This is a genomic window from Bacillus sp. PK3_68 (genome assembly GCF_003600835.1).
Lineage (GTDB): Bacteria > Bacillota > Bacilli > Bacillales > Domibacillaceae > Pseudobacillus.
In genome coordinates this window covers 2,030,514-2,087,771 of sequence record NZ_NQYC01000001.1, presented here as the reverse complement: position 1 = coordinate 2,087,771, position 57,258 = coordinate 2,030,514, and the positions used below count along the sequence as shown (strand labels likewise).

At 42.0% G+C, this 57,258-nt stretch carries 57 protein-coding genes and 2 pseudogenes (2 of these 59 running past the window's edge); 38 read left to right on the top strand and 21 right to left on the bottom strand.

Annotated elements, in window-relative coordinates; translation table 11 throughout:
- Positions 1-1,335, top strand: partial view of an amino acid permease gene (locus CJ483_RS10860; protein WP_120034826.1) — the 3' portion only. The gene continues 159 nt to the left of window position 1, outside the view; only the last 1,335 of its 1,494 coding nucleotides appear in the window; its start codon lies off the left edge, out of view; it ends in the stop codon at positions 1,333-1,335.
- 110 nt (positions 1,336-1,445) lie between these two features.
- Here CJ483_RS10860 and chrA read toward each other — a convergent pair whose 3' ends face one another.
- Positions 1,446-1,991 carry a chromate efflux transporter ChrA gene (gene chrA, locus CJ483_RS10855; protein ID WP_120034824.1) on the bottom strand — a complete coding sequence of 182 codons (546 nt, stop codon included), beginning with the start codon at positions 1,989-1,991 and terminating at the stop codon, positions 1,446-1,448.
- On the bottom strand, positions 1,988-2,593 hold the full coding sequence (gene chrB, locus CJ483_RS10850; protein ID WP_120034822.1) for a chromate efflux transporter ChrB: 606 nt from the start codon (positions 2,591-2,593) through the stop codon (positions 1,988-1,990). The genes chrA and chrB overlap by 4 nt, the downstream gene beginning before the upstream one ends.
- A 279-nt stretch (positions 2,594-2,872) precedes the next feature.
- On the opposite strand from chrB, the gene fmdA reads away from it, so the two are divergent.
- Positions 2,873-4,051: a formamidase gene (gene fmdA / locus CJ483_RS10845; protein ID WP_120034820.1), complete on the top strand. Its 1,179-nt coding sequence runs from the start codon at positions 2,873-2,875 to the stop codon at positions 4,049-4,051.
- A 12-nt stretch (positions 4,052-4,063) separates the two neighbouring features.
- On the top strand, positions 4,064-4,336 hold the full coding sequence (locus CJ483_RS10840) for an FmdB family zinc ribbon protein (RefSeq protein WP_120034818.1): 273 nt from the start codon (positions 4,064-4,066) through the stop codon (positions 4,334-4,336).
- A gap of 60 nt (positions 4,337-4,396) precedes the next feature.
- Here CJ483_RS10840 and CJ483_RS10835 read toward each other — a convergent pair whose 3' ends face one another.
- On the bottom strand, positions 4,397-4,627 hold the full coding sequence (locus CJ483_RS10835) for a hypothetical protein (protein WP_259455615.1): 231 nt from the start codon (positions 4,625-4,627) through the stop codon (positions 4,397-4,399).
- A 5-nt stretch (positions 4,628-4,632) separates the two neighbouring features.
- Positions 4,633-4,953 (bottom strand): YbjQ family protein, encoded by a 321-nt coding sequence (locus CJ483_RS10830; protein ID WP_120034816.1) that lies wholly within the window; start codon positions 4,951-4,953, stop codon positions 4,633-4,635.
- Between the two features lie 463 nt (positions 4,954-5,416).
- Here CJ483_RS10830 and CJ483_RS10825 point away from each other — a divergent pair, with 463 nt between their 5' ends.
- From CJ483_RS10825 to CJ483_RS10815, 3 genes are all read left to right on the top strand, one after another.
- Positions 5,417-6,877: an aldehyde dehydrogenase family protein gene (locus tag CJ483_RS10825; RefSeq protein ID WP_120034814.1), complete on the top strand. Its 1,461-nt coding sequence runs from the start codon at positions 5,417-5,419 to the stop codon at positions 6,875-6,877.
- A gap of 222 nt (positions 6,878-7,099) precedes the next feature.
- Positions 7,100-7,654, top strand: coding sequence for a hypothetical protein (locus CJ483_RS10820; RefSeq protein WP_120034812.1), 555 nt, complete (start codon positions 7,100-7,102; stop codon positions 7,652-7,654).
- 507 nt (positions 7,655-8,161) lie between these two features.
- Complete coding sequence (locus CJ483_RS10815) at positions 8,162-9,655, top strand: APC family permease (RefSeq protein WP_120034810.1); 1,494 nt, start codon at positions 8,162-8,164, stop codon at positions 9,653-9,655.
- A 64-nt stretch (positions 9,656-9,719) separates the two neighbouring features.
- On the opposite strand, the gene CJ483_RS10810 is transcribed toward CJ483_RS10815, so the two are convergent.
- The gene (locus CJ483_RS10810) at positions 9,720-10,211 is read right to left on the bottom strand and encodes a thioesterase family protein (protein WP_120034808.1); all 492 of its coding nucleotides are present in this window, start codon (positions 10,209-10,211) and stop codon (positions 9,720-9,722) included.
- Between the two features lie 614 nt (positions 10,212-10,825).
- Between CJ483_RS10810 and CJ483_RS10805 the strand changes: the two genes are divergently transcribed.
- On the top strand, positions 10,826-13,366 hold the full coding sequence (locus CJ483_RS10805; protein ID WP_120034806.1) for a bifunctional 2',3'-cyclic-nucleotide 2'-phosphodiesterase/3'-nucleotidase: 2,541 nt from the start codon (positions 10,826-10,828) through the stop codon (positions 13,364-13,366).
- Between the two features lie 109 nt (positions 13,367-13,475).
- Here the strand turns inward: CJ483_RS10805 and CJ483_RS10800 are convergent, their stop codons facing one another.
- Positions 13,476-14,024, bottom strand: coding sequence for a glutathione peroxidase (locus tag CJ483_RS10800; RefSeq protein ID WP_120034804.1), 549 nt, complete (start codon positions 14,022-14,024; stop codon positions 13,476-13,478).
- 177 nt (positions 14,025-14,201) lie between these two features.
- Here CJ483_RS10800 and CJ483_RS10795 point away from each other — a divergent pair, with 177 nt between their 5' ends.
- The 11 genes and pseudogenes from CJ483_RS10795 (at position 14,202) to prfB (ending at position 23,725) form a co-directional block, all read left to right on the top strand.
- The gene (locus CJ483_RS10795; RefSeq protein ID WP_120034803.1) at positions 14,202-14,402 is read left to right on the top strand and encodes a YwbE family protein; all 201 of its coding nucleotides are present in this window, start codon (positions 14,202-14,204) and stop codon (positions 14,400-14,402) included.
- Positions 14,359-15,033 (top strand): NUDIX hydrolase, encoded by a 675-nt coding sequence (locus CJ483_RS10790; RefSeq protein WP_259455614.1) that lies wholly within the window; start codon positions 14,359-14,361, stop codon positions 15,031-15,033. Before CJ483_RS10795 ends, CJ483_RS10790 begins: the two co-directional genes overlap by 44 nt.
- A gap of 157 nt (positions 15,034-15,190) precedes the next feature.
- Positions 15,191-15,541 carry a flagellar protein FlaG gene (gene flaG / locus CJ483_RS10785; protein WP_259455613.1) on the top strand — a complete coding sequence of 117 codons (351 nt, stop codon included), beginning with the start codon at positions 15,191-15,193 and terminating at the stop codon, positions 15,539-15,541.
- A gap of 88 nt (positions 15,542-15,629) precedes the next feature.
- Positions 15,630-16,034, top strand: coding sequence for a flagellar export chaperone FliS (gene fliS / locus CJ483_RS10780; RefSeq protein WP_120034799.1), 405 nt, complete (start codon positions 15,630-15,632; stop codon positions 16,032-16,034).
- Complete coding sequence (gene fliT, locus CJ483_RS10775) at positions 16,034-16,378, top strand: flagellar protein FliT (protein ID WP_120034797.1); 345 nt, start codon at positions 16,034-16,036, stop codon at positions 16,376-16,378. The genes fliS and fliT overlap by 1 nt, the downstream gene beginning before the upstream one ends.
- Before the next feature lie 275 nt (positions 16,379-16,653).
- Positions 16,654-17,214 (top strand): ribosome hibernation-promoting factor, HPF/YfiA family, encoded by a 561-nt coding sequence (gene hpf / locus CJ483_RS10770; protein WP_120034794.1) that lies wholly within the window; start codon positions 16,654-16,656, stop codon positions 17,212-17,214.
- Positions 17,215-17,660: 446 nt separating this feature from the next.
- A complete protein-coding gene (locus CJ483_RS10765; protein ID WP_120034792.1) occupies positions 17,661-18,275 on the top strand; it encodes a hypothetical protein in 615 nt (204 codons plus the stop codon).
- A 299-nt stretch (positions 18,276-18,574) separates the two neighbouring features.
- On the top strand, positions 18,575-19,651 hold the full coding sequence (locus CJ483_RS10760) for an SEC-C metal-binding domain-containing protein (RefSeq protein ID WP_120034790.1): 1,077 nt from the start codon (positions 18,575-18,577) through the stop codon (positions 19,649-19,651).
- 157 nt (positions 19,652-19,808) lie between these two features.
- Positions 19,809-22,311: pseudogene (gene secA / locus CJ483_RS10755) on the top strand (preprotein translocase subunit SecA).
- Positions 22,312-22,377: 66 nt separating this feature from the next.
- Positions 22,378-22,581: a hypothetical protein gene (locus tag CJ483_RS10750; protein WP_120034788.1), complete on the top strand. Its 204-nt coding sequence runs from the start codon at positions 22,378-22,380 to the stop codon at positions 22,579-22,581.
- Between the two features lie 45 nt (positions 22,582-22,626).
- A protein-coding gene (gene prfB / locus CJ483_RS10745; protein ID WP_120034786.1) for a peptide chain release factor 2 occupies positions 22,627-23,725 on the top strand; the annotation gives its coding sequence in 2 pieces (ribosomal slippage) (positions 22,627-22,698 and positions 22,700-23,725; 1,098 coding nt in all).
- A gap of 63 nt (positions 23,726-23,788) precedes the next feature.
- Here the strand turns inward: prfB and CJ483_RS10740 are convergent.
- Positions 23,789-24,939 (bottom strand): IS3 family transposase gene (locus CJ483_RS10740; RefSeq protein WP_120034784.1). Its coding sequence is split into 2 segments (ribosomal slippage): positions 23,789-24,666 and positions 24,666-24,939, totalling 1,152 coding nucleotides; the frame shifts between segments, so codons are not numbered across the junction.
- A gap of 454 nt (positions 24,940-25,393) precedes the next feature.
- Between CJ483_RS10740 and cccB the strand changes: the two genes are divergently transcribed.
- Positions 25,394-25,732, top strand: a complete 339-nt coding sequence (gene cccB / locus CJ483_RS10735; RefSeq protein ID WP_120034782.1) for a cytochrome c551 — start codon at positions 25,394-25,396, stop codon at positions 25,730-25,732.
- 91 nt (positions 25,733-25,823) lie between these two features.
- Here the strand turns inward: cccB and CJ483_RS24505 are convergent, their stop codons facing one another.
- Positions 25,824-25,973: a hypothetical protein gene (locus tag CJ483_RS24505; protein WP_182917023.1), complete on the bottom strand. Its 150-nt coding sequence runs from the start codon at positions 25,971-25,973 to the stop codon at positions 25,824-25,826.
- Between the two features lie 279 nt (positions 25,974-26,252).
- Between CJ483_RS24505 and ftsE the strand changes: the two genes are divergently transcribed.
- The 10 genes from ftsE to CJ483_RS10685 all read left to right on the top strand — a co-directional run bounded on the left by ftsE (position 26,253) and on the right by CJ483_RS10685 (position 35,869).
- Positions 26,253-26,939, top strand: coding sequence for a cell division ATP-binding protein FtsE (gene ftsE / locus CJ483_RS10730; RefSeq protein WP_120034780.1), 687 nt, complete (start codon positions 26,253-26,255; stop codon positions 26,937-26,939).
- Entirely contained in the window at positions 26,929-27,813 is an 885-nt protein-coding gene (gene ftsX / locus CJ483_RS10725) for a permease-like cell division protein FtsX (RefSeq protein ID WP_120034778.1), read from the top strand. The genes ftsE and ftsX overlap by 11 nt, the downstream gene beginning before the upstream one ends.
- A 74-nt stretch (positions 27,814-27,887) precedes the next feature.
- Complete coding sequence (locus tag CJ483_RS10720; RefSeq protein ID WP_120034776.1) at positions 27,888-29,228, top strand: murein hydrolase activator EnvC family protein; 1,341 nt, start codon at positions 27,888-27,890, stop codon at positions 29,226-29,228.
- A 153-nt stretch (positions 29,229-29,381) separates the two neighbouring features.
- A complete protein-coding gene (locus CJ483_RS10715; protein WP_120034774.1) occupies positions 29,382-29,486 on the top strand; it encodes a YjcZ family sporulation protein in 105 nt (34 codons plus the stop codon).
- A 181-nt stretch (positions 29,487-29,667) separates the two neighbouring features.
- Positions 29,668-30,252: a hypothetical protein gene (locus CJ483_RS10710; protein ID WP_120034772.1), complete on the top strand. Its 585-nt coding sequence runs from the start codon at positions 29,668-29,670 to the stop codon at positions 30,250-30,252.
- On the top strand, positions 30,245-30,826 hold the full coding sequence (locus CJ483_RS10705; protein ID WP_120034770.1) for a redoxin domain-containing protein: 582 nt from the start codon (positions 30,245-30,247) through the stop codon (positions 30,824-30,826). The genes CJ483_RS10710 and CJ483_RS10705 overlap by 8 nt, the downstream gene beginning before the upstream one ends.
- Before the next feature lie 285 nt (positions 30,827-31,111).
- Positions 31,112-32,260, top strand: coding sequence for a trans-sulfuration enzyme family protein (locus tag CJ483_RS10700; RefSeq protein ID WP_120034768.1), 1,149 nt, complete (start codon positions 31,112-31,114; stop codon positions 32,258-32,260).
- 157 nt (positions 32,261-32,417) lie between these two features.
- Complete coding sequence (locus tag CJ483_RS10695; protein WP_182917158.1) at positions 32,418-33,863, top strand: S41 family peptidase; 1,446 nt, start codon at positions 32,418-32,420, stop codon at positions 33,861-33,863.
- A 158-nt stretch (positions 33,864-34,021) separates the two neighbouring features.
- Positions 34,022-35,203 (top strand): PDZ domain-containing protein, encoded by a 1,182-nt coding sequence (locus CJ483_RS10690; protein WP_120034766.1) that lies wholly within the window; start codon positions 34,022-34,024, stop codon positions 35,201-35,203.
- Between the two features lie 120 nt (positions 35,204-35,323).
- Positions 35,324-35,869, top strand: coding sequence for a TVP38/TMEM64 family protein (locus CJ483_RS10685; protein ID WP_120034763.1), 546 nt, complete (start codon positions 35,324-35,326; stop codon positions 35,867-35,869).
- 128 nt (positions 35,870-35,997) lie between these two features.
- Here the strand turns inward: CJ483_RS10685 and CJ483_RS10680 are convergent, their stop codons facing one another.
- The 5 genes from CJ483_RS10680 to CJ483_RS10660 all read right to left on the bottom strand — a co-directional run bounded on the left by CJ483_RS10680 (position 35,998) and on the right by CJ483_RS10660 (position 39,794).
- Positions 35,998-36,618 carry a DUF2238 domain-containing protein gene (locus CJ483_RS10680; protein ID WP_120034761.1) on the bottom strand — a complete coding sequence of 207 codons (621 nt, stop codon included), beginning with the start codon at positions 36,616-36,618 and terminating at the stop codon, positions 35,998-36,000.
- 229 nt (positions 36,619-36,847) lie between these two features.
- Entirely contained in the window at positions 36,848-37,063 is a 216-nt protein-coding gene (locus tag CJ483_RS10675) for a hypothetical protein (protein WP_120034759.1), read from the bottom strand.
- Between the two features lie 197 nt (positions 37,064-37,260).
- Positions 37,261-38,028, bottom strand: coding sequence for a sulfite exporter TauE/SafE family protein (locus CJ483_RS10670; RefSeq protein ID WP_120034757.1), 768 nt, complete (start codon positions 38,026-38,028; stop codon positions 37,261-37,263).
- Between the two features lie 243 nt (positions 38,029-38,271).
- Positions 38,272-38,556, bottom strand: a complete 285-nt coding sequence (locus tag CJ483_RS10665; RefSeq protein ID WP_120034755.1) for a hypothetical protein — start codon at positions 38,554-38,556, stop codon at positions 38,272-38,274.
- A 14-nt stretch (positions 38,557-38,570) separates the two neighbouring features.
- The gene (locus CJ483_RS10660) at positions 38,571-39,794 is read right to left on the bottom strand and encodes an MFS transporter (RefSeq protein WP_120037940.1); all 1,224 of its coding nucleotides are present in this window, start codon (positions 39,792-39,794) and stop codon (positions 38,571-38,573) included.
- Between the two features lie 191 nt (positions 39,795-39,985).
- Between CJ483_RS10660 and CJ483_RS10655 the strand changes: the two genes are divergently transcribed.
- From CJ483_RS10655 to cysC, 5 genes are read left to right on the top strand one after another with little or no spacing between them, the layout of a single operon-like run.
- Entirely contained in the window at positions 39,986-40,756 is a 771-nt protein-coding gene (locus CJ483_RS10655; RefSeq protein WP_120034753.1) for a phosphosulfolactate synthase, read from the top strand.
- Entirely contained in the window at positions 40,738-41,271 is a 534-nt protein-coding gene (locus tag CJ483_RS10650) for a histidine phosphatase family protein (RefSeq protein WP_120034751.1), read from the top strand. The genes CJ483_RS10655 and CJ483_RS10650 overlap by 19 nt, the downstream gene beginning before the upstream one ends.
- 32 nt (positions 41,272-41,303) lie before the next feature.
- The gene (locus CJ483_RS10645) at positions 41,304-42,014 is read left to right on the top strand and encodes a phosphoadenylyl-sulfate reductase (protein ID WP_120034749.1); all 711 of its coding nucleotides are present in this window, start codon (positions 41,304-41,306) and stop codon (positions 42,012-42,014) included.
- A 41-nt stretch (positions 42,015-42,055) separates the two neighbouring features.
- The gene (gene sat, locus CJ483_RS10640) at positions 42,056-43,204 is read left to right on the top strand and encodes a sulfate adenylyltransferase (protein WP_120034748.1); all 1,149 of its coding nucleotides are present in this window, start codon (positions 42,056-42,058) and stop codon (positions 43,202-43,204) included.
- 12 nt (positions 43,205-43,216) lie between these two features.
- Positions 43,217-43,816 (top strand): adenylyl-sulfate kinase, encoded by a 600-nt coding sequence (gene cysC, locus CJ483_RS10635; RefSeq protein WP_120034745.1) that lies wholly within the window; start codon positions 43,217-43,219, stop codon positions 43,814-43,816.
- A gap of 14 nt (positions 43,817-43,830) precedes the next feature.
- On the opposite strand, the gene CJ483_RS10630 is transcribed toward cysC, so the two are convergent.
- From CJ483_RS10630 to CJ483_RS10610, 5 genes are all read right to left on the bottom strand, one after another.
- Positions 43,831-44,448, bottom strand: a complete 618-nt coding sequence (locus CJ483_RS10630) for a YitT family protein (RefSeq protein WP_120034743.1) — start codon at positions 44,446-44,448, stop codon at positions 43,831-43,833.
- A 228-nt stretch (positions 44,449-44,676) separates the two neighbouring features.
- On the bottom strand, positions 44,677-46,683 hold the full coding sequence (locus CJ483_RS10625; RefSeq protein WP_120034741.1) for an ABC transporter permease: 2,007 nt from the start codon (positions 46,681-46,683) through the stop codon (positions 44,677-44,679).
- Positions 46,673-47,440 (bottom strand): ABC transporter ATP-binding protein, encoded by a 768-nt coding sequence (locus CJ483_RS10620; protein ID WP_120034739.1) that lies wholly within the window; start codon positions 47,438-47,440, stop codon positions 46,673-46,675. Before CJ483_RS10620 ends, CJ483_RS10625 begins: the two co-directional genes overlap by 11 nt.
- Before the next feature lie 161 nt (positions 47,441-47,601).
- The gene (locus CJ483_RS10615) at positions 47,602-48,612 is read right to left on the bottom strand and encodes a sensor histidine kinase (RefSeq protein WP_259455611.1); all 1,011 of its coding nucleotides are present in this window, start codon (positions 48,610-48,612) and stop codon (positions 47,602-47,604) included.
- Positions 48,613-48,614: 2 nt separating this feature from the next.
- A complete protein-coding gene (locus tag CJ483_RS10610; protein ID WP_120037938.1) occupies positions 48,615-49,280 on the bottom strand; it encodes a response regulator transcription factor in 666 nt (221 codons plus the stop codon).
- A 230-nt stretch (positions 49,281-49,510) separates the two neighbouring features.
- Here CJ483_RS10610 and CJ483_RS24500 point away from each other — a divergent pair, with 230 nt between their 5' ends.
- From CJ483_RS24500 to CJ483_RS10595, 4 genes and pseudogenes are all read left to right on the top strand, one after another.
- Positions 49,511-49,681, top strand: a complete 171-nt coding sequence (locus tag CJ483_RS24500; RefSeq protein ID WP_182917022.1) for a hypothetical protein — start codon at positions 49,511-49,513, stop codon at positions 49,679-49,681.
- Positions 49,682-50,079: 398 nt separating this feature from the next.
- Positions 50,080-51,423 (top strand): hemolysin family protein, encoded by a 1,344-nt coding sequence (locus tag CJ483_RS10605; RefSeq protein WP_120034735.1) that lies wholly within the window; start codon positions 50,080-50,082, stop codon positions 51,421-51,423.
- 401 nt (positions 51,424-51,824) lie between these two features.
- The gene (gene nhaC, locus CJ483_RS10600; protein ID WP_120034733.1) at positions 51,825-53,261 is read left to right on the top strand and encodes a Na+/H+ antiporter NhaC; all 1,437 of its coding nucleotides are present in this window, start codon (positions 51,825-51,827) and stop codon (positions 53,259-53,261) included.
- 21 nt (positions 53,262-53,282) lie between these two features.
- Positions 53,283-54,439: pseudogene (locus tag CJ483_RS10595) on the top strand (Glu/Leu/Phe/Val dehydrogenase dimerization domain-containing protein).
- Between the two features lie 145 nt (positions 54,440-54,584).
- Here CJ483_RS10595 and CJ483_RS10590 read toward each other — a convergent pair.
- The 3 genes in view from CJ483_RS10590 to pdhA are tightly spaced (at most 11 nt apart) and all read right to left on the bottom strand, a layout consistent with a single transcriptional unit that may run on beyond the window.
- Positions 54,585-55,841 (bottom strand): dihydrolipoamide acetyltransferase family protein, encoded by a 1,257-nt coding sequence (locus tag CJ483_RS10590; protein WP_182917021.1) that lies wholly within the window; start codon positions 55,839-55,841, stop codon positions 54,585-54,587.
- An 11-nt stretch (positions 55,842-55,852) separates the two neighbouring features.
- Positions 55,853-56,848, bottom strand: a complete 996-nt coding sequence (locus tag CJ483_RS10585; protein WP_120034731.1) for an alpha-ketoacid dehydrogenase subunit beta — start codon at positions 56,846-56,848, stop codon at positions 55,853-55,855.
- Positions 56,842-57,258, bottom strand: partial view of a pyruvate dehydrogenase (acetyl-transferring) E1 component subunit alpha gene (gene pdhA, locus CJ483_RS10580; protein WP_120037934.1) — the 3' end only. 636 nt of this gene lie beyond the right edge of the window; 417 of the gene's 1,053 nt are visible here — the last part of the coding sequence; its start codon lies beyond the right edge, outside the window; the stop codon is at positions 56,842-56,844. Before pdhA ends, CJ483_RS10585 begins: the two co-directional genes overlap by 7 nt.

Sequence of the window (57,258 nt, the reverse complement as noted above, 5' to 3'; positions counted from 1 at the left end):
AGCGGAAGTGCTATTCATACAGCAGGGCCGGGAGGAGCGCTCCTTGCTTATGGGGCAATTGGAATTATGGTTTATTTCGTAATGATCAGTCTTGCTGAAATGGCTGCTTTTTTGCCGGTAGCCGGTTCATTCAGCACTTATGCGACCCGCTTCGTAGATCCGGCATTGGGGTTTGCGCTCGGCTGGAATTACTGGTATAACTGGGCAATTACGATTGCTTCTGAGCTTGCTGCTGTAACATTAATTATGAAATTTTGGTTCCCAAACAGCCCTTCCATTCTTTGGAGCGGATTATGTTTAGCGGTTATCTTTCTATTAAACTATCTTTCTGTCAAAGGGTTTGGAGAGTCAGAATACTGGTTTTCAATGATAAAAGTAACGGCAGTCATTGTATTTCTAATTACAGGGGTTTTGATGATTTTCGGTATTGTTGGTGGTGAATATATCGGCTTTAAAAACTTTACGATTGGAGATGCTCCATTCCAAGGTGGATTCATGACGATTCTTGGGATCTTTATGGCGGCTGGTTACTCATTCCAGGGAACAGAGCTTTTCGGAGTAGCTGCCGGCGAAACAGATAACCCGTCTCGCGCTATTCCAAAAGCAGTTCGACAAGTGTTCTGGCGGATTTTGCTATTTTATATCTTTGCTATCCTTGTGATTAGTCTGATTATTCCGTATACGACGGCGAGTTTAGCAAGCGAGGATGTAACAGTCAGTCCCTTCACGCTTGTATTTGATCAGGCAGGCGTCGCTTTTGCAGCATCGGTCATGAATGCCATTATTTTAACATCTGTTTTATCGGCTGGAAGCTCTGGCATGTATGCTTCTACTCGGATGTTATGGGATTTAGCGAGAGAAGGAAAAGCACCGAAGTTTTTGGCTAGATTAGACCGTCGCGGTGTGCCGGTGAATGCTTTAATTATCACTTCTCTTGTTGGAACGCTGGCTTTCCTTGCTTCTTTCTTTGGTGATGGGGCAGTCTATATTTGGTTATTGAATGCATCAGGCATGTCCGGTTTTATTGCCTGGCTTGGAATCGCTATCAGTCATTATCGTTTCCGCAGAGCTTATATGGCTCAAGGACATGACTTACGTGATTTGCCTTATCGGGCAAAGTGGTTTCCGTTTGGTCCGCTCTTTGCGCTTACACTTTGTACGATTGTTATCCTTGGACAAAATTACAGCGCTTTCACAAGCGGTACGATTGACTGGAACGGCGCGATTATTTCTTATATCGGTCTTCCATTATTCATTGTCGTTTGGCTTGGTTACAAAGTTGCGAAGAAAACAAAAGTGGTGCCGCTTGAAAAGTGTAATCTGAACAAGCCTTAATGAAGAGAAATAGCCTCTTAAATTGTGGAAGCGCTCACAAACCTTGATTGTTCATAAAGGTTAAGAAGAGAACCCCTGAATATAAAAATTCAGGGGTTCTTTTACAGTTATTAATAGGAAGAAAAATGCGGCAATACTAATCCGCCATAAATAAAGGCGGCTACGATGACAATGGCAGGGTGGATTTTCCACTTTGTCATTGCCAGTAATGCAATGATTCCGATCAGAAGAGATTGCAAATAACCGATGGAGCTAAAAGATACGTGGCTAAACTCCCATGTCAGCAGGATCATCATTGTTGCAATGACCGGTTGAACGAGTAAGGTCATTCCTTTTACAACAGGAGACTGTTTAAATCGACTTAATATCTTAAGGAGAATGATAATAGCGATGGCGGAAGGAGCGACAGTAGCGAAAGTGGCTACTGCCAGTCCGAGCCAGCCAGCCTGCTGATAGCCGGCCAATGCGGCAATCTTAGTTGAAATGGGTCCGGGTAAGGCGTTGGCAACAGCCAGCATGTCTACAAATTGTTCATTGGTCATCCAGCCGTAGTGATCGACTACTTCCTGCTGCATCAGCGGAATGGATGCCGGGCCTCCGCCATAACCGAGCAAGTTCGCAACAAAAAAGGCAGAAAACAATTGCCAAAAAATCATTCTGATCCCTCGCTATCTTGGTCTGTTTTAGGCTTCTTCCATTTGTGTTTAGCCCATCCGGAAAACTTGATGTGGACCGTGCCATAAGCTAAGAAAAGTATGATGACAACAGCCGGATGAGTATCCAGAATGGCAAGCAATAGGAAGGATAGAAGGCCGAACAACAAGCCGACGGCTTTTCCTAAACCTTTCCATGTTTTTGCGCAGAATTCGTAAGCCATCATGCCGAGCAAAACGGCAATGACGGGCCGGACCGCTCCAATCATTCCTGAAATTACAGGAGATTCTTTCAGAGTATAGAGCACGCCCATTAGAGCGACTATGCCGACAGTGGTAGGAAAAATATGAGCGATCACAGCGATTGATGCACCAAGCGCACCTTTTTGCTGGTAGCCGAGGTGGGCAGCCATTTTTGTAGCAATCGGACCTGGCAAAGCATTAGCAAAGGCGAGGACTTCACCAAATTCTTCATCGCTGATCCACTTATAGCGTGTAACGGCTTCATGACGAAAAAGCGGAATGACCGAAGGGCCGCCTCCGTATCCTAAAATGCCCGTTCTTATCATAGCCGCAACAATATCGAAATACACTTTCCAATTCATCAGGCGTCCTCCTATCTTTAGAAAAGTCAGTACATAATTCTTATTGCTTCCTTTATAACATAAGACAAGCTATTATCTCTCCTCATTTATGCAAAATAATTATAACTATCTTAACAAATTGAGAAGGGAGAAGGGGAGTGGCTGCTTTTGGAAGGAATTTATAGTAATGTAAGCAAGGTATAATAGTTTGAATAATTTGACTATTATTTTTCAACCAGTTAAAATGAAAACGCATACATATTCTGACTTCATAGATTAGTTGATTGAAGGGGGAACGACATGCCAAAAACGTTATTCAAACTTGACCTTAGCAAGCCAATGGAACAGCAGGCCCATCCTGGACACAATCGCTGGCATCCGGATATTCCAGCAGCTTTTTCAGTAGAGCCAGGAGAATCTTTTCGGATGGAGTGCAAAGATTGGACAGATGGCCAAATTAGCAATGATGACAATCCAAATGATATACGGGATGTTATTTTGCCGCGAGTGCATGTTTTAAGCGGGCCTGTTTATGTCAATGGAGTGGAACCGGGAGACTTGCTTGTCGTAGATATTTTAGATATCGGTGCCTTTCCGGAATATGAATGGGGATTTAACGGAATATTCGCCAAGGAAAACGGCGGCAGCTTTTTAGTGGAGCACTTCCCAGAAGCAGCAAAATCTATCTGGGACTTTGAAGGAATTTATACGACTTCAAGACATGTACCGGATGTGAAGTTTGCTGGGCTTATTCACCCTGGCTTAATCGGGGTAGCCCCTTCTATGGAGATGCTGCAGGAGTGGAATAGAAGGGAAAATGAGCTAAAGATGACGGACCCAGACCGTGTGCCGGAACTGGCCACTTCCCCGCAGGTTGAGCATGCAGTACTCGGTACGCTGAAAGGAGCAGAATTTGACCGGGTGGCTAAGGAAGGAGCTCGAACAGTTCCGCCAAGGGAAAACGGTGGGAACTGTGACATTAAAAACTTGTCCAAAGGCTCAAGGATCTTCTTCCCGGTGTTTGTAGACGGAGCTAAGTTATCAGTCGGAGATCTCCACTTTTCACAGGGGGACGGCGAGATTACTTTCTGCGGCGGAATTGAGATGGCAGGGTGGATTGATCTAAAGGTAGATGTGATTAAAGGCGGCATGGAGAAGTACAAAATTAAAGATAACCCTGTTTTTAAACCAGGTCCGGTTGAACCGCATTACTCAGACTATCTTGTATTTGAAGGAATTTCTGTAGATGAGTTTGATGGGAAACAGCATTACCTGGATGCTCATATTGCTTATCGCAGAGCTTGTTTAAATGCTATTGAGTATTTGAAAACGCTCGGTTATACGGGAGAACAGGCTTACATGCTCTTAAGTACGGCACCTATTGAGGGACGAATCAGCGGAATCGTTGATATTCCGAATGCGTGCTGTACGGTAGCCATTCCGACAAAAATATTTGAAAAGGATATCGATCCGAAGTAAGGGGGAATGGCCTTGCCGAGTTATACGTTCAAATGCAATCAATGCGGTGAATTCACTTTATTTTTCAAGTCAATGTCGAGTTATAAAGGGACCTCATTATGCCCAAACTGCCAGCAGGAAGCGTCTCGGGTATACTTACCTCCTAATTTATATGCTTATTCCCAAGAAGTGCGGACAAGAATTGAAAGAGGAATGGAGCCGCGCAGAGTAACGAGAGACGAATTAGGACCAAGACAAAGGAGAAAGCCGCCCCAGGTAAGCCGCCCATGGCAAGTGGGGCATTAATAGTTTGACGATAAGTAAATAAATAGACTCTGTGCTTCTTTTCAGGAAGCACAGAGTCTATTATTTTTCTTCTTTATAAAATCGTTCGCCTGTATCAGGGTGCATATAAACGACTAGCTTTTTCTTAGTTGTCGGGTCAAAGGACACTTCTTTTGTGCGCACAAATCCCTCTGGCACTTGCTGGCCGTGTTTCGTTTTAAATCGACGATCCCAGATGAACCAGGAACCGATCACCAAAACAATGAGAGCAATCAGCTGCAAACCGTAAAAACCAATGATCCATTCCAGCATAGGTCTTATTCCTGTTCCACAGTAACAGCTGTCCCGTAAGCAACGATTTCGCTCATGTTTTGACCGATTTCTCCAGAGTCAAATCTCATCATAATAATAGCGTTGGCGTCCATAGCTTTGGCATTTTGAACCATGCGGTCCATTGCCTGTTTCCGCGCATCTTCTAGCATCTCTGTATACTGATTGATTTCTCCGCCCACAAGGCCTTTAAATGAAGCGACAATATCTTTTCCAATTCCCCGTGCTCTAACGGTTAAGCCAAACACAGGTCCTTTTATTTCAGTAACCTTATAGCCGGCAATTTTCTCTGTAGTCACAATGATCATCTGTCTCCACCCCTTATTCATAAATAGCTGTTCTCTTTTTATTGTACATGTTTTCTTATATGCCTGCTATGTCTGAGGAATGAATAAAGCATGAAAAAAGCGTCAAAGTTTCTTCTTTAACGCTCTCCAAAAGCAAATAAAAGTGGATGCATCGTTTGTATTTAAAGTACAAACGATGAATTTTTATTCATTTAAATCGATACTGGCCCCGCCTGCGCCAAATATCATGACAGCCACTGTTGCTGTCCAACCTACTATTTATTTTATAAGAAAACGTTTTCATTTTCAAGAGCCAATTTGTAATTTATTTAGAATGATTGCATAAAAAACCATTCGTTTATAAAAGAGTAGTAGAGTATAAAGCGGAATGATCGTCCGCGGATGTTTAAATTTTTCTATCAGGGTAAAAACAAAAGAGTTATCATTTACATCGTTTGCTAAGGCATAACAAGGAGTGAAGCTCATGCCAATATTCGAACAATCCAACAAAAGCTTTTTAAATGGTCAGTGGACAGAAGGGAAGAGCGAACGGGTTGGAAAGATTATTAATCCGTACGATGAATCAGAGATTGCTGCCGTCAAATTGGCGACAAAGGGGCAGGTAAAAGAAGCATTTGAAATAGCAAAGCAGGCTCAGAAAGAGTGGGCAAAGACAACAGCTGATGAGCGAAAAGCAGTTTTGAAGAAAGCAGCGGATTATTTGAAAGAACATAAGGAAGATGTTCAAAAGACAATAACTCGTGAAACAGGGGGAACGGCCGTAAAGGCAGGCGTAGAGATCGGTTTGACCATTGGGTTGCTTGAACAGGCTGTTAAATATGCAGGAGAACTAGATGAAATAAAAGAAATATCTGATCCGATTGAAGGGAAAGTGAACCATGTTCATCGCCTGCCGCTCGGTGTTATTTCCTCTATTTCGCCGTTTAACTTTCCAATGAACTTATCTATGCGGGCGATTGCTCCAGCTCTTGCCCTTGGCAATGCCGTTGTTCACAAGCCGGCTTTACAGACAGGGCTTACTGGCGGTGTTATCTTGGCGAAAGCCTTTGAAGAAGCCGGCCTTCCTAAAGGCGTCTTTAATATGATCTTGACGGACCTTGAAGAAATAGGAAATGAGATGCTGGAAAATCCGATTCCGCGCTTAATCAGCTTTACAGGATCTACTCCGGTCGGAAAATTAATCGGCCGCATCGCGGGTGAAAACTTTAAGCGGGTAGCCCTTGAATTAGGCGGCAACAATCCGTTCGTTGTATTGTCAGATGCGGATGTAGATCGGGCAGTGGATGCGGCAATATTTGGAAAGTTTATCCATCAGGGGCAGATTTGCATGATCATTAATCGCTTGATCATTCATAAAGCTGTCTATGAGGAATTTAAGCAGAAATTTGTAGAGCGTGTGAAACAATTACCGGCGGGTGATCCAAGTGATCCAAATACAGTTATTGGCCCGTTAATGAATAAAAATCAATTAAATAAAGCGTTGCAGATTATCGAAAAAGCTAAGCAGAAAGGTGTGAACATTGCTTTAGAAGGAAGAGCGGAAGGCAACGTATTAACGCCGTTCGTTTTTTCAGAAGTAGATAATTCAAGCGAGCTTGCCCAGACAGAATTATTTGCCCCGATTGCCTCTCTTATTAAAGCAGAAACGGACGAGGAGGCAATTGAACTGGCTAATGATACACAGTATGGCTTAAGTTCAGCCATCTTTACGACGGACTTGGAGAAGGGGGAGCAGCTTGCTCTTCAAATTGATAGCGGCATGACTCATATTAATGATCAGACAGTGAATGACAGCCCGGTTGTTCCGTTTGGCGGCAACAAACAAAGCGGAATGGGCCGGTTCGGTTACCCGTGGGTCATTGAAGAGTTTACTGTTACTAAATGGGTTTCTCTGCAAACAAAGTATCGCACGTACCCTTTTTAGTAAACAACAGAACTGCGTCTTAATTGGTCGTTGTGTACGACTATTGAGGCGCAGTTTTTTTAACTGCCACTATTTTTAGTTGTTGCTAATAAGAAGATAGGAAAAGGACTAAACACAGCTGTATGAACATGAAAAGATAAAAAAAGCGACAGCTGTTCAACGTATAGGAATAGTGTTAAATATGAACAAGAACAGATAAGTTATGAATAAAAGAGGGATAGGATGAATAAAAAAATTAAAATAATAACGTATATCACTAATTTTGTTCCAGAATTAGGTTTTTTGACCGATCAGAAAAAGAACTTTGTAGCGATTTCCCATCCTTCAGCAGAACTGGCTGCACAAAAATTACTAAATCATGAGGAGGGAGATTATTTATCAGGATATATAAAAATTATAGATGATGATCAGGTCATTGTATCTGAAAAGGAGTGGACCGGAGAATTATTAGAAACATGGGCCGACCTCTCCTACATTGTGTTAGACAGAGCTAGTGAGAAAAAATATCCTATTGAATTATTAGATAATCCTACTAAACTTTATTTAGTAAAAGAAGAGAAGGGGTATTTTTTTGAGATAGAGAAAGTCACTATGGAAAATAATAAAGAATTCATTCAATCATCCGTTATCGACACAGAAAAGCTGTTGGAGGCTATTTATGTCAGCTATAAAGAATTTTTAACATTTTGTACGGAGAGAGCAGTAACATTTAGCGCAGAGTCACTCTTACATTCAAGCGTACAAACGTTAAAGTGCCTTCAAGATAAAAGGGCTTGAAAAGCTAGCTGGCCATCTTAAAACAATTTTCTATAAGAAAAGGATAAATAAAAGAGTGATTTATCTGTAAAGTGGGCGCCGCCTAAAAGAAGTAAAGAAAGCTTTTATAAAGTAGCTTACAGTGAATGACTAAAATAAATAATAATGAATATATTCATTATTATAACTATAAGTCGACTCTATAAGAGCGAAAAGCAGGAGAGGATGACAACTATCGAAAGGTGGAGCTCGTCACTTATTAAAGTATCTCATAACGCTTATTAAAATGTTAAATCGTTAGTTGTAAAACTCTATAATATAGTAGGGATAAGAACAAGTCTTCACTTCAAGTTACCCCGCATTGCTTCCTTTCACAAATACTATCACTGTGCCGATCCTGAATAAATACGTAATAAATAAACAGAATATTTAATTTATTTTGAGGGTTATGCTCTGAGGGATGGTTATGTTTTTTCTGGTTAAACCTCTCTACGAGCTTAATTACTATAAATGAAGGAGGTTTTTTGCATGGAAGAAAGAACGCAGCTGGACAAGACGCTGAAACCACACTGGGTTTGGGCGATTGCCCTAGGATCAGCAATCGGCTGGGGAAGCTTTGTCCTTCCGGCAGACTGGATGGCAAAGCCAGGGCCAATCGGGGCAGCCATCGGATTTGGGATTGGCGGGCTTCTCATGATTTTAATTGCAGTCAGTTACGGGTTTCTAATTAGGCATTTTCCAGTTTCAGGGGGAGAATTTGCTTACGCGTATCTTGGTTTTGGAAGGACGAATGCCTACATTTGCGGCTGGTTTTTAGTGCTCGGTTATATGAGTATTGTCGCTTTGAATGCGTCTGCTATGGCACTTTTATTTAAATTTACGATTCCTAAAGTAGCGATGAAAGGGCAGATGTATAGTATTGCTGGCTGGGATGTTTATTTTACTGAAGTGTTGATCGCAACGATTGCTTTGTGTGTGTTTGCCTGGCTCAATATCCGCGGTGCCTCTTTTTCTGGCCGGCTGCAGTTTATCTTTTGTGTCATTCTCGTGTTAGGAGTAGCTGCATTGGGAATCGGCATGTTTACGCATCCTGACTCATCTTTATCTCATTTGCAGCCGGCATTTAACCCGGAAATTCCAGCTTTATCGGCTATCCTGACAATTGTAGCCATTGCTCCTTTCGCCTTCGTTGGTTTTGACAACGTACCGCAATCAGCGGAAGAGTTTGATTTTCCTGCTAAAAAAGCGTTTTCGTTGATTGTGTGGGCTCTTGTTTTTGCTACGCTCATTTACGTAACCAATATTCTTTTCACTGCTGTTGGCATGCCATGGCAGGATTTGGTTGCCAAGCAGTCGATCTGGGGGACAGGAGACGTGGTTGCCGGGGCGTTTGGCAATATCGGTTTAATTGTTTTAGCGATTGCAATCTGCATGGGCATCTTTACGGGTTTAAACGGCTTTTATGTATCGGCAAGCCGTTTGCTGTTTGCCATGGCCCGTGCGAAAATATTGCCTGATGTATTCGGAAAGCTTCATCCAACCTATAGAACGCCTTATGCTGGTATCATTTTTACGATGATTATCTGTTTAGTTGCCCCGTGGTTTGGCAGACAGGTACTGCTTTGGATCGTTGATATGGCTTCTATTGGTGTAGCAGTTGCCTATTTTTATACTTGTTTTGCGGCTTATAAGTTTTTCAAATGGTCCGGAGACGAATCTGTTATCGAGGGAGCTGTTTCACCAGGAAAAAAATTATGCAGTTTACTCGGCGTTATTAGCAGTCTCTCTTTCGTTATCTTACTTGCTGTTCCGGGATCGCCAGCATTTATGGGAGGACCATCCTGGATAGCTTTACTCATTTGGCTGGCTATAGGGGTTCTGTTTTACACAGTGTATGGGAAGTCGTACAAACAAATTCCGAAGAAAGAGCTTGATTATTACATTCTTGGCGAGCACAGCCACTTGGCTGATGGATTTAATCATCGGGCATCGGCTGATCCAGATGAGAAGATAGCGCCTTAAACAAGGCAAAGGCCAATTTCCGCTGCCAATCCAATTGGCATATGGAAATTGGCCTTTAATTACTTTAATGATCTTTTTGTTTATCTTTCCTGCGGATACCAATGGTTTGTCCAACTTCTTTTGGTCTGGGCAGTCCGGCTTGCTGTTCAGCCAGATGCTTGATTTTTTCAAACAGCTCATGTGGAAACGGGGCCGGCCGGCGTTGTTTTTGATCCATGCCCATGAGTATTTGCTCGCATGTTGCTGCCCGCTTTCCATTGCTGCCGAATAATTGAAAAAAGAAATGAACTCGCTTTTTATCGTAATCAAGTACCTGAAGAGAAACTTCGAATGCTTCATTTGGTTTCATCTCCGCCAAGTAGCAAATATGGCTTTCCAGTGTAAAAATTGTATATTGGTGTTTCCGACGAAATGCGTCATTAAAGCCCACCTCCTTCATCCAGTTAAATCCTGCCCAGCTGAAAACACGCGCATATTCAGCATCGTTCATATGTCCATTGTAGTCCAGCCACTCATCCTGTACGTGATCTTTGAGAATGACCCACTGCTTATCCATAAGCTACACCTTCTCCTTTCTAAGAAGCAGAAAAATTCTGATGATGTTTTCATAGTACCATAGGAAAATCCGCGAAACAGCCAGCATGCATCGTCTGCAGGAAAGGTCAATTGCCAGATAATAAAGAGGGAAGGGTGGGTAAAATTAATAATGACAAAAGTATGGACGGGTGATAAAATAAATGAATATCTATTCATTGTTTAAGAAGAAGGAAAGTGGATGAGGCTGAGAGTCACCAAGAAACGGAGGGGCAAAGTATCTTTGAGACAGACACTGTTTGTTTTATATGCTATTCCAAAAGGGAAGGGCTAAAACTGTGTATTTCACTTTTCCTTAGCACATTCGTCCAGATGGATCACTATGGCGTTTGTTTCCATTGTTCTTACCGTTTAATGGCGGTCATTTTTGATAACGCTTTCAATTCTTTATGCTCTGTGACAATCTGCTGTCCTTCTTTTACTAGCTTGTGATAAATGAGTATGGCTGAGGGACACGAACAGCATAAGTAAAAATTTAACTGAAATTATCATAATGTTTACATAAGTATAAAAATATTTACATTTTATATGCTATGATCAAAAAAAGGGAATAATTTATTCAGGGAGGGAACATGTATGGGAATCAACAAAGCGAAAAAGACAGCAGTGACAGCAGCTCTTGTGTTTGGGCTTGTTTTGCCAGCGAGCATGGAAAAACCAACTTATGCCAATGTATTGAATGAGGACATTGTTAAATTACGGTTGCTTGAAACGACAGACATCCATGTAAATGTCATGAACTACGATTACTATCAGGACAAGGAAGTGAATGATTACGGCCTAGCCCGCACAGCTTCCCTCATTAAAAAGGCGCGGACAGAAAGCAAAAACTCCATGCTGTTCGATAATGGAGATTTAATTCAAGGAAATCCGCTTGGTGATTATATTGCCAGAATTAAGGGGTTAAAAGAAGGCGATACTCATCCGGTATATAAAGCGATGAATCTGTTAGACTATGATGCTGGTAATATTGGCAACCATGAATTCAACTATGGACTTGATTTCTTGGGTACGTCATTAAAGGGCTCCGATTTCCCTTATGTAAATGCAAATGTGTACATAGATGACAAGGATAATAATCCGGACAACGATAAGAATTACTTCACTCCTTATCTATTACTCGATAAAAAAGTGATGGATGAAGATGGTGAAGAACATACGATCAAGGTAGGCGTTATTGGCTTTGTGCCGCCGCAAATTATGAACTGGGACAAGGCTAATCTTGAAGGCAAAGTAATTGCTAAAGATATTATAGAATCTGCGAAAAAATTTGTCCCTGAAATGAAAGAAAAAGGAGCAGATGTGATCGTTGCTATCCCCCATTCAGGACTTGGTACAATGGAAGAAGGAGCGATGAAGGAAAACGCGACTTATGATTTAACGAAAGTAGAGGGAATTGATGCCGTTCTCTTTGGCCACTCTCACGGCGTGTTCCCAAGCAGCCAATATAAAGATCTTCCTGGAGCTGATATTGAAAAAGGAACCGTCAATGGCGTAGCGGCGGTAATGCCGGGATTCTGGGGCAGCCACCTTGGGGTAGTTGATCTTCAGTTACGGAAAGAAGATGGCAAATGGAAAGTTGCGGATGCTAAAGCGGAAACAAGGGGAATCACAAATGCTGATGGCCAAGCAGCAGTAGATTCTGATAAAGACATTGTTAATGCTGTAAAGGACGATCATGAGGATACACTTGACTGGATACGGAGTGCAGTCGGCAAAACAACAGCACCGATTAATAGTTATTTTGCTCTTGTACAAGATGATCCGTCTGTTCAAATTGTTGCCAATGCTCAAAAATGGTATGTAGAAAAGTATATTAAAGGCACTGAATATGAAAACATTCCAGTTTTATCGGCTGCTGCACCGTTTAAAGCAGGCGCACGCATGGGAGCGAACTATTATACAGATATTCCGGCCGGGGATATTGCTATTAAAAATGTATCTGACCTGTATCTGTACCCTAATACATTAAGTGCGGTAATGGTTGATGGCTCCCAAGTGAAAGAATGGCTGGAAATGTCAGCTGGACAATTTAACCAGATTGATCCGTCCAAAGGAGAAGCACAAGAACTGATCAATAAAGATTTTCCAACTTATAACTTCGATACGCTCGATGGTGTCACCTATCAAGTGGATGTTGCCCAGCCTGCAAAATATGGAAAGGACGGCAAAGTTGTTAACTCAGATGCTAACCGCATTAAAAATCTGCGGTTCAACGGCAAGCCAATTGATCCAAAACAAAAATTCCTTGTCGCTACAAACAATTACCGTGCTGGCGGCGGCGGTAACTTCCCTGGCCTTGACGGAAAAAATATCGCTGTTGCGACACCAGATGAAAGCAGAAGCATTCTAATTGATTACATTATGGAAGAAAAAGAAATTAATCCATCAGCTGACGGCAACTGGTCATTTGCTCCGCTTTCACAAAACGCTAAAGTAACATTTGAAAGCTCGCCAAATGCCAAAAAATTCATCGATGGATCTGATAAATTTGCATTTATCCAACAGCTTGATAGCGGGTTTGCTCAATACTCTATTAATATGAACGCAAAAGCGACGCAGCCGGGAGAAGAACCGCTTGTATTTAAGGATGTTCCAAAAGATCATTGGGCTTATGAATATATTCATGTATTAGCAGAGAAGGGAATCATTCTTGGGAAAAACGACAAAACCTTCGCTCCGCAAGCAAGCGTAAAAAGAGGAGAGTATGCGGCTTTTTTAGCCCGGGCATTAAATTTAAAAGCGAAAAATGCTTCTCCATTTAAAGATGTGCCGGCTTCTATGGCAAAAGACGTCGCTGCTGTGTATGAAGCAGGCATCGTTTCCGGTGTAAGCAAAGATCGTTTTGCCCCTCATCAGCCGATCACGAGAGAACAGATGGCGGTCATGACTGTAAAAGCCTTGGAAGTAAAAACAGGGGAAAAATTCTCTGCCTCCAAGCCAGTCTCATTTAAAGACAAGAAGAACATTCATAAAGGCTTTGCCGATGAAATTGCTATAGCGACGGAGTTGGAGTTCATATCGGGCTATAAAAACAATTCGTTCCAACCGAAAAAATCAGCTAGTAGAGCTGAGGCAGCTAAAGTGATTTATTCTTTAGATCAATATAAAAAATGATTCACTTCTACACATGAATAACTCTCTGTTAAAAACAGTGATTTAACGCGTTTAATAAAAAGAACCGTGCAAGGGCAAGCGTGAGAGCTTTGTGCACGGTTCTTTTTTATTAAGCTAACAAACTTTCAACTTCTTTTTCTATCGAAGAAAAGTCATCAGAAGGTTCAAAGCGCTTGATAACAGTACCGTTGGCATCAACGAGAAATTTTGTAAAGTTCCATTTAATAGCATCTCCTACTAACCATTCGGGATTCCGGTCAGCAATCATCATTTTCAAAAGCTTTTCATTCACATTGGCATCATCAAAGCCACGAAATGGAGCTGCTTCTCTTAAATATTGAAACAGCGGGTCCGCCTGCTCTCCATTTACTTCTACTTTTGAGAAGACTGGAAAAGTTACACCGTAATTTAACTGGCAAAATTCTGCTGCTTCCTCATTGCTGCCAGGCTCTTGCTCACCAAATTGATTGCATGGAAAACCGAGGATTTCCAAACCGGCTTCTCTATATCGTACATATAGCTTTTGTAAATCTTCAAACTGCGGAGTGAAGGTACATTTGCTGGCCGTATTAACAATGAGTAAAACTTTGCCTGCATAGTCTTTTAAATCGATTTCCTTTCCGCTTTTTTGCTTGGCAGTGAACTGGTGTATACCCATACTATTATCCCTTTGATTCTCAATTTATAATAATTATTATATGATAATATTCTTTTCTAGTCAAAAAGTAGCATAGGGGAACTTAGTAAGAGAAAAGCTGATATTTCATTAGAAAGAACTGCATCCATCGTTTATAGTTAAGGGATATGACAATCACGTGAAAGGGGTTTTATCTCAATGAGTGGAAAAAACCGCAAAGATATTCAGCCGGGGTTAAAGGTAGATATTGTATTAAAGCAGGACCAGCGAACAGGAAAAAGAACAACCGGCATTGTAAAAGATATTTTAACAAACTCTAGTTCACACCCGCATGGAATAAAGGTGAGGCTTGAAGATGGCCAAGTCGGGCGCGTACAGCACATCCATCCAGGTGAATGAACATATGGAAACAGAAATGATTAGAGTGGTAGATGAGAAGCGAAAGGAAATAGGCATTGCCTCAAGAGATGACGTGCATAAAAAAGGCCACTGGCATGAAACGTTTCACTGCTGGGTCATTAGCAAAAAAGAAAACAGTTATACGATTCATTTACAAGTTCGCAGTGAAATAAAAAAGGATTTTCCTGGACTATTGGATATTACAGCAGCTGGACATTTGCTTGCACATGAGACGGTGCAGGATGGTGTGCGCGAAGTTCAAGAAGAACTAGGGCTGGACGTTTCTTTTAACGACCTTATTTTACTTGGCACCGTACCAGATCGTCTACACATGGGAGATTTTTTAGATAACGAATGGTGTCATGTTTTTTTATATGAAAGCTTGAAGCCTATCGAAGACTATTCGCTGCAAAAAGAAGAGGTATCTGGCATCGTTTCTGTAGACTTATCTGTCTTTTTAAGATTTTGCCAAGGAGAAGAACTTAACATGTTGGGGGAAGGCTTTTTGATCGGAGTAGACAATGAACAGATTCCCTTTAGGCGGATGATTAGCAAAGCAGACTTTGTCCCGCATGAGGAAACATATTTCCAACGCACAGCTTCCCTGATACAAAAGTATATTAGCCGGTAGAATCGAAAGTGGACTTTTAGACGGAAGTTTTCTTGCTATTTCTATTTATTTGTATTTTTCACAAAATCATGAAATAGATTCTTTTCTTTTTATTAACTTTGCCTCGCTTCTTCCGATATAACTAATAGAAAAACCAAGCCGGAAGGGGCGGTAATGAGTGATAGATAAGCTAGGTAAGCAAAAACATGTAATCATACCGGTAAATGCGGTGCAAAAACCAGCAGAAGTCAATCTGCAGGAACAAAAGCAGGAAGAAACCACTGAAATGACTGTGCGTAAGTCTGAAAAAGCAAAAATGGAAAAAATCGTACAGGGAATGAATGATTTCTTAAAACCGTCAAACACTCATTTGAAGTTTGAATTTCATGATGAACTCGAAGAATATTACGTAACAATGATCGATGACGAAACACAAGAAGTCATTAGGGAAATTCCATCAAAAAAGCTTCTCGACATGTACGCAGCCATGACGGATTACTTGGGGATTTTAGTAGATAAAAAAATTTAACCTCGCATGGGCGATCCAGCAAAAGCTAACGCAGCCTTCTAGCTGGCGCCCTTAGCTATTTTTAATTATTAAAGGAGTGTTTTTTTTCATGGCAATGAAAAACCCTTATCAAACATATTCGAATAACGCCGTAACAACAGCTTCCCCTGGGGAATTGACATTGATGCTCTACAACGGTTGCTTAAAGTTTATTAGTCAGGCAAAACAAGCGATTGCAGCACAAAACATTGAAGTGAAAAACACAAACATTCAAAAAGCGCAAGCGATCATTCAAGAGCTTATGGTTACCTTAAACATGGACATGACTGTATCAGAAAACTTATTGTCTCTTTATGATTATTTAAACCGCCGTTTGATTGAAGCAAATATAAAAAATGACATAGCCATTTTGGAAGAAGTAGAGGGGTTCGTCATCGAGTTCCGTGATACATGGAAGGACGTTATTCAAAAAAATCGCCAGCTTCAGCATGCTGGTGCAGGTAGGCAAGCCTGATGTCGGCTGTAAAGAATTGCTTTGAAATAACGGAAAAGCTATTTCAACTCGTGAGCCGTCCGCCGGCAGACCGAGATCAAATGATGGCGGCTATTGAAACGTTGCTTGAGAGAAGAGAAGAGCTGCTTGCGGATATTAAACCGCCTTTCACGGCAGAAGAGCAGGAGCTCGGGCGAGAAATGATTAAACGCAATGCAGTAATCGATATGCGGCTAAAGAAGGTAAAAGAAGACATTCAGAGAGACATGAAAAGTCTAACAAAAAAGAAGGACTCTGTAGACAAATATGTGAACCCTTATGCGTCCATGCAGATGGATGGCGTTTTTTATGATAAAAAGAATTAATTTAGAGCGAACCGCTTTCAGACGGTTCGCTTTTTGCTTTTTAAATGGAATATTTTGAATCAGCCACATGATTTCTTCGTTTGCCGCGTATAATGCCTGAAATAAGTCTGTTTGATTAGGACTTGGCCCGAGGAAATGCTACAACTGCAAAAATCAATAGACAGAATAGGAAATATTTATTAAAGTTTCGACAAACATTTTTGCTAGGTTAAGCAGGAGTTTCTAAGGGAAAGGAGAAGTATATACACATAGCTATTTGTAAAGGAGGAGTCAGCATGTTAGACTATAGCATCCGCGGTGAGAACATTGAGGTAACTCCGGCAATTCGTGAATACGTGGAAAAGAAAATCAGCAAGTTGGAGCGTTATTTTATTGAAACTCCAAATGCGACTGTGCATGTGAATTTGAAAGTTTACTCTGATAAAAACTCCAAAGTCGAAGTCACAATCCCAATGAAAAACCTTGTGCTTCGAGCTGAAGAACGAAATGAAGATATGTATGCAGCTATTGATTTAATTGTTGATAAATTAGAGCGCCAAATCCGTAAACATAAAACAAAAGTAAACCGTAAATTCCGCGAAAAGGGTGACCCGCAAGATTATTTTGCCATCGCGCAAAGTGAAACAGCAGTTGCTGAAGCAGAAGAAGAGACAGATGAATTGTCAATCGTTCGTACAAAGCAATTTGATTTGAAGCCAATGGATTCTGAAGAAGCCGTATTGCAAATGAATCTTTTGGGACATAACTTCTTTATCTACACAGACGCAGAAAGCAATGGTACAAATATTGTTTATAGACGAAAAGATGGAAAGTACGGTTTAATTGAGACAAATTAAAAAAAATCAAGTCCCCGCTGTCTTTGGACAGCGGGGACTTTTTGATAAAAGGGCTTCACAGCCAATGGAAATCTATCAAATAGACTATTTTTAGTCGCATAGGCGGGCTTGCTTGGTTGGTTGGAAAGCCAGTTCGCCAACCCCCTTTTTTGAATGAGACAACCTTGTAGAAATAAAGCTTTGGTCGATTTCAGTCGAAAAAAGAAGAAGGGAAGTAAGCGAAAGTTTCAAGCACATTTCCTCTTTTAATATACAAAATAAAGAGAGAATTGGATAAAAATGAAAGTTTAACAGTAAGGCTCTCCTCTTTTTATACTGGGTCTTGGTTTCAACCAGGGGTAACCGCTATGATGGATAGCGTAAAGACCGGGCCAGGAAAAAAAGCGTCACCGATTGGTTGCTGGCTGTTGATCTTTGCTTAACTATGTTAAAGGAGGAGTAAGTGAATGGCAAAAAAGAAAAAAGTATCATCCGCATTTGCAATAGCACTAGCAGCAGGAACAATTTTCTCTGCGCCGATATATGGATATGCAGCGCAAAAGGATGACGTTCATCCGTCCGAAAAACAGGAGTGGGCAAAGGAGATCAATAACGAAAAAATTAAAGGACAAGCCAATCAGCTTAGATCAATCGATAAGCAGGTGGCTGGCATAGAAGAAAAATTAGGAGAGTACAAGCAGGAAATTGATTCCCTGAATCTTGAGACACCAGCAATTGGAGAAGAGCCGCAAGAAAACACTTCCGTTGAAGCAACAGACAAGCATGAAGAGTATGCCGATAAATTAACAGCGTTAGAGAACCGTTTGAATGCTATGAATCATCGATTGGATTCTTTGATGGTAAAGGGTAACGCCACGGGAGATATTCAAAAACGTGAACAAAGAGTCGAGGTTCTTCAAATTGAAGTCCAAACGCTTATCCAAACGGTCGTTGGTGAAGCATCGGAAGAAGAAAATATAGAAACACCAGCAGAAGGAGATGCCGTTGAAACACCAGTAATTGAGGCACCTGAGGCTCCAGTCGTCGACAATGCGGAAGGTGTTGTATCAACTGGAGGGTAACTGATCGATTCAATAACTTGGAAAGTATATTGGTGGAGGCAGGAAAAAATATTAATTAACAATTTTCACCAAGTCTGTAATGTACAGAAAACAGACTCCTGAATGAGGAGTCTGTTTTCTTAATGCCCTTTTTTCACAATCGTCGGGTGATGGATGGGAAAGGTGAATGACTACTTAATGAGGGGAACGGCGCTTTATTCTGAAGGAACAGCTTTCTTAAACTATTGGCTATCCCTACTGAGAGTTGACAATTCATGTTACTATAGAGGAAGAGTTGATGATCCAGGGGGAGTAAAATTATGTTAGTTGGACGGAATGAGCCATGTCCATGCGGAAGCGGAAAAAAGTTCAAAAAATGTTGTGGAAAAATAGAAGGTTCGGCTATTCACGGAGTGATGCAAGAAGAGCTTGAAAATCTACAACGTGAGCTAATCGATTACGCCATGGAACATCATTCGTATGAAATGAAGAAACGTTTTCAGTCACTTTTACATACGTATGAAGTGCTTCGCAAAGATCCACAGGTGTATCTAATTGCTTTTGAAATTTGGTTTATTTTAACGCAGCCTGTTAAAAATGGACAGACTGTCCTTGAAGAGTTTGTGGCCAGACGTGCGCAAACAGTGAAGAGAGAGCGGACGAGAGACATCCTCCTTGCATGGCCTCAAGTAAAGTTTGTGGCAGGCACTGTAAAAGCTGCCAAAGGCAATGTGTATGAGGTGGAAGATGTATTATCGGGTGAAAGGCTATCGATCCGAGCACGCCGGCAGTTGCCTATCGAAGAAGTCTTTGTAACTGGTGGCCTGCTGCCATTTGAAAACGAATATACGTTCTTTATGATTGATTTTCATTTTGAACAACACGTCGTGGCGGAAGCAGAAAGCTGGATTTCTTCACAATTTAAGCAAGCGGAAGAAACAGATCCGCAGACATTTCTTGCTGCCAACTGGCTGCCTGTGTTAGAAGGCCTGTTTACGATTTATGGCGGTGAAGGTGAAGAGAAAGATAAAGGCAAAGAAGCAACATTGGATTATAGTGAATTAGCATGGGAAAAAGAATCCCAGAAAAAAACAGCAGATGCCTTGCTTGCATTTCTGCAGGAAGAAGGAATCGAAGAGCTGAGACAGCAGACAGCGATACTTCTTTGGAATCTATACTGCCAAAAAGAAAATCCGACAGTTCGCAAACCGGAAATTTATACAGCTGCTCTTTATTCACTTCTGCAATCTCATGGAATGGTTGCTACTGACTATTCAAATAGCCAGCTGGCTTCCCGACTTGGAGTCTCTGCTGCAAGTCTAACAAAGCGTGTGAAGGAAATGGAGCCTCTTCTGGAGGAACATTTGCAACAGGACAAACAAGCACTTCAAGTATAAAACGCCTGTCACAGGCGTTTTTACTTTTTTAACGAGAGCCTTTCTCCATGCCGTTCAGTTGTTTCAAACAGGTGATAGTGGTAATATTAAATAGGAATTTTATGAGGTTTTCAGGCTCACGGACTAACTTGTTGCAAGTAAAAAGGAGCGGCTATAAATGGGCTTATTAACAAAAATGTTTGATGCAAATAAACGCGATGTAAAGCGGTTAGAAAAAATGGCGTTAAAAATTGAATCATTGGCAGAGGAAATGGAACAGCTGTCCGATGAAGATCTGCGCGCCAAAACGATAGAATTTCAGGAGCGCTATGCAAAAGGTGAAACGCTTGATGATTTATTAACAGAGGCTTTTGCGGTTGTGCGCGAAGGAGCACGACGCGTACTCGGCCTCTACCCATACCGCGTTCAGTTGATGGGGGAATTGCTCTCCACGAAGGCAATATCTCCGAAATGAAGACGGGGGAAGGAAAAACGTTAACGGCGACGATGCCAGTATATTTAAATGCTCTTTCCGGCAAAGGTGTTCACGTTATTACGGTCAACGAATATCTTGCTTCGCGTGACGCTGTGGAAATGGGCGAGTTGTATAATTTTCTTGGGCTAAGTGTAGGACTGAATTTAAACAGCTTATCGAAAGAAGAGAAAAAGAGGCTTACGAAGCAGACATTACGTACGGCACAAACAATGAATTTGGTTTCGACTACCTCCGGGATAACATGGTGCTCTACAAAGAACATAAGGTACAGCGCCCGCTTCATTTTGCAGTTATTGACGAGGTAGACTCTATCTTAATTGATGAAGCGCGTACGCCGCTTATTATCTCGGGTCAGGCGCAGAAGTCAACACAGCTTTATATCCATGCCAACAGCTTTGTCCGCACGTTAAAAGCAGAAGATGACTATACGTATGATGTGAAGACAAAAAGTGTCCTGCTAACGGAAGAAGGAATTAATAAAGCGGAAAAGGCGTTTGGCATTGAAAACTTGTTTGATTTAAAACATGTAACGCTGAACCACCATATTAATCAGGCGTTAAAAGCGCATGTCACAATGCAGCGCGATGTGGACTATGTCGTTCAAGAAGATGAAGTCATTATCGTCGATCAATTTACAGGGCGGCTAATGAAAGGGCGCCGGTACAGTGATGGCCTTCACCAGGCAATTGAAGCCAAAGAAGGAGTCCCTATTCAAAACGAGAGCATGACCATGGCGACAATTACGTTCCAGAACTTCTTCCGCATGTATGAGAAACTTTCCGGGATGACGGGAACAGCGAAAACAGAAGAAGAAGAATTCCGCAATATTTACAATATGAAAGTAGTCAGCATTCCGACAAACCGTCCGATTGCCCGCGACGATCGTCCTGACTTAATTTATGCTTCCATGGAAGGGAAGTTCCGGGCGGTGGTGGAAGACATCTATCAGCGACACCAGCTAAAGCAGCCTGTGCTTGTCGGTACGGTGGCGATTGAAACGTCTGAGCTGATTTCTTCCTTGTTGGCGAAGCGCGGCGTTCCCCATAATGTGTTGAACGCAAAAAATCACGGCCGTGAAGCCGAGATTATTGTGGAAGCTGGTCAGCCTGGTGCAGTGACCATCGCGACGAATATGGCCGGACGCGGAACAGACATCAAGTTGGGAGAAGGCGTGAAAGAGCTTGGCGGTCTTGCTGTTATCGGTACGGAGCGCCATGAGTCTCGCCGGATTGATAATCAGCTGCGTGGACGTTCTGGCCGTCAAGGCGACCCGGGGATTACACAATTTTATCTTTCAATGGAAGATGAGTTAATGCGCCGTTTCGGGTCAGATAACATGAAGTCGATGATGGAAAGACTCGGTATGGATGATAGCCAGCCGATTCAAAGTAAAATGGTCAGCAAGGCAGTAGAATCTGCGCAAAAACGTGTAGAGGGCAATAACTTTGATGCCCGGAAACGCTTGCTGGAATACGATGATGTTTTGCGTCAGCAACGGGAAATCATCTACAAACAACGCGACGAAGTATTAGAATCGGAGAATTTGCGAGAAATTTTAGAAGGGATGATTCTTGCTGTCATTAAGCAAGTCGTCCAAGCTCATACTACCACTGCTGAAACGGAAGAGCAGATGGACCTGCAGGCCATTGCCGATTATGTAAATGCGAATTTGTTAAGTGAAGGAGAACTGACAATTAACGATTTACAAGGCAAGGGTGCCGATGAAATGCAAGACACCATTTATGCGAAAGTAACAGAGCGCTATAACACAAGAGAAGAGCAAATGGGCGAAGAACAGATGCGTGAGTTTGAAAAAGTTGTTCTGCTTCGTGCTGTTGACTCTAAATGGATCAATCACATTGATGCGATGGATCAACTGCGCCAAGGGATCCACTTACGTGCCTACGGACAAATCGACCCGTTGCGTGAATACCAAAACGAAGGTTTCGCTATGTTTGAAGCCATGGTCGCCTCCATTAACGAGGAAGCTGCTAAATACGTCATGAAAGCAGAAATCCAAAACAATTTGGAGCGTCAGGAAGTAGCTAAAGGACAGGCAGTAAATCCAAAAGAGGACGAAGAAAGCAAAGCGAAGAAAAAACCAGTCAGAAAAGCACCGGCAGTCGGCAGAAATGAACCATGCCCATGCGGCAGCGGCAAAAAATACAAAAACTGCTGTGGGTGATTAGAAAAGCGGAAGCGGCCTGATCAGCCCGATAGGAGGTTGGAGGGCTCGACCAGGAGTCGTTCTTTGACTCCAACAGAGAGACCGAAACCACGGTACGGGCTGGCCGCTGCAGCTGGACAAGAGAAAAGCGGAAGGCGCTCGATCAGTGTGATAGCGAATTGGAGCTCTCGACAAGGAGTTGATTTTCAAACTCCGACAGAGGGAGCGAGTTTCGTAACTAAACCTGCTGGAATGATGAACAACATGCCGGATTCATATCTTGAATAATGTAGGCATAATACAACATTTTTACACTAAAGAAGAGGTGCTTATATGGAATTATTTGAAATTCGGAATGAGTTAGATAAAACAGCTAAGAAGTTAGCGGACTTTAGGGGGTCTCTTTGACTTAGAAATCAAAGAGGAACGCATTGCAGCACTTGAGGATGAAATGCTGCATCCTAACTTTTGGGATGATCAGCAGGCTGCTCAGACAGTTATCAATGAAGCAAATGGTTTAAAAGAAGTAGTTAACGAATATAAAGAGCTGTTGGAAACACAAGAAAACTTAGAGTTAACACATGAGCTGGTAAAGGAAGAAGCTGATGCAGAACTGCAGGGAGAGCTGGAAAACGAACTGGAGGAGTTCCGGAATCGAATCAGTAATTTCGAGCTGCAGCTGCTGTTAAGCGATCCTTATGATAAGAATAATGCCATATTAGAACTACACCCAGGAGCGGGCGGTACCGAATCACAGGATTTTGGCTCGATGCTGCTACGCATGTATACACGCTGGGGAGAAAAGCAAGGGTTTAAAGTGGAAACGATGGATTATCTTCCTGGAGATGAAGCGGGTGTAAAGAGTGTAACGCTTCTATTTAAAGGACATAATGCCTATGGCTACTTAAAAGCAGAAAAGGGTGTACACCGCTTAGTGCGGATTTCTCCATTTGATTCTTCGGGACGCCGACATACTTCATTCGTTTCATGTGAGGTTATGCCGGAATTCAATGATGATATCGAAATTGATATCCGTACGGAAGATCTTAAGATAGATACGTACCGCTCAAGCGGAGCGGGTGGTCAGCACGTAAATACAACGGATTCTGCTGTCCGAATTACCCACTTGCCAACTAATACAGTTGTGACCTGTCAATCAGAGCGCTCGCAAATTAAAAACCGTGAGCATGCGATGAAAATGTTAAAAGCTAAGCTCTATCAAAAGAAAATTGAAGAGCAGGAAGCCGAATTGGCAGAAATTCGCGGAGAACAAAAAGAAATTGGCTGGGGAAGCCAAATCCGTTCATATGTCTTCCATCCTTACTCAATGGTAAAAGATCATCGGACCAATGAGGAGACTGGGAACGTCCAAGCAGTGATGGATGGAGAAATCAGTCCGTTTATTAATGCCTATTTGCGCTCGCGCTTATAAAAAAAGCCCTTTACTGATCCCACGGGACTGACCCCTATTTTTGAGACAGGGGTCAAAACACCTTTAAGCAGCCAGCTGCCGATACTTGACCGGTGGCTGGTTGTTTAGTTTCGCTTGAATACGGATATGGTTATAATAGTAAATATAGTTTTCGACAGTTTGCACTACGATGGCCGTCGTAGTGCTTCTCAACTCGTCGAGATAGAACGTTTCAGACTTTAGCGAGGAATGAAACGATTCGATGGAGGCATTATCAGAGGGTGTCCCTTTCCGGGACATACTCATGGTAATGCCTTTTCCTTTGACTGCCTGTTGATAAGCATAAGATGTGTAAACAGATCCTTGGTCACTGTGCAAGATACACCCTTTGGGGAGAGGGGGCAGCTGGGTCAGCGTATGCAGCACGAAATCTGTGTTTTGGCAGCTTCCTATAGAATAGGCAATGATTTCGCCGTTAAATAAATTCTGGATACTTGAAAGATACAGCTGTTTCTGGCCAAAAGGCAAGTATGCAATATCTGTGACGAGCTTTTGAAGAGGCTGATTTGCCTGGAAATCTCCTTTTAACAGGTTATCGGAAATATGACAGGGCTGTCCTGTTCGTTTGCGTTTCTTCACCTTTACCCGGCATTGCCAGCCATACTTCTGCATTACACGCTGTACCGCTTTATGGTTAATCGACATCTCTCGTTTTAATAAGGCTGTGATTTTACGATAACCGTATCGAAACTTAAGGTCCCGGCACAACGTGCCGATTTTTCGTTCAACGATCTGCCTGGATGTTTCTTCCCGGTTCCTGCTCTTCCAGCGATAATAAGTGGATCTAGCAATGCCAAGATGCCGGCATATTTCCCTGACGGGCATGCTGGTTTTGAGTTCTTTCACTAATTCTACGGCTGTTTCTGGGACCACTTCCTCTCCAATTCTTTGTACTTTTTTAGTACTTCAATCTGCTGTTTCAGATACCGATTTTCTGCCTTCAGTTTCTCTGTTTCACTTTCATACTCAGCCCCTTTTCCGAAGGAATACTGCTTGCCCACTGGCTGTTCAAATCGATGAAACTCGCCTGCTTTATACCATTTCATCCATGTTTTAAGCTGTGTCTTATTTCGAATGTTTAATTCCTTTAAGACTTCTTTGACCGGCACCCCAGCTAATCTCATTTTTACAGCCTTCATTTTTACTTCCGCTGGATAACTGACTCTTGTCCCCATAGAAAAACACCTCCAAGTTATTTTCGAGTATCCCATACCCGTTTTCAACTTAAAGGTGTTTTTTATTTGTCTCACTTTATGGGGTCAGTCCAGATCCCATATCAGTAAAGGGCTTTTTGAATCTCTTTCAAGCATAGGCTTCCAGCCTTAAAAAGGTTTAAAGAGACTAAAAACGGTTATCATAATAACTATATGCAGCTGGTTGGATACATAAAATTTGCTCCTATGCAGCAAAATAAATTCAATGCCAGATGGAGGAATACCGAGCAGCTTTCACTTGTGTAAACAGCCGGATGAATAAAGTTCAAAAAGTGTATACAATTGTCAAAAGTGATTGATCTGGCTGGATTGGCCGTTGCTTTTGTTCACCTTGCAGTGCTCGGCCTTGTTTCAAATTATAGCGGCTTTGGTATACTTAACATGCATTGTTTATTTTTTCCTAGGAGGAGAGAACATGGAATTTAAAAAATCATTAATGGCTTTGTTAATCGGTTCATCCGTAGCGCTTGCGGCATGCGGCGGCGGGAATGACAAATCAAACGAAGACAATAACGGCGGCGGGAAAGAAACAGCTAGCGCAGAAGGAGAGCAAGTGTACAAGCAGAACTGCCTTAGCTGTCACGGAGAAAACCTTGAAGGGCAAGTTGGACCGGCGTTAGACAAAATAGGAAGCAAGTATAGCAAGGACGAAATTTTAAATATCATTAAAAACGGTAAAGGACAGATGCCTCCGAATGTTGTTCAAGGGGCCGATGCTGAAGCAGTCGCTGATTGGTTAGCTACAAAGAAATAAGTCAAAACAAGAATGTAGTCGTGTGCTGCATTCTTTTTAGAATGCCGGCGGTTTAGCACAACTGCTGCCAGATGGATGGCAAATAATTATTTTACGCTTTAAAAATTTTACTCGTAGGGAAGTAAAAGGAAAGATGCCATGCCGTCTCGGCAAGCGAGCCATAGAGAAAGCAAGCCTCTTCAACAGGCTGTAAGAATGCAGTAGTATATACTACTGCATTCTTTATTTTTTCCTTTCTCATTTCCTCTCCTGTTAATCGACAAAATATTTTTGCTTGCTTGTTACAAAATATTTCATTTTTTTCACCTTGTGTATCAGCGAGTTTATGCAAAAAAAGCGATCATTTCTTTGAAAGCGCTATAAAAACCATCGGATATATTACGATATGAAACGAAAATGTAATTAAATTAACCATTAATAAGGGTTTAATCAGTGATATAATGAATCTGGATTTGAGGAGAAAAAGCTGAATTTTTTCAGCTTTTTCTTTTATAACTGACAAAAGATGACAGGTGATTCGATGATAGAAATGAAGGACGTGACAAAGAAATACCCGAATGGTGTCCTCGCTTTGCGAAACATTGACATTTCCATTAAACAAGGGGAATTTGTTTACGTTGTTGGGCCAAGTGGAGCAGGCAAATCAACTTTTATAAAGCTGATGTATAGGGAAGAAAAACCGACAGGCGGCCGTATTATCGTAAACGGAGTAAACTTGTCGACGTTAAAAGATAGATCTGTTCCATTGCTTCGCCGGCAAATCGGTGTAGTATTTCAAGATTTCAAACTGCTGCCGACTCTTACAGTATATGAAAATGTGGCGTTTGCAATGGAAGTAATTGAAGAAAGTCCAGTTATTATTAAAAAACGGGTCATGGAAGTGCTGGATCTTGTTGGGTTGAAAAACAAAGCAAGAATGCTTCCGGAAGAATTATCTGGCGGAGAGCAGCAGCGTGTATCGATTGCTCGCTCTATTGTTAATCAGCCAAAGGTCGTTATTGCAGATGAACCAACAGGGAACCTTGATCCGGATACCGCATGGGATATTATGGACATATTTGAAAAAATTAATGCTCGGGGTACCACACTAGTGATGGCTACTCATAATAAGGAAATCGTGAATACGATCCGCCGCCGGGTAGTTGCGATTGAAGGCGGTCGAATCGTTCGAGATGAGCAGCGGGGGGATTACGGTTATGAAATCTAGAACATTCCGCCGCCACTTCAGAGAAAGCTTTAAAAATCTAAGCCGCAACGGATGGATGACATTTGCGGCTGTTTCAGCTGTGACGGTAACTTTGTTATTAGTTGGAGTTTTTCTTACTGTTTTACTAAATTTAAACAAAGCCGCAACCGATATAGAAAATGATGTCGAAGTACGCGTGCTAATTAAACTGGATGCTACGGAAGCAGAGCAGCAAGAGCTGAAAGAGCAATTGCTCGATCTGCCTGAAGTAGCCAAGGTTACTTATTCTCCAAAAGAGAAAGAATTGCAGAATTTAATAAAGGATATGGGTGAGGACTTTGCTCTGTTTAAGCAAAACAACCCGCTTTATGACGTGTTCGTGGTGAAAACAAAGCATCCTACAGATACACCAAAAGCAGCGAAGAAAATTAAAAAGCTGGATTATACAGAGGATGCTGTTTACGGCGAGAAAAAAGTCGAAAGGTTGTTTAGCTTTTTAAAGACGAGCCGCAACGTTGGACTAGTTCTTAGTTTAGGCTTGCTGTTTACAGCTATGTTCCTTATTTCCAATACGATTAAAATGACTATTTTTGCTAGGCGAAAAGAAATTGAGATTATGAGATTAGTTGGGGCCACTAACTGGTTTATCCGCTGGCCGTTCTTATTAGAAGGGCTTTGGCTTGGACTGCTCGGTTCATTGCTGCCGGTTGCTGCGGTCGTGATCGGTTATTCCTATGTAGTCAAGGCAATCACCACTCATATGCAAGGCCACTTCATTCAGCCGCTCGCCTATTATCCATTTGCATGGCAAATCAGCGGGATTATTTTGCTAATTGGAGCATTTATCGGCATGTGGGGAAGCTTTATGGCTGTTCGCCGATTTTTGAAAGTGTAATCAACGATCATTTTATCTGGCTAATAGATAGGTAAACTGGAGATTTTCAGGGGAACAGAGAGGAGAATTGGAGTTTGAAGAAACGTATAGGACTTACAGTTGCTTTAACGGCATCTCTTGGCTTTGGGGGCACATTAGGAATGACAAAAGAAGCGTTTGCTTCCAAGTTATCCGACCTGGAGAGCCGCCAGCATCAAATTGAAAACAAACAATCAGATATCAAACAAAATATTAACGAGAAAAGCAAGAAAATTAACGAACTGCAAAGCAAGCAGGCAAAGCTCTCTTCAGAAATTGAACAGTTGGATCAGTCTATTACTAAAGCAGAAAAGCAAATCCGTGAAAAGCAAGCAGCAGTTGCGGAGACAAAGAAGGAAATAAAGAAGCTTCGAAAAGAAATAGAGGACTTGAAAAAGCGCATTGCTGAGAGAAATCTCGTTCTGCAAGATCGGGCCCGTTCTTTGCAACAAAGCGGCGGATCAGCAAGCTATATTGATGTGCTGCTTGGTTCAGAAAGCTTTACTGATTTTATTAATCGAGCCAGCGCTGTGACTACATTAGTAAATGCTGATAAAGATATTTTGCAGGAACAAGAGGCAGATAAAAATAAATTAGAAAAAAGCGAGCAGCAGCTAAAAACTAAATTAGCTAACTTAGAAAGCATGCTTGCTGATTTAAAAGAATTGAAAGCCGGCCTGGATAAGAAAAAAGCAGCAAAAGACAAAGTTATGCAGCAGCTTGCCAGTGAAGAAGATCACGCACACAATCAAAAACTAAGTTTAGAAGAAGAGCAGGAGTTGCTTTCTTCTCAAGAAAAAGCAATCAAAGCGGCTATTTCATCTGAACAATCCCGTCTTGCAAAGGAAGAACAAGCACGCAAGGAACAAGAAAAGCTTGCACGTGAAAGCGAGAAGCAAGCTGCAGAAAGTCAAAAGAGAAACAGCAGCAGTCGCCAGCCAGCAGCTCCTAAGGAAGAGTCCGTCTCAGCCGATCGTTCAAACGATACGCCAGCTGTTTCAGGCGGATCATTTATGCGCCCAGCTCAAGGGCATGTATCTTCTGGATTCGGGACAAGGAGCTTGGGAGACCATAAAGGTATCGACATTGCAAACAGCGCCAGCGTGCCGATTGTAGCGGCGGCGGACGGAGAAGTAATCCGTTCCTATTATTCAGCTTCCTATGGAAATTGCATCTTCATCTCTCACTCTATTAATGGGAAAGTGTTCACTACTGTTTATGCTCATATGTCAGAGCGTGTGGCCCAAGGCGGAAGCGTCTCAAAAGGGCAGGTTATTGGCTATATGGGTAATACAGGCCGTTCGTTTGGCCAGCATTTGCATTTTGAAATTCATGAAGGCCCTTGGACATTGTCTAAAGAAAATGCGGTTGATCCGCGTAAATATGTCAATTTTTAATAGAAAGCCATCCTTAAAAGCCTATATCAGGCATTCAAGGATGGCTTTTGTTTTTGCGGTTACTGGTCTAAAGCATCTATTCTGGGCGTTCGCCCGCGCAATCTTTCCCCTTTTGAATAGTCTGTAATTGTAAGTGAAGGGGAGGTGTAAAGTATGAGCGGTGGCGGATACGGATACGGAGGCGGCTTTGCTTTGATCGTTGTCTTGTTTATCCTCTTGATTATTGTTGGGGCAGCTTACATTGGCTGGGGTTACTAATAAATAAAAGAGGAGAAGAGGGCTGATCTATTAGGGCAGCCCTCTTTTGCTTATAATAAAAGAAGATGGACGGAGAAGGTATTTTTGTGTAGGCTTATACCTATGATAGTATATAAAAGAAATAGCCGTTTTTTAAAGAGAATACAAAAGCAATATTTTTGAGTAAAGGAATACAATAAAAATGAACTGGTTTACAATAGGCTCTTTGACTGTCCCGGCAGCCCAGCTGGCCATTCTAGCTGCTTTCATCATTGGCGCTTTAGTCATTTGGCTAAAAAAAGACAAGGTTTTTTTGGAACTTTATGTGAATGCTGTCTTTTTATTTGTTGCTGTGTGGAAGGTAAGTGTGCTTTTGTTCAGCTTTATGCTTGTAGTAAAGTCACCTTTGTCGCTGATGTATTTTAATGGCGGCTGGAAAGGCATTTGGCTCGGCCTGATCGCTGTATGCATCTATCTGCTGTGGAAGACCCCTGCGGAAAAGCGGCCGCAAATTATTTGGACGTGGATGATAGTGATAATTTCTTTTGAATGGATGCTGTCCTTATTAAGAGGACAAGCTGGCTTGTTGGCATGGATTCAGCTTGCGGGAGGTGTAGCCCAGCTAGCTGTTCCTCTTAGACAAGCAGCCGGCACTATCTGGTTATTTACGTTATGGCAGTTGTTGTTTGAATCGCTCACTGCTGATTTATTCTACCTGCATAGCTTGTTCTATATAGGGGCAGCGCTGTTCTTTACTTTCATTGTCAGGAGGGATCCCATTGAATAAAAAATGGTTTGGCATTTTGCTGCTCGTTTTACTAGCTGGAATTGCAGCAGTAAATGTAGTAAAAGATAAAAAGGAAATCACAAAAATTGAAAATCCCGGTATAGAAGTGGCTGATCAGGAAGCTGTTTCAGGAATGGCTTCTGGTATTGGCCTGGGCGATCAAGCGCCAGACTTTACTCTCCAAACATTAGATGGGAAAAAAGTGTCTTTGTCGGACTACCGGGGCAAGAAAGTAATGTTAAACTTTTGGGCCACCTGGTGCCCGCCTTGTAAAGCAGAGATGCCTCATATGCAAAGCTTTTACAAAAAAGAAGCAGAGAAAAGTAACATGGAAATTTTAGCAGTAAACTTAACAAGCGAGGATAGAGGAAAAGCAGCGGTTGTTGAATTTGCTAAACAATATGACTTAACTTTTCCGATCCTTCTTGATAAAGAAGGAACAATTGGGCCGCAATACCAGGTAGCTACAATCCCAACCACGTATGTTCTTAACACAGACGGGACCATTCATCAAAAAATTATTGGTCCAATGGATGAACAAATGATGAAAAAACTTGTTAGTGAGCTGAAATAGTGAATGTTTGTATGTGGATAGAGACAAGCAATAGTTTTTGCCAAGAGGTACTACCGATGCTTGTCTCTTTTATCCGCTAAATAATCATGCTTTCACACTTAAGACCTTTCTTTGCCTGTCGCTAAGCCTATCTGTTTTCTCCTGAACATTATATATTGAATATTCCGGATAAGCAGGTGTACAGTATGTATATAAAGGAATGAGCATGAATAGCCGGGAAAAGATTATCTGAAGCAACCAACAGCTCCTTAATAGGTGAGTTGGCAATGGAAGGAAGATGGGAACATGAAGGATCAGTCATTTAGAACGAAAGCCGTACACAGCGGATTATCAAAAACAGGGAATATTAAAAGTAAATCTACCCCTATTTATCAGACGTCCGTTTTTTCGTTTAATAGTTTAGAAGAGTTAGAAGGGTATTTTGAGGGCGAAACTCCCTATTTATACACGAGAAATGGCAACCCGAATACGGATGAGCTCGCGAAAGCAGTGGCAGCACTGGAAGGAGCTCCGGAGGGAGTAGCGGCTTCCTCAGGCCTTGGGGCTATTCTTGCGGGAATTTTGGCTGCGGCTCAAAGCGGAGATCATGTGGTGGCGGCAAGCGACCTTTATGGCGGTACTTATCATTTAATTAAGGAAGAGCTGCAGGCGTTTGGCATTGCTACCTCATTTGTCGATTTTAGCGATCATCAGGCAGTTGAAGCAGCTATTCAGCCGAACACAAAGCTGTTGTACTCAGAAACAATTTCCAATCCTTTCTTGCGGGTAGAAAACATAGAGAGGCTGACGGAAATAGCTAAAAAGCATGGTCTTTCTGTGATGATGGATAATACATTTGCTACGCCTTATTTGCTGCAGCCGTTTGCACAAGGTGTGGATCTAGTCGTTCACAGTGCGACCAAGTACATCGGCGGGCATAGTGACGTTACAGCCGGAGTGCTGGTCGGCAGCAAGGAGCTCATTGAAAAGAGCCGAAGCCGGATCGTTAACATGGGAATGAATCTAAGTCCATTTGAATCGTGGCTTGCTTACCGCGGATTAAAAACATTAGCGATTCGCATGGAATGTCAGACGAAAAATGCCCAGGAGCTCGCTGATTTTCTTCAAGCGCACAGGGGAGTCAAAAAAACATATTACCCTAAATATGTGTCAGAGCAAGGTAACGGGGCTATGGTTAGCATTGAATTAAATGAAGGGGTGGATATGAATCGCTTTTTCTCCTCACTCGGATGGATTAAGATTGTTCCTTCTCTTGCAGGGGTTGAAACGACTGTTTCATATCCGCTTGGCACTTCTCACCGCTCGTTAACAGAAGACGAAAAAAGTGCCCTTGGCATTAATGAGCGGGTTGTTCGTATTTCTGTTGGCATTGAAGAACCAGCTGATATTATTAATCAGATCGAACAGGCCATTCATACAGCATTCGTGCGTTAATATTACAATAGGCAGCTCCTTGGCAAAAGGGCTGCCTATTTTTTCAAAGAGCTATTCATAACTTGTCCATTCCTTTCATAAAGTGGGAGAAAGGGCTGTCCGTGCGGTAGTGAGCCGGGCGGCTTTTTTAGCTTTCCAAATTGGAGGGGGCGGAATGGTGAAAAGAAAATGGGTGGCGGTGCTGACGGTGTCTTCTTTTATAATAGGGGCCGGAGGAATGTATGGGGGGCTGACAGTGATGGATGAAGAAGAGAATACGGCCCAGCCACCGCAGACAGCACCGGAACAAACGAATCTGCCGGACGAGCTTCATAAAGTGCAGACCGTATATGAAGTGATTGCCAATCAATATGTGGAAAAGGTGAACCGGACCGAGCTTGTAGAAGGAGCAATTGATGGAATGGTTAGTTCTTTAAAGGATCCCTATTCCGTATATATGGATGCTGAAACGGCCAAACAATTCGAAGAGTCGTTGGACTCCTCTTTTGAAGGCATCGGTGCGGAGATCACTGTTGTAGAGGGAAAACTGACTATTGTTGCTCCATTTAAAGATTCGCCGGCAGAAAAAGCCGGATTAAAGCCGAAGGACCAGATTGTTACAATTAATGGAAAAACGGTAGATGGACTGACGATTTATGAAGCGACGAAGAAAATTCGCGGCAAAAAAGGAACGACGGTGACAATGGGAATTATCCGTCCAGGCATGACGAAACCGCTTGATGTTAAAGTAAAGCGAGATAATATTCCGATTGAAACTGTCTTTGCGAAGGTAAAGGGAAAACAAGGAAAACGGATTGGCGTTATTGAAATGACTTCATTTTCTGAAGAAACGGCAAAAGATTTTAAATCAGAACTAAAGAAGATGGAGAAAAAAGAACTGGATGGCCTCATCATCGATGTGCGTGGGAATCCAGGCGGCTTCTTGACAAGCGTAGAGGAGATCTTGAAAGAGCTTGTGACAGAGAATAAACCGTATATGCAGATTGAAGAAAAGTCAGGGCGCAAAGTACCTTATTTCTCAGAAACGAAAAAAGTGAAGCCTTATCCGATTGCTGTGCTTACAGACGAGGGAAGTGCGTCTGCCTCTGAAATATTGGCGGGAGCGCTGAAGGAAGCAGAGGGTTATCCTATCATCGGTGAAACAAGTTTTGGAAAGGGAACCGTTCAGCAGCCAGTGCCGCTTGGAGACGGCAGCAATTTGAAACTAACCACTCATAAATGGCTGACGCCAAACGGCAATTGGATTCACAAAAAAGGAATTCGTCCCGATATTGAAGTGAGGCAGCCGGACTACTTTTATGCTCACCCACTTCAAGTGAGCCAGCCGCTCATTCGTGAAATGAACAATGATAATGTAAAGAGTGCCCAAATGATGCTTGCCGGTCTTGGATATGCACCTGGAAGAACAGACGGCTATTTTAGTGTTGAAACAGAGAAAGCGGTTCGTGCCCTGCAAGTACAGGCCGGAATGAAAGCGACCGGAAAGATTGATAAGAAAACAGCAAGTGAGCTCGAACAGAGATGGATAAAGGAAATGAAAGAGGAAAAGAATGACCTCCAGCTGCAGGCAGCCCTCTCGTATATAAAAAATTTAGATAAGTAATAAAATGACGAATGAACGGTTGCCTCAACGAAGGGGCAGCTGTTCTTTTTTGTAGTGAAATACTTCTTTCACAAATGAAACGTGATATATACTCACGCACGGTCACTTTTTTGCTACAATATTGAGTAGAATGCAATTAACGTAAGGTGGGGAACGCCATGCTACAAGAATGGTTGTTGGGGCTCTTAGGCGGCTTCGGAAAGTTATTTATCCATCCAATTTTTTATTTTTCGTTCTTGCTTGCTTTTGTCGTCGGCATGTTCCGAGTATCAAGAGAACGGAAAGACTTTCACACGCGAGTGTATGATATTTATCAGGAAGTTCGTTACATACTGCCCTCCAGCTTATTAATCGGGCTGCTTTTATCAATCGTGTCAATTGGTTTTGGACTTACGCTTCCGCTTGAACTGCTAAATTTCATTGCCGCTGTCACGATTATCTTAAGTGCAGGTGGTTTCCGGCTGCTGTCACCTGCATGGACAATTAGCCTCGCTTTGATTATCTTTGCGGTGACGGAAAAAACAGGTTACTCATTTATTCCGCATGAAGGGTTTTCCTTTAGCAAAATATTGATGACGATGGCGATTGTTTTAGCGCTTCTATTCATTACAGAGGGATTGCTGATGCTAAAGCGAGGGTGGCAAGGAACGTCACCGCGACTTGTGGAGAGTCCGCGCGGATTAAAAGTAGGTGTTCAGTTTGCTCAGCGCCTATGGCTTGTGCCGGTATTCTTGGTGCTGCCAACCGGAGAGCTTACATCGCCATGGCCTTGGTGGCCGGTTATATCAATTGGCTCAGAGACATACTCATTTATTTGGTTTCCTTTTTTGGTCGGCTTTGCCCAGCTGATCAAAAGCACATTGCCGGAGCTCGCCGTAAAGGCGACTGGAAAAAATATTATTGCTGCGGGTGTAGTTACATTATTGTTGGCCATTGCCGCTTATTGGGTGCCGGTGCTGGCAGTTATTAGCGCCGTGTTTGCTTTTATAAGCCGCATTTGGATTTCTTGGCGTCATTATGCATACGAAAGAGATCGTCACTATTTCTTTACACCGCAGCCGAAAGGTGTCATGGTTCTTGGCATTTTGCCCTATACACCTGCAAAGAAAATGGATTTGAAGATTGGAGAAATTATTTACAAGGTAAATGGCACTGAAGTGAATACAGAAAGCGAATTTTATGAAGCGCTGCAAAAAAATGCTGCTTATTGCAAGCTGGAAGTAGTGGATGTAAATGGGCAAAACCGTTTTGCACAAGGCTCGCTTTACGAAGGACAACACTATGAGCTTGGTTTGATTTTAGTCGATGAAGAGAAGGAGTTTGCCGCAGAAGAAAATTAATCTGATCATTTTGGAGGCGTTCTGAATTTAGAGGCATGAAAGGACCAATAAAGGACTTGCAGGCCAAGGTGAACAGTCGAGAAAAAAGTTAATGACATTTTGTAGAAAGGAATTGAAGGCATGGAGAATGAATTCATTCAAGGAATGCCGGATAATCCGATTTTAGCATTTTTAGTCAGTATCCTCCTCAGCATGATAGTGGCAATCTCAGGCGTGCTCCCCAGCGCTTTTATAACGGGAGCAAACATTGCTGTTTTCGGTTTTAAAGCAGGACTGATTGTATCTATTATTGGAGAGGCAGCTGGAGCTGTAGTTAGTTTTCTCCTTTACCGTCAAGGAGTCAAAAAACTAGACAGGCCGTTGAAAAGCCGGCTTCTGAAGAAACTAAAGGATACAGGAGGTCTGGAAGCTGCCTCTCTGGTGATCATATTAAGAATTGTACCTTTTATACCTTCTGGGGCCGTTACACTAACAGCCGCCTTTAGCAAAATGGGTTTACTTTCCTTCAGCGTAGTAAGCACTCTGGGGAAAATCCCCTCTTTGTTCATCGAAGCATATTCAGTAAAATGGACTCTGGGACTAACAGCCAACTGGCAGCTCATCATCCTTTTTTTTATTGTTTTGGGACTCGTTTTTTACGGTGTTTTGAAAAGAAAGCGTCATTAAATTGAATAGGAGGAAGAGGCTGAATGCTTCCTCTAAAACTAATCGGGTAAAGAGCACGGATTCACGGCACTGAAGGCTGTCCAAATCGGTGCTCTTTTGTTTGTATAAATAAAGTGTGTTGCGGTTGTTTACAGTTTATTTTTTAATAGCCGGTTATGCAATGCCGAAAGAAGGAGAAGGAAAAGGATGGAACCAATGAAGGTGAGTGCCATATCCCATTGCGCATCCCACATGTCTCCCTGCATGCCGAGAAAGCTTTTAGAGGTCTTTTTCCCTTTAGATATGAGAACAGATAGCCACTCAATAATTTCATACAGCGCCGAAATAGCAAGCGTCATACTTACGCTAATAACAGATAACCAAAAACCTTTGAAGAGCGGCGATGTCCGAATTAATATTTCTCTGATCACAATGACAGCCATTCCTTTTAAAAAGTGTCCAAACCGATCATAATGGTTTCTGCTTAAATCAAAATGGTCCTTGATCCAATTAAAGAGCGGAACATTTCCATAAGTGTAATGACCACCGATGAACATTGTTGCCGCTAAGATAGTAATGATGACATAAGAAAGGGTAGTAAAGCGAAATTTCTTATAGGTGATCAGTAAAATGATTAGTCCAGCCACAGCAGGAAGGGATTCCATTGTCCATGTTGGGAAATCCGCCGGCTTTATAACTGACCAGATAAGAACTGCAAGAATAATAAATAAGAGCGCCAGATGAACCTTATTGACTTTATTTTCTGCCATTTTTCCCTCCTGCTAAGAGACCTTCTGCCTTTAGTATTCAGAAAAATACGGTTTTCTATACAGTGTATTTAAGGGTGCTCATAACCGGACTGAGTTATCCAAGCAGCTCTGCTCAGAAAATAAAAAGCTCTTTTTGAACGCTTAACGTTCAAAAAGAGCTCCTAATACGAGGAAGGAAGCAGGATCTTAATGATCAGCCTCATTATGCACTTTGCTTTTTCAGGGAGAGTTACTGGTTATTCTGATTTTTGGCGTTTTGATTATTTGTCATACCAAGCACAGAGTTTGCCAATTGTTCAACCGACTGGTTATTGAAGGTGTTCGATACCGTTTGGGAAAGCTGTTGGAACGTTCCGTTTCTTATCCCTCTTGATATCCCGTAAATAGCAGCTCCGGCAGCTCCCACAGCTAGCAACGAGGTCATCATACCACCTTGATTGTTCATAACAACCCATCCTTCCTTTATTAGATTGTTCGAATCACGGCCTCCAAAAGCACGATGTTTTAGAGCCATGTTTAGTTTTATAAATTTGGCGACAAATTATGCTGGTAACTATTTACCTGCGAGCCAGACATTTCGGTAAATAAAAAAGAGGAGGGGCGATGGGCCTGTTTCCCTCCTCAATGTATGTTTGTTATTTGTTAAACAATTAACTTGAAGCCGCTCATCAGAATAATGAGTGACATGATGGCTCTTAAAGGTTTAGCAGGGAATTTAGCTGATAAACTGCTTCCTAAAATTACACCCGGTATAGAACCGAGCAACAGATTGATCATTAATAAATAATCAACATTTCCTATTCCAGCGTGCATGATCCCTGCGGCAGTAACTAATAAAAAAGCATGGGCAATATCTGTTCCCACTAACTCTGAAGGACGCATTTTGTACAAATAAAGCATAGCTAAAGCGAACAATGAACCAGATCCTATTGATGTCAATCCTACAATGAATCCTAATATTGCTCCAATCGCGATCGTTAACCCTCTTTTTTCTTCAAGCGGCTTTACCTGGAAATAGTTTGATTCGAATTTATCCTTCATGAAGGTTTTAACGAGCGTAGTTAAAGCTACTAAGATAAGAACATATCCTAGGGCATGTTTGATAATTTCCTCTTGATTATTAAAGAAGGAATCAAACAGGTGAAGGAGTCCGACTGCACAGATCGCACTTGGAATACTGCCGATTGCCAGATACTTCACTAATTGCAGGTCAATGGTCTTTTGTTTCCAATGCTGAATAGAGCCGAAAAGCTTTGTGACGGAGTTGTATACAAGATCTGTTCCCACAGCGATGGAGGGACTAATTCCCATTAACACTAAAACAGGTGTTAACAAGGCGGCCCCTCCAACCCCTGTTAACCCAACCAGAAGACCAACAAGAAGCCCCATTACAATAATCCCCATGCTCATTAGACGCACACTCCCGTCTGCCTTTAATCAATATAAAAATAATTTTTATATCTCACTTTATGAAATGGCTGTGCGCCTTGCTACCAGGCATTTTAATAAGAAGAGTATAGAAAAGAGGAATAAGGAAGAATAATCCAAATAAAATAAGGGAGAGAGGGCAAAGGGGAAATATAAAAATTTTAATTGGGCGGTTCAATATTTAAGCCCAGCCGATTGTGGCTGGGCTTCCTAGTTGGAAGATTTTCAACTTTCTCCTTCTTTGCCGTTCAGATCTATTTTTTTGCAGCCCACATAGAGACAGGAAAGAACATCCAGATCTGGCTTGGCTTTTGTCAGTCCTTTTATATAAGGGGTAACCAAGTCTTTAAAATCTGCTCCTACTTCTTCTTCTTCCAATATTCCGTAAATGTATAACTTTTTCTCATCAAATAAAAAGGCTACATTTCCAACCGCTTTATTATTAGTGTCCACGACGTTTAGCACTTGAAATTGAGGAGTCATAACCTCAGGTGAAAAGTATATTTGCAATTTTACCTGCTCCTTTACGTAAATTGAAGTTTTTCGAACAGTGTATCGCTTTTTTCTTCAGACGGTTCTTTTTTGCTTACATGAATGAGCACAAGGCATAACAAAGCAGCAAGGAGTGTTAAGCCGGCAGTTGTTAGGAACATTCCGGTACGGGACCAGGCCATTAAGGCACCATAAACGGGTGGTCCAATCGCCACGCCCAAAAATCGAACAGAACCGTATAACGAAGTGACGAACCCCCTGCGATCAGAAGGAACGGAACCTGTAATAAAGCTGTTTATACAAGGCAGAACAAGTCCAGTGCCAATACTGCTAATGACGAGAACTGAAAAAAAAGGAATGAGGCGTTCAAAGAACACCAAAGTTGCAAAAGAGGCAGTCATCAATAGCAGTCCCAATATGATTAACCCCTTCATTAGCCGCATCCTTTTTCCAATCTTGCTCCCGGTTATATAGGAGGTGGTCGTCATAAACAACAAAGGAATAGCTAGAATGCCTCCTTTTAATACTCCGTCGATCTTGTGGTCTTTCTCCAGGATATCGGAGATGTAAAATAAGATACCAAATAAGGTGAATAAACAAATAGCACCTGTTAAGTAAGCGGCAAATAGCCAGCGTCCCTCAGTTTTAAAGACAGAGGCCAGTCCTTTTATATATTTGCCGACTGGAGGCGGCTCCTTTTTCGTTTTCTTTTCTTTAATAAAGAACATAGTTAAAAGTATGGAGATTAGACAAAAAACCGGGAAAACAAAAAATGCTGCGTACCAAAAGAGCAGCGCTACGAGGGAACCGATAATCGGGCTGATAACCTTTCCGAATCCGTTGGAAGCTTCAACTAATCCTAATACTTTACTTTGTTCGCCTCCCTTAAATAAATCCCCTGTCAGTGCCATAGCGATTGGTGCAGTCCCGGCGGCCCCTATCCCCTGCATGACTCGTCCGGCAAGAATCCATGTATACGCATTAGAAAACCATGCCGCCGCAAATCCTGCCAAAAGCCCTCCGGCCCCGTATAGGATGAGAGCAGGAATGATGATGGCTTTTCGTGAAAACCGGTCGGACAAATATCCCAATACGGGAATTGACACAGCGGCGGCAATCGAAAACACAGAAATAATCAAACTTACCTTAAATTGAGTTATATCTAGTTCTGTTTTCATTTTTGGCAGAACTGGTATAAGCATTGAGTTTCCCAAGACAAGAATGAGCGGTATGGATCCGATCGCAAAAATTGTCATGCCTTTTCGTTTCTGCTTTGGCAATGATGTACACCCCTGACTGTTAAGAATATATGCTTTCCTATTGTTTGAAGGGGACCTCTCCTTTATACAGGGGAACGGTCTAATTTCTATGGGCAAAAGCCCATTATCTACACATTTACCCAGTTTTTGAATAGTCTATCTTAGAAAAATAGAGGAGGCCATTCCCTATGGAATTTTTAGACTTACCGAAGAGGACAACTGGAAAGAGAACTCACGGATTAACTTCGATTATTGATCTGGGGACCCCATTAGAAGAATTGAAGTACATTTTACATGATTACAGTTCCATTATTGACATTGCTAAAATGGGGTTCGGTTCTGCTTATGTAACACCAAATTTAAAGAAGAAGGTGGACCTTTATAAGCAATATGGCATTCGTCCTTATTTTGGAGGCACCTTATTTGAGAAATGCTATTACCAAAATAAGATTCCCGAATACTTGGCAAGCTTGCGCAATTTAGAAATTAACTGTATTGAAGTTTCAAGCGGAACGATAAATATTCCATTGCAAGAGCGCCTCGATCTTATTTCTCAAATAAAAAAAGAGTTCTGTGTAATTGCAGAAGTTGGCTCAAAAGATTCCAACCAGGAAATGGCCGTCTCCCAATGGAAGAATGAGATGAAGCAATTGCTTGAAGCGGGCTGCCAGTATGTAATTACTGAAGGAAGAGATTCTGGCACTGCTGGAATTTACGAGAAGAATGGCAACATTAAATGCAACTTGATTAATGAATTAGTCAAGGATATTGATAGCCGGAAAATTATTTTTGAAGCCCCTACTCCAAAAAACCAAATGTATTTTATTAAAGAAATTGGAGCAAATGTGAATTTAGGAAACGTAAAAATCCATGATGTATTAGTTCTAGAAGCTCAGCGATGCGGGCTAAGAAGCGAAACATTTTATTTGGAGGACAGTGAATGCAAATTACCTTTATAAGACATCTCCCAACAGATTGGAATAAAACACAAAGGTTACAGGGAAGAAGAGACATCGGAATTTCCCCCCTAGCGGAGCCTTTCCGGCAGGGTATTATCCGTAATAAGAAGCTTCTTAAAGAACTGTCGCCATTTGATATCGTGTTGACCAGTACATTAAAGAGAACGCAGCAAACAGCACAACTCTATGGTTATTCGTTTGAGACGGAACCGTTGTTGGATGAATTAGATTTTGGTCCCTTTGAGGGGCTTCCAAAAGAAAAACTTTACGAAAAGCATCGTGAGCAGTGGATGGAACAGCCGAAAGAGTTAGTTTTAGGAGAAAGCATAAAGGACTTAGAAAACAGGATCATTTTATTTTTAGACAAATATAAGGAATGGGACAATGTATTGGTGTTCGGCCATGGGTCGTGGATGAGAGCCATTGTGTCTTATTTTCAATATGGTCATATAAACAATATGAATAAAATGACTGTAGAGAATAATGAATGCATCACATTGACGTTCCATTTCTAAAGGCAACGGGGAGAGAAACGGGGGAGTAGCTATTGGCTGACTTACTAACATACGAAAATTGGGATGAAAAGAAACTGAAAGATATCTTGGAAGCCCAATCTGACTATTTGGACGTGTTAAAATGGGCGTTTTGTGAATATAAAAACGACGTGGTATATGCGTGCAGCTTTGGAGCCGAGGGAATTGTCTTAATCGACTTGATTTCAAAGGTAAATAAGCAGGCGGAAATTATTTTTCTTGATACGGGGCTTCACTTTTCAGAGACCTATGAATTAATTGAAAAAGTGAAGGAGCGCTACCCTTCTCTGCAAATTAAGAAAGTGCGTCCCGCTATTACGTTGGAAGCCCAGGCTGAGCAGCACGGGAAAGAACTTTGGAAACGCGATCCGAACCTTTGCTGCTATCTAAGAAAAGTAGCCCCTCTTGAGGAGGCATTGAAGGGAGCAAAAGCATGGATTTCAGGTTTAAGGAGAGAACAATCTCCGACAAGAAGACATGTTCAGTACATCAATAAAGATGAAAAATTTCACAAGGTGAAAGTGTGCCCTCTAATTCATTGGACATGGGAGGACATTATGACATATCTCCATGTCAATAAGCTGCCCTATAACCCGCTCCATGACAAAGGATTTCCGAGTATTGGGTGCGCCCCATGCACTGAGCCAGTTTTGGGAAATGAAGAACTCCGGGCAGGCCGATGGGCAGGCCGTTCAAAATCTGAATGCGGGCTTCATCAAGATTAGAAAGAGTGGTATAAGCGACAACGACGCCAAGGGGGAAGAACATGGAGAAAAACACACCGCACGGCGGTAAGCTAATTAACCGAGTGGATTTGCTATTGTCCGCTGATTTATCACGTAGCTGCATAGAGCTTGACACATTGGAGTTGAGCGATTTAGAGCTGATCGCTAATGGAGGCTATAGTCCCCTTCAAGGATTTATGGGGAAAGCAGATTATGATTGTGTTGTGCAAAACATGAGACTGGCGAATGGGTTGCCCTGGTCGTTGCCGATTACATTGGCGGTGGAGAAAGAGAAAGCAGAGAGAATTAAAAAGGGAGAAACCGTCAACCTTGCGTATGATGGAACCATCTATGGCGTCATGAACGTAGAGGAAATATTCTTCCCCGATAAAAAATTAGAAGCGGAAAAGGTCTATCAAACAGCAGACCTAAATCATCCAGGTGTAAGAAAGCTCTTTGCACGGCCGGAAATGTATGTGGCCGGGCCGATTACTCTTGTAAAGAGGCCTGAGAAAAGTAAATTCAGCCGCTATTATTTAGATCCTATCGATACGAGAAAAAAATTTAATGAATTGGGCTGGAAAACCATTGTTGGCTTCCAAACGCGTAACCCGGTGCATCGAGCCCATGAATACATTCAAAAAACAGCACTCGAAACGGTAGATGGGCTGTTCTTAAACCCACTCGTCGGTGAAACGAAAGCAGATGACATTCCAAGTGAAATACGCATGGAAAGCTACGAAGTATTGCTGAAGAATTATTATCCGAAAGACCGGGTGTTTTTATCTGCTTTCCCAGCTGCTATGCGCTATGCCGGTCCGAGAGAGGCTATTTTTCATGCCATCGTCCGAAAAAACTTTGGTTGTACACATTTTATTGTAGGCAGGGATCACGCGGGAGTAGGAAGCTACTATGGAACGTATGATGCCCAGAAAATCTTTAGTCATTTTGAAGAAGGGGAGCTGGGGATTAAAACGTTATTTTTTGAACATAGCTTTTATTGTAAACAGTGTGCAAATATGGCTTCCAAAAAAACATGTCCTCACGAGCAGAAAGAGCACATCATTTTGTCGGGTACGGCTGTTAGACAAATGTTAAAGGATGGAGTGCATCCGCCAGAGGAATTCAGCCGGCCGGAAGTAGTGGACATTCTTATCAAGGGAATGAAAAAAGCGTATACAAAAATATAAAGGATGTAGAATATGGGAACAGCTGATAATATCACTTGGCATCATACAGCCATTACAAAGGAAAATCGCCATCTTTTGAACGGGCATAAAAGTTGTGTGTTATGGTTCACTGGATTATCAGGATCTGGAAAATCCACCTTGGCAAATGCGGTAGATGAAGCGTTGTTTCAACAGCAATGCAGAAGTTATGTTTTGGACGGGGATAACATCCGTCACGGCCTAAATAAGGATCTCAGCTTTCAAGAAGAAGATCGGAGAGAGAACATCCGCAGAATAGGAGAAGTGGCTAAATTATTTGTTGACAGTGGCCAAATTGTTTCTTCTGCCTTTATCTCTCCTTTCCGTGAAGACCGGCAGCTAGTAAGAGAGATGTTTAAACCAGAGGAGTTTATTGAGGTTTTCGTGAATTGCCCCATCCAGGTGTGCGAAGAGCGGGACCCAAAAGGTTTATATAAAAAAGCGAGAAAAGGCATGATCCCAGAATTTACTGGAATCACATCCCCTTATCAAGTTCCCTATCATCCTGAAATCGTTATCGAGACCGATCAAATGACGATTGAACAATCTGTTGAAAAGATAGTCGCTTACTTAACCGCGAAGAAGATCCTGTAACCAGGATCTTCTGTTTATTTTCTCCTCCAATTAGGGGAGAGAACATTGACCTTTTGAAATCTAAATTCATAAATATAATCGATAAGGCTCGTGGAGAGAAACTGGCAAACAACAGCGTAAATAACAATTTTATAATCAATAATGAGAGAGGTTAGTAAAAAGATAAAAAGGTTAATTCCCATCATCACTTTTCCAGGGCTCCAGTTTTTATAGGAGGCAATCATCAATGCCGGGATGACCATTCCCCCGCTGGAAGCGCCAACTCGAATTAAGATCCCGACTCCGATACCGAAAAAGATGCTTCCTGCTAACATATCGAAAAAAATATGTACATGCATATGAGGAATTTGATAAGTCAGAATGCTAATAGTCGTAGAGGTAGCCGCAACGGAAGTGATTGTCCGAAATGTCCAGGTGAAGCCGAAGTAATTTAGGGCAAAGAGCAGAAAGGCAGCATTTGCCAGCCATAAGGAAAAGCCGAGAGGCAAGTGAAACCAATGATTCATCAGGAGGGCTAAGCCTGCCGCTCCGCCAGAGGGGATGGAGTGTGGAAATAAAAATAAAGACATGGCCATTCCTTGCAAGAACGCTCCGATGAGCAGATAGAAATAGGTTAGCAGGAGTCTCCTCATAACTATTTGAACAGATCCTTCAAATTGATCTTTATATCCTCCATATTTATTCCCCCTTAAAGACTGTCTCTCCTTGTCCATTTTATGAGGGAAACACGAGAATATGTGTGATTTTGATGGAGGTTACTTATTAAAATAAGCCTGAGCAATAGGGAGAACAAAGTCTGGTTGCAAGTAAAGCGCCTAAATTAGAGGAAAGCTTAATTCACTCCAACTTAGGCGCAATATTTATCGTACGATTCTTTTGTATCCGGAATAAGTAGCCAGGAAATAGCCGCCGTACACAGTAATGATAATCAGTCCGGTCAACAGGGAAGGGAGCAGTACATTTCCGCCGCCCGCTACCATGATGGCTTTGTTCACAACTTGCACACCAAAGACAGAGTGGAAGATTGCCAGGGAAAGAGGCATCATGAAATAAATAAAAATTTGTCTGAAGATGGCTTTGTTGATTCCTCTTTTTGTTACGCCGATTTTCTTTAAAACGGTGTACCTTTCCACGTTATCACTTGCTTCTGACAGCTGCTGCAAAGCAAGTACGGCAGCACTGGAAATCAAGAAGACAATGCCAAGATAGATCCCGATGAACACGGTAATAGCTGATGTGCCAGTGTATGATTCGTAAACCATTGATTTCGTTGCTCCTCCTAAAACGAAGCCATACTCCTTTTGGGAAGGTCCTGTCATAAAGGGATAAAGTAATTTGTACAACGCTTCATCCTTTGCTTTTTGACCGCCCTTGTACTGGATATTAACAATGGAGTTGGCCGGTTTCATATGAGCAACTGCTACATCGGGTACGACTGCTGTTAAGTATTCCATCCCTTTGAAATCGGTTGAAGGGGAAAAGTTGACGACTTTACCGGCAATCCGGTATGTTTGGCCGTTCAGCTTTATAGTCTTATGTTCTTTCGTAAATCGTTTGAAAGTATCTTTAAAAGTACCAGCGCTAGAGACAAGCAGAATTTCATCCTTTTTAAGCGCTGCTGGCTCTTTTCCTTGCATTTTTGCAATGGCTTTATAATCAGATCGGGTGATAGCCATTACATAAACATCATCGAATTTTTTCTGAATAAGCTGTTCTGTACTTTTATCCTTGTACGGAAGCAGCAGCGGCTTTAGCATTTGGTCGGTCTGATAGCGGTTAAAGCGGTACGTCTTTCCGTAAGCATCCAGGTCCAGTTCGAGCTGCTTCTCTGCTTCACGGATGTCTTTTGCTTTTCCTACTTCCTGTATAAGGAGACTTAAGCTGGCGTCAAAAGGTGTAGACGTATCCAGGTCTTTATTCATGGCATCTTTCAAGCTGAAGCCGGTGGAAAGGACACCGATTGTAAAAAACAGCATTAAACAAATAATTGTCATCGATAAAAACGTCGTATTTACTTTGCTGTTGATTTGTCGCAGCACAAAGATGTTAATATCGTTGAAGTAAAGCTTCTTTGACTGCTGGATGAGGTTCAGGGCGAACCCGGACAGTGACATGAAAAACAGCAGAGTTCCAAAGGCTCCAAGGCCAACACACGTCCAAACGATTTTCATGCTTTCCATTAATCCGTACTTAAGCATGACTCCATAAGAAACAGCTAAAATAATGAGCGATAAAATAAACAAGGCAACGGAGACGGAGGTTTTTCGCACCTTTAGCTGCTCATTCTTTTTGGCTGCTGTTAATAAATCAATCAGTTTGTATCTTGAAACAACGATACTGTTAAAAAGCATCACTAATAAATAAATAATCCCAAAGTAAAGAATGGTTTTTACCATGGCATCATTGGAAAAGACAAATGTATAGCCCGTAAAATCAACATTAAACAATGAAGCAGCCAAAAGTGAGAGGCCTTGAGAGATAAATACCCCGGCCGCCAAACCAGCTGCTAATGAAAGAATGCCGACAGCGAGTGTTTCGGTAACGAGAAGCTGGGAAATTTTATACTTCCCCATCCCAAGTGTCATATATAAACCAAGTTCCTTCTTCCGCCGCTTGATCAGGAAGTTATTAGCAAAGATGATAAGAAAGCCAAGAACAGCAGAAACAAAAACTGAAATAAAGGAAAGAAGCTGCTTGAGCCTATTTATCATTTCTGACTGGCTGGCAGACAGGTCTTGCATGGCTTCTTGATCAGCTATCGAGTTAAAGCTGTAAAAAATACAAACGGCAAAGGTCAAGGTCAGAAAGTAAATGAAATAATCTTTAAAGCTGCGTTTCACATTGCGCATAGATAGCTTAAAAAACATTGTTCGTGTCGCCTCCCAAAAGAGTCACCACTTCGATAATGCGGTTAAAAAATTCCTTTCGCGAATCTCCGCCCCTTATTAGTTCGTTAAAGACTTTGCCGTCCTTAATAAATAAAATGCGTTTCGCATAGCTGGCGGTGAATGCATCATGGGTGACCATTAAGATCGTTGCCTTCATTTCGTCATTCAGCTTCTCAAACGCATCGAGCAGCAGCCTGGAGGATTTTGAGTCCAGCGCTCCCGTAGGCTCATCTGCCAAAATGATGGAAGGATTTGTTACGATAGCTCTGGCGGAAGCGACACGCTGCTTCTGGCCACCGGACATTTGATAAGGAAATTTATTTAATACGGAGCTGATCTCTAATTTTGATGCTGCTTCCTCCACTGTTTGCGCAATTTCTTTTGGATTGCGTCCTTGAATGGTTAACGCAATCGCAATATTTTCAAAGCCCGTTAGTGTATCGAGCAGGTTAAAGTCTTGAAAGATAAAGCCAAGTTCATCGCGCCGGAATTTCTCAAGTTTTCCGCCTTTCAATTTAGTAATATCAGTACCGTTAATCTGAATATGGCCTGTTGTGACATGATCTATCGTGGAAATGCAGTTCAATAGGGTCGTTTTTCCGCTTCCGGATGGTCCCATGATGCCAACAAATTCTCCTTTTTCCACCGTAAAACTAATATTGTCAATGGCTTTCGTTACATTGCCTTTATTGCCAAAATATTTTTCAATCTGTTCTACCTTTAACACGGAATTCAATTTTGCCACGCTCCTTTATCTGGTACGTTCAGTGTACCGCTGTTAAAAGAAAACACATATTGCTTTTGTTTGCAGAAGACTTACATTTTTGTAAGATTAAAAAAGAGCCGTTGGTTACGGCTCTGAGGCTGCGGAGGAACGATCCCTTTCGCTGTTACTAGTTACTGCTCTAGCAGAGTCACTTTGCTTTTTGGAAAGATAATTCGTGCTTCTGTGCCGGCGTTTTTTTGTGATTGAATATCCAGTCCAAGATGGAGTTTATCAGCGAGTTTTTTACAAAGATACAATCCAATGCCTGTGGAGCTTCCAAAGGCCCGGCCATTTTCTCCGGTAAATCCTTTGTCAAAGACCCGCCGGATGTCTTTTTCACCAATGCCAACACCATTATCAACAATATGCAAGATAAGATTATGTTCATGCATGGTCGTAAAGATGCGAATCTTTTTCTCCTTTTTTTGGCTGTACTTAATGCTGTTGCTAATAAGCTGATTGATAATAAATTCGACCCATTTTTCATCAGAATAGACGACTTCATTAAAATCCGCTAAGTCCAATTGGATTTTATTATGGATAAATGCCTTCGCATTCTTTTTAAGCACATTGGTTACGCAGGGCTTCAAGCTGAATTCTTTCACGAGATAATCATTGCTTGTACTGCTGCTGCGCGCATAGTACAGCGCCTGCTCGACGAACCCTTCAACTTTTTCGAATTCTTCATAGACTCCTTTTACATCGGAGCTCTTATGATTATCAAGAATTAATTTGCCTGCAGCGATAGGGGTTTTAATTTCATGAACCCATGTTTCGATATATTCCCGATATTCTGTCTGCATCTGTTTGTACTTATTCACATGTTCATGCATCTGCTTGTTTGTTGACTGTAAGATATCATGAACAATCTTGCCTTCTAAGAAATCTGGTCTTTCTACCACTTCTGAAAGCAGGTATTGCTGATCCAGCAGCTGTGCATTCATAATCAGCGGCTCATAATAATTTTTTCGCTGCCAGAACTCAAGTAAATATGAAGTGAGGAGGGGAATAAACCAACAAATAAAAACGAGAATAATCAGCCAGCCTGGAACATGGACAAACCATAAAAAAAGCGCGATCGAAGCGAACAGAAGAACGTTAATAAATAAAAAAGCAGACCTTTCTTTTATATACGTGAGCATCCTCATGACAAGATATACCCAAGACCGCGTCGCGTTTCGATCGGATTTTTCATGCCCAGACTCTCAATTTTTCTACGTAAGCGGGTCATGTTGACAGATAGGGTATTGTCATCAACGAACAGATCGGAGGACCATAAATGCTCCATTAGTTCTTCTCTGGAAACGATGCTGCCTTTTTTCGTCATTAAGTAATGTAGAATTTTCAATTCGTTTTTTGTTAAGTCCTGCTGCTCGCCCTTATAAGAGACCGTTCCATTAGATAAGTGGAGCTTCAATTCTTCAAATGTCAGCACGGACGTTTCTAACTGTTTATAGGTCCGTTTAAGCACGGCATCAATCCGTGCAAGCAAAATCTGTGTATTGTAAGGCTTCGTAATAAAATCATCAGCTCCAAGGTTCATGCTCATTAATTCGTCCATTTCATTATCTCTGCTTGTCACAATAATAATTGGCACTTGGGATGTTTTGCGAATCTCACGGCAAATGAAGTAACCGTCAAATACAGGTAAATTAATATCGAGCAATATTAAATGGATATCCTCCCTATTTACATAAGAAAGAATATGCTCAAAATCATCCGGTGCCTCAACTTCATATCCATAAGCGGTCAAAAAATGCTTGAGCTCATGGCGAACAGTTTCGGCATCTTCTATGATTAAAATGTTCATTTTTTGCAAAGCAATCACTCCTTTAAATGCTGCAATGGCCTCTAGAAAGCCTAAAATGAGGCTGCCTATATTTTACTTTTTCGGCCTCGAAAATGAAAGCAGTGGTTGGGAAAAATGAAAGTGTGTGGCAAAGATTTCTTTGTTAAAAACTACTTGAGTGTTTTAAGCACCAGTAACAAAAACTATATGTGCTTGAAAAAGCAATCTAACAGAGGGCAGGTGGAAGGACGATGAGAAATAACATTCAATTATTGCCTATCGTTGCTTCAATCGGCATTGGAGCAGTTGCTTACAGCATGATGACTGGCCGGAGCGGACAACTTCCCAATGTCATTCCCCAGCTGACGAATATGGGTGGACAGGGAATGAATACCCGATCAAGAAAGACACCTATACAGTAAAAGCAAAAGGGCGCCCGAACATTTAATTTGGGCGCCTTCTTTTTTGCTTAAATAAATATAATAAATATAAGCTCGTTTATCAAGGATTGGCAATTAACTATCTGGCATCATTGTCTGAAATTTGTTTTCTAAATATTGACTGAAAAAGACCGATGTCTTAAAGTAGAAGTATGTAAAAGTGAGGTGAGGATGTTGGGAAGGCAGTAGAAAGAAATGTAAACATGTTTGCAGGCAGTGTAGCTCGGTTTATGGACAGAAGCAACCAGACTGATTTTTGTGAGCAAACAGGCCGGATCAAGCCTCAGCGCGCGAAAAAAAGGACGGTTGAATAGAGATATTCATTTTAATTTAACGGAGGTGTAATTCCTTACGGCACAATGTAGCCGCAAGGATCTTATTTGGACATATTAAACTTAATCATGGTTGCCTTTTTGATTGCATTAACCGGTTTCTTTGTAGCGACCGAGTTTGCAATCGTAAAGGTAAGAAGCACAAGAATCGATCAGCTGGCAGCTGAAGGACGGGCGAATACGGAAGCTGCAAAGAAAGTGATCTCGAATCTTGATGAGTATTTATCCGCATGTCAGTTAGGAATTACGGTAACAGCTCTCGGACTCGGATGGCTCGGTGAACCAACTGTAGAACACTTGCTGCATCCGCTGTTCGTGCGCTTAGAATTAGCTGAGTCTGTTGTCAGTGTCTTATCATTCTTGATTGCTTTTTCCACGGTTACTTTTTTGCATGTCGTTGTGGGCGAATTAGCGCCAAAAACGATAGCGATTCAAAAGGCAGAACAAGTTACGTTGCTGGCTGCCAAACCAATGATTATTTTTTATCGTCTTATGTATCCATTTATTAAGATACTGAATGGATCATCTACGCTGTTAATCAAATTATTCGGCTTTAAGCCGGTTTCAGAAAGTGAAATGGCTCATACAGAAGAAGAATTGCGTATGATCTTATCAGAAAGCTTAAAGAGCGGAGAAATTAACCAGTCAGAATATAAATATGTAAACAATATTTTTGAGTTTGATGACCGTGTTGCTAAAGAAATTATGGTACCCCGCACGGAAGTGACGGCGTTTGATAAGTCGCACACCGTTGAACAGTGTATTGAAATAGCAATGGAAGAAAACTATACCCGATATCCGATCGCTGATGGCGATAAAGACCGGATTATCGGTATGGTGAACATGAAAGAAGTTCTGACAGATTACATCAAAGATGAAAAGAAGAAAAATGTAACAATTGATCATTATATTCGTCCTGTTATTCAAGTAATTGAATCGATTGCCATTCATGACTTGCTTGTAAAAATGCAAAAAGAACGCATTCAGATGGCCATCCTAATTGACGAATATGGCGGTACGGCTGGACTTGTTACAACAGAAGATATTCTTGAAGAAATCGTTGGCGAAATTCGTGATGAATTTGACCAAGATGAAACCCCAATGATTAAAAGAATTAATGATCAGCAGCTGATACTTGACGGTAAAGTATTGCTCACTGAAGTAAATGATTTGTTCGGTTTGGACATCGACGAAGAAGATGTTGATACGGTCGGCGGCTGGATTCTAACTGAGAAATTTGAAGTTCAGGAAGGCGATACAATCGAACGAGGAGGCTGCACGTTTAAGGTCATCGAATTGGATGGCTATCACATTAAGTTTGTCGAAGTAACGAAAGCAGCTCCTGCGCTTTCACCGGTGATTGGAGAAATAGAAGTGGTAAAAGAAGCCTGATTCGCTTAATGCGAATCAGGTTTTTTTATGAACCTACCCGGTCGTTGTCTTTAAGGGGGTGAAGAGCAGCTATTTTATTCGTTTACATGCTTTAACGTATCAATACTTTAATGTTTTTTTACTTTAACGGATGTTTTTGCAAGATAGTATTTTTTGCTTTATAATGACACCGTTATCAGAAAGTTTTAAATAGTCTTAAGTGTGAAAGCAACTGAGATAACAAAGGAGGAAGAGGAGATAAAAGAATAATATATTGAGAATGAAGTTTTGTAGGATTCAGTCAATGGGTGTGTCAACAGATTAGGCTTTGCTAGGAAAATTCTAATTCCCTATTTTGCAAACGCTTTCTTTAAGGTAGAACTGTTATATGTTCTCTTATAAAAAAGTAAAGGAGACTATGCATGAAAAAACCCTCATTTTTAGCCTCGATGATCGTAGTATTGATCGTTATTGCCATACTCGGAATAAGTATTCTTCATTATGGTGTTGCACCTCAGATTCCAATTATTATTTCAGCAATTTTTGTTGCCTGTTACGGCCTTGTATTAGGTGCTAAGTGGAAAGAACTCGAGAATGCTATGGCGAAAGGGATTTTTTATGGAATCCCCTCTATCCTCATTCTTTGTTTAATTGGGATACTGATAGGTGTATGGGTGCTGAACGGAACAGTCCCAACGATTACTTATTATGGCTTGCACATCTTGTCTCCCGACTTTTTCCTCATGTCAGCTGTACTGATTTGTGCAGTTGTCTCTGTTGTCTGTGGAAGTTCATGGAGTACGATGGGAACGATTGGCGTTTCCTTGATGGGGGTTGCCTACGCTTTAGACATTTCTCCGGCAATGACAGCCGGTGCCATTGTTTCCGGTGCTATTTTTGGTGACAAAATTTCTCCTCTTTCAGATACGACTAATCTTGCAGCTGCAACAGCAAAGGTGAATATTTATGAACACATCAAACATATGTTATGGACGACCATTCCAAGTCTTATTATTACACTAGCTATATTTACTGTGATTGGATTGCTTACGGATAGAGGGCCTGTAGACAGCGAACAGATCAGCACTATTGTTCGCGTGCTGGACCGTGAATTTATGATCACACCATTGACACTGCTCTCGCCTTTATTAATCATTTTTTTGGCTATAAAGCGGATGAGCCCTATTCCATCGCTGGTCATCGGCTTAGTAGCAGCAGTTTTAACTGCATTCTATACTGTTCCCAATGTATCGTTTGGGACGATCATGTCGACAGCTCACAATGGGTATGCTGCGGATACAGGAGTAGAGGCGATTGATAATCTGCTTTCAATTGGAGGGCTAAGCAGCATGTTATTTGGCGTTTCGTTGATCCTAATATCACTTGCTTTTGGAGGGATCATTCAGCAGGTGGGGATTGCCCATTCCATTATTGAGGGGATTAAAAAAGTATTAAGAAGCAGGGGAAATGTCATTACCTCAACTGTTTTGTCATGTCTGGGAATTAACCTGACCGTTGGCGAACAATACTTATCTATCATTTTGCCTGGACAGCTGCTGGAATCAGCTTATGCAAAAGTGAAGCTTCACCCTAAAAACTTGTCGCGAACACTAGAGGACGCAGGAACCATTATCCATCCGATAGTCCCCTGGGGAGTAACTGGAGCCTTTATTATGTCCACTTTAAATATAGGAATGGAATATGCTCCCTACGTTTTTATTAGTATGATTACACCGATTATTGCCATTGTTTATGGTTATACGGGAATTGGGTTAGCACCTTTGCAGGAAGAAGAAAAAGAAACAATAAAACCAGTTGAAAACAATAGTCAATCGATAAGAAAGATAATGGAAGGTTAATAAAGGTTAGGAGGAATAGAAATGAAGTCAACGATAACAGCAGAAAATATAAATAGTCAGTGTACAGGCTCATTTGATCTATTTGCAAAAATTCAAGGCCATGAACAGGTACTGTTTTGTAACGATCCAGCTACAGGGCTGAAAGCCATTATTGCGATTCATGATACGACACTCGGTCCAGCGCTGGGCGGCACAAGAATGAAGCCTTACCGTACATTTGAGGAGGCTCTGGAGGATGCCCTGCGGTTATCTCGGGGATGACTTATAAAAATGCAGCGGCTGACAATGATTTTGGCGGGGGGAAAGGGGTAATTATTGGCGACCCGGCAAAGGATAAAACACCAGAACTGTTTCGTGCATATGGACAATTTATTGATTCCTTAAATGGCCGGTTTTATACAGGAACAGACATGGGAACCGTTCTGGATGATTTCGTTCATGCGTATAAGGAAACAAGCTGTATTGCTGGTTTGCCTGAAGAGTACGGCGGAGGAGGCGAGACATCCATTCCTACAGCTTTAGGAGTGTTGTATAGCATTCAGGCGGTTGCCAATACGCTATGGGGGAACGAAGATTTAGCAGGCAAAAAATTTGCTGTTCAAGGATTAGGGAAAGTCGGTTTTAAAGTAGCAGAACACTTGCTGGAGCAGGGGGCTGATTTATATGTAACAGATGTTTCGAAAGAAGCGGTGCAGGCCTTGCTGCAGAAAGCCAAGCAAAAGGGAGGAAAAGCAGCTGCTGTTAAGGGAGAGGATATTTATGGAGTGGAGGCTGATATGTTTGTTCCATGTGCGATCGGTGGCATCATTAATGATCGGACCATTGAGCAGTTGAAAGTGAAAGGAATTGCCGGTGCAGCGAATAACCAGCTTCTACATGAAGGGCATGCGAGGGTATTAAGGGATAAGGGCATTCTTTATGCCCCTGATTACATTGTCAACAGCGGCGGTGTGATCCAAGTAGCGGACGAGCTATATGGACCGAATAAAAAACGGGTATTAAGCAAAACAAAAAATATCTATTATTCTATTCTTGAAGTGCTCCAGCAAGCAGAAAATGAAAATGTGACAACAGTAGAAGCTGCTAACTTGATCTGCGAAAAAAGGTTGGAGGCAGGAAAGAATAGAGATCGCTTTTTTTCACCGAATAAGCGTCCGAAATGGCAAATTCGCCGTTAAACGAAATCCTCTTCCCTCCCAAGGGCTGTCCTGCTTTTAAATGGTCATTTGCTGGCAGGGCAACCGATCTTTGTATCGAGAGAGCAAAAGGTGATGAAAGATAAAGCCTCTTGGAAACAACTCCAAGAGGCTTTGTTGCTATTGTTTATACGAGTTCAAGCGTAAGCAATGGAGGGTTTTCAATGAGGGCCTTAAAGCGGTTTGTAAAAGCGACAGCTGCTCCTCCATCAGCGACCCGATGATCGAAGGCCAGTGTGACATTCATCATCGATCGGATAACAATCTCATCCTGTTCATTGACAATCGGCATTTTCTTCGTTTTATGAAAAGCCATTAGTCCAGTTTCCGGAAAATTGATAATCGGTGTTGCTCCAATACTGCCCATCGGGCCAACATTGCTAATAGTAAAAGTGCTTCCGGTCATTTCTTTTACAGTTAGCTTATTTTCCTGTGCCTTTTTCGTTAAGTCTTTCATCTCAGCATGAATCGCACGCAATGATTTTTTCTCAGCATTTCGTAAAACTGGAACGATTAATCCTTCTTCCGTGTCAGTCGCCAGTCCTATATGAACTTCTTTTTCAAGCTTAATTACTTCTTTCCCTTCATCTAACTTGGCGTTAAAAATAGGATACTCTTTTAATGAGATGGCTAGAGCCTTTATGAAAAAGGCCACAACAGATATATTTACATCCAGTGCTTTCAATTTTTTACGATAGTTCAGCAGAGCTGTCATATCGATTTCTTCAAAGTGAGATACATGCGGAATCGTATAAAGAGACTTTGTCATCTTCAGGGCAATCTGTTTCCGACGACCTGTAAATGGAATCGTTTCAGTCTGCTTTACTTCGCATCTTCCATCTGTTGATGAGGGAGTACTCACTTCTACATTGGATGCTAGGGAAGCATCAGGTTTCCTATTTTCAATAAAACGATAAACATCTTCCACTGTAATCCGTCCAGCTCGCCCTGTGCCTTGAACTAGCTTCAAATCTACTTGATGCTGTCTAGCAAATTTTCTAGTATAAGGAGCGGCTTTTACTCGATCGGCCAGCTTGTTTTTGGCAGGCAGGGCTCCCGATATTGCTCCGCTCTGTGGTGCTGACTTTTCGGCAGGGGACGGGAGCTCCTCCTTTATAGAGCTGCTATTTTTGGGGGCAGGTGGGTTTTCACTGGCTTCTACTGTCAAGACTGTAGTGCCGACAGCGATGGTGTTTCCTGTTTCAATAAGAATATCTTTCACAATGCCTGAAACAGGGGAAGTCAATTCTGCTACCATTTTTGCTGTTTGAACTTCCACCAATGGCTGATCAGCACGGACGCGGTCGCCTTTTTTTACAAGGTAGGTAAGAATATCCCCTTCGGCCAGTCCCTCGCCAATATCGTGCAATTTTACTTCAATCATTTCTTAACCTCCTAAAAATGAACGACCGTATGAATGGCTTCTTTCACGCGAGCAGGGGTCGGCAGATAGTGTTTTTCCAATGCCCAAAATGGGACGTGGACGTCAGCTCCCGTAACACGTTCAATCGGAGCTTTCATATATAAAAAGGATGTATCATTAATAATGGAAATAATATCGTTGCCGACACCACCTGTTGCATGGGCTTCATGTACAATCACACAGCGGCCTGTTTTTTGTACAGATTCCGCAATGATGTCTTTATCAATAGGATAAAGGGTTCGCAAGTCAATAACGTCGCAGGTTATGCCGTCTTTCTCTGCTTCTTCTGCGGCTTTTATCGCCACTGGCATCATCGCTCCCCAAGCAATGATGGTTACGTCTTCTCCTTCATGCACTTTTCGCCCTTTTCCGATTTCAATGCTATATTTCTCTTCAGGAACTTCTTCGCGGACGGAACGGTATAAATGCAACGGCTCTAAAAATAGAACGGGATCGGGGTCTTCAACTGCTGAAATAAGCAAACCCTTTGCGTCACACGGGGTGGAAGGACAGACTACTTTGATCCCAGGCATATGGGTAAATAATGCTTCCACGCTGTCTGAATGGATCTCCGGTGCGCGTACACCTGCTCCATATGGGGCCCGAATGACTAATGGCACTGTAAAGGCTCCTTTTGAACGGTAGCGCATGCGTGTCGCATGTGTCATGATTTGTTCGTAAGCAGGATAAACAAAGCCTAAAAACTGAATTTCAGCAATGGGCAGCAGTCCGTTTAGTGCCATCCCAATAGAAGCGCCCATCAGACCTGATTCACTCAGTGGAGTGTCAAAAACACGTTTTTCACCAAATTCTTCCTGAAGCCCATCAGTCGCACGGAACACTCCGCCATTTTTTCCCACGTCTTCTCCGAGTATCACCACTTGATCCTTTTCTTTGAGAACAGTACGTAGTCCATCGGTAATGGCCTGAATAAATGTCAGTTCTTTCGTTTTCGCTGCCGTTAACATTTTACGATTCCCCCCCGCAAGTGTTTCAGATATTGTTTCTTTTGCTCTTCAATCGTCCATGTAGGTGTTTCGAATATATAATCATAAATATCGTTTACATCTGGAGGAGGCATGGACTCCATTTCTTTCACTGCTTCTTCGATTTCTTCTGCAGCTTCGTCATGCACACGTTGAACCCATTCATCGTCCCAATAGCTGTTATTTTTCATAAACCGTTCAAGACGGATCACAGGATCGTATTCACGCCGTTCTTCACTTTCTTTCTGATCGCGATATTTGCTTGGGTCATCAGCTGTTGTATGAGCGCCATATCGCCACGTAACAGCTTCAATTAGCGTCGGCCCTCCGCCACTGCGAGCACGTTCAAGTGCGGCCGCCGTCTCAAAGTAAACGGCGAAGATGTCATTTCC

Excerpts from the sequence above, each read along its gene's own strand:
- nhaC (WP_120034733.1), top strand. The coding sequence starts at position 51,825 with ATGAAAAAACCCTCATTTTTAGCCTCGATGATCGTAGTATTGATCGTT.
- CJ483_RS10810 (WP_120034808.1), bottom strand. The coding sequence starts at position 10,211 with ATGGATAAGCAGTGGGTCATTCTCAAAGATCACGTACAGGATGAGTGG.
- CJ483_RS24505 (WP_182917023.1), bottom strand. The coding sequence starts at position 25,973 with ATGAGAAAGGAAAAAATAAAGAATGCAGTAGTATATACTACTGCATTC.
- CJ483_RS10715 (WP_120034774.1), top strand. The coding sequence starts at position 29,382 with ATGAGCGGTGGCGGATACGGATACGGAGGCGGCTTTGCTTTGATCGTT.
- CJ483_RS10700 (WP_120034768.1), top strand. The coding sequence starts at position 31,112 with ATGAAGGATCAGTCATTTAGAACGAAAGCCGTACACAGCGGATTATCA.
- CJ483_RS10670 (WP_120034757.1), bottom strand. The coding sequence starts at position 38,028 with ATGAGCATGGGGATTATTGTAATGGGGCTTCTTGTTGGTCTTCTGGTT.
- CJ483_RS10765 (WP_120034792.1), top strand. The coding sequence starts at position 17,661 with ATGGCAAAAAAGAAAAAAGTATCATCCGCATTTGCAATAGCACTAGCA.
- CJ483_RS10630 (WP_120034743.1), bottom strand. The coding sequence starts at position 44,448 with ATGAGGAGACTCCTGCTAACCTATTTCTATCTGCTCATCGGAGCGTTC.
- CJ483_RS10650 (WP_120034751.1), top strand. The coding sequence starts at position 40,738 with ATGCAAATTACCTTTATAAGACATCTCCCAACAGATTGGAATAAAACA.
- CJ483_RS10660 (WP_120037940.1), bottom strand. The coding sequence starts at position 39,794 with ATGACAATTTTTGCGATCGGATCCATACCGCTCATTCTTGTCTTGGGA.
- CJ483_RS10760 (WP_120034790.1), top strand. The coding sequence starts at position 18,575 with ATGTTAGTTGGACGGAATGAGCCATGTCCATGCGGAAGCGGAAAAAAG.
- CJ483_RS10685 (WP_120034763.1), top strand. The coding sequence starts at position 35,324 with ATGGAGAATGAATTCATTCAAGGAATGCCGGATAATCCGATTTTAGCA.
- hpf (WP_120034794.1), top strand. The coding sequence starts at position 16,654 with ATGTTAGACTATAGCATCCGCGGTGAGAACATTGAGGTAACTCCGGCA.
- CJ483_RS10835 (WP_259455615.1), bottom strand. The coding sequence starts at position 4,627 with ATGCTGGAATGGATCATTGGTTTTTACGGTTTGCAGCTGATTGCTCTC.
- CJ483_RS10680 (WP_120034761.1), bottom strand. The coding sequence starts at position 36,618 with ATGGCAGAAAATAAAGTCAATAAGGTTCATCTGGCGCTCTTATTTATT.
- chrA (WP_120034824.1), bottom strand. The coding sequence starts at position 1,991 with ATGATTTTTTGGCAATTGTTTTCTGCCTTTTTTGTTGCGAACTTGCTC.
- ftsE (WP_120034780.1), top strand. The coding sequence starts at position 26,253 with ATGATAGAAATGAAGGACGTGACAAAGAAATACCCGAATGGTGTCCTC.
- CJ483_RS10585 (WP_120034731.1), bottom strand. The coding sequence starts at position 56,848 with ATGTTAACGGCAGCGAAAACGAAAGAACTGACATTTATTCAGGCCATT.
- CJ483_RS10830 (WP_120034816.1), bottom strand. The coding sequence starts at position 4,953 with ATGATCATTGTGACTACAGAGAAAATTGCCGGCTATAAGGTTACTGAA.
- CJ483_RS10710 (WP_120034772.1), top strand. The coding sequence starts at position 29,668 with ATGAACTGGTTTACAATAGGCTCTTTGACTGTCCCGGCAGCCCAGCTG.
- CJ483_RS10820 (WP_120034812.1), top strand. The coding sequence starts at position 7,100 with ATGAATAAAAAAATTAAAATAATAACGTATATCACTAATTTTGTTCCA.
- CJ483_RS10615 (WP_259455611.1), bottom strand. The coding sequence starts at position 48,612 with ATGCTCACGTATATAAAAGAAAGGTCTGCTTTTTTATTTATTAACGTT.
- CJ483_RS10675 (WP_120034759.1), bottom strand. The coding sequence starts at position 37,063 with ATGAACAATCAAGGTGGTATGATGACCTCGTTGCTAGCTGTGGGAGCT.
- CJ483_RS10625 (WP_120034741.1), bottom strand. The coding sequence starts at position 46,683 with ATGTTTTTTAAGCTATCTATGCGCAATGTGAAACGCAGCTTTAAAGAT.
- CJ483_RS24500 (WP_182917022.1), top strand. The coding sequence starts at position 49,511 with ATGAGAAATAACATTCAATTATTGCCTATCGTTGCTTCAATCGGCATT.
- CJ483_RS10655 (WP_120034753.1), top strand. The coding sequence starts at position 39,986 with ATGGAATTTTTAGACTTACCGAAGAGGACAACTGGAAAGAGAACTCAC.
- CJ483_RS10815 (WP_120034810.1), top strand. The coding sequence starts at position 8,162 with ATGGAAGAAAGAACGCAGCTGGACAAGACGCTGAAACCACACTGGGTT.
- CJ483_RS10795 (WP_120034803.1), top strand. The coding sequence starts at position 14,202 with ATGAGTGGAAAAAACCGCAAAGATATTCAGCCGGGGTTAAAGGTAGAT.
- CJ483_RS10590 (WP_182917021.1), bottom strand. The coding sequence starts at position 55,841 with ATGATTGAAGTAAAATTGCACGATATTGGCGAGGGACTGGCCGAAGGG.
- fmdA (WP_120034820.1), top strand. The coding sequence starts at position 2,873 with ATGCCAAAAACGTTATTCAAACTTGACCTTAGCAAGCCAATGGAACAG.
- CJ483_RS10610 (WP_120037938.1), bottom strand. The coding sequence starts at position 49,280 with ATGAACATTTTAATCATAGAAGATGCCGAAACTGTTCGCCATGAGCTC.
- cccB (WP_120034782.1), top strand. The coding sequence starts at position 25,394 with ATGGAATTTAAAAAATCATTAATGGCTTTGTTAATCGGTTCATCCGTA.
- cysC (WP_120034745.1), top strand. The coding sequence starts at position 43,217 with ATGGGAACAGCTGATAATATCACTTGGCATCATACAGCCATTACAAAG.
- CJ483_RS10805 (WP_120034806.1), top strand. The coding sequence starts at position 10,826 with ATGGGAATCAACAAAGCGAAAAAGACAGCAGTGACAGCAGCTCTTGTG.
- fliT (WP_120034797.1), top strand. The coding sequence starts at position 16,034 with ATGTCGGCTGTAAAGAATTGCTTTGAAATAACGGAAAAGCTATTTCAA.
- sat (WP_120034748.1), top strand. The coding sequence starts at position 42,056 with ATGGAGAAAAACACACCGCACGGCGGTAAGCTAATTAACCGAGTGGAT.
- CJ483_RS10690 (WP_120034766.1), top strand. The coding sequence starts at position 34,022 with ATGCTACAAGAATGGTTGTTGGGGCTCTTAGGCGGCTTCGGAAAGTTA.
- CJ483_RS10825 (WP_120034814.1), top strand. The coding sequence starts at position 5,417 with ATGCCAATATTCGAACAATCCAACAAAAGCTTTTTAAATGGTCAGTGG.
- CJ483_RS10800 (WP_120034804.1), bottom strand. The coding sequence starts at position 14,024 with ATGGGTATACACCAGTTCACTGCCAAGCAAAAAAGCGGAAAGGAAATC.
- chrB (WP_120034822.1), bottom strand. The coding sequence starts at position 2,593 with ATGAATTGGAAAGTGTATTTCGATATTGTTGCGGCTATGATAAGAACG.
- CJ483_RS10790 (WP_259455614.1), top strand. The coding sequence starts at position 14,359 with ATGGCCAAGTCGGGCGCGTACAGCACATCCATCCAGGTGAATGAACAT.
- ftsX (WP_120034778.1), top strand. The coding sequence starts at position 26,929 with ATGAAATCTAGAACATTCCGCCGCCACTTCAGAGAAAGCTTTAAAAAT.
- fliS (WP_120034799.1), top strand. The coding sequence starts at position 15,630 with ATGGCAATGAAAAACCCTTATCAAACATATTCGAATAACGCCGTAACA.